Origin of the sequence: Streptomyces hyderabadensis (assembly GCF_020404845.1) — a bacterium.
GTDB classification, from domain to species: Bacteria; Actinomycetota; Actinomycetes; order Streptomycetales; family Streptomycetaceae; genus Streptomyces; species Streptomyces hyderabadensis.
In genome coordinates, this window is sequence record NZ_JAIOJZ010000055.1 from 1 (window position 1) to 51013 (window position 51013).

The 51013-nt window shown below is 71.4% G+C and carries 47 protein-coding genes; 25 read left to right on the plus strand and 22 right to left on the minus strand.

Annotated elements, in window-relative coordinates:
- Positions 1 to 540 precede the first annotated feature (540 nt).
- Positions 541 to 912: a hypothetical protein gene (locus tag K7854_RS30835; protein ID WP_226029842.1), complete on the plus strand. Its 372-nt coding sequence runs from the start codon at positions 541 to 543 to the stop codon at positions 910 to 912.
- Here K7854_RS30835 and K7854_RS37975 read toward each other — a convergent pair.
- The 5 genes from K7854_RS37975 to K7854_RS30855 all read right to left on the minus strand — a co-directional run bounded on the left by K7854_RS37975 (position 867) and on the right by K7854_RS30855 (position 3779).
- On the minus strand, positions 867 to 986 hold the full coding sequence (locus K7854_RS37975; RefSeq protein ID WP_505016454.1) for a DUF1048 domain-containing protein: 120 nt from the start codon (positions 984 to 986) through the stop codon (positions 867 to 869). The genes K7854_RS30835 and K7854_RS37975 overlap by 46 nt on opposite strands.
- A complete protein-coding gene (locus K7854_RS37980; protein ID WP_505016453.1) occupies positions 941 to 1276 on the minus strand; it encodes a DUF1048 domain-containing protein in 336 nt (111 codons plus the stop codon). Before K7854_RS37980 ends, K7854_RS37975 begins: the two co-directional genes overlap by 46 nt.
- 237 nt (positions 1277 to 1513) lie before the next feature.
- Positions 1514 to 2311: an AfsR/SARP family transcriptional regulator gene (locus K7854_RS30845; protein WP_226029843.1), complete on the minus strand. Its 798-nt coding sequence runs from the start codon at positions 2309 to 2311 to the stop codon at positions 1514 to 1516.
- 455 nt (positions 2312 to 2766) lie between these two features.
- Complete coding sequence (locus K7854_RS30850) at positions 2767 to 3369, minus strand: TetR/AcrR family transcriptional regulator (RefSeq protein ID WP_226029844.1); 603 nt, start codon at positions 3367 to 3369, stop codon at positions 2767 to 2769.
- Between the two features lie 176 nt (positions 3370 to 3545).
- Positions 3546 to 3779: a helix-turn-helix domain-containing protein gene (locus K7854_RS30855; protein ID WP_007821235.1), complete on the minus strand. Its 234-nt coding sequence runs from the start codon at positions 3777 to 3779 to the stop codon at positions 3546 to 3548.
- 346 nt (positions 3780 to 4125) lie between these two features.
- Between K7854_RS30855 and rfbH the strand changes: the two genes are divergently transcribed.
- Together rfbH and K7854_RS30865 are read left to right on the plus strand one after the other, a co-directional pair.
- Positions 4126 to 5430 (plus strand): lipopolysaccharide biosynthesis protein RfbH, encoded by a 1305-nt coding sequence (rfbH, locus tag K7854_RS30860; RefSeq protein WP_226029845.1) that lies wholly within the window; start codon positions 4126 to 4128, stop codon positions 5428 to 5430.
- Positions 5431 to 5432: 2 nt separating this feature from the next.
- On the plus strand, positions 5433 to 6818 hold the full coding sequence (locus tag K7854_RS30865; RefSeq protein ID WP_372481092.1) for an NDP-hexose 2,3-dehydratase family protein: 1386 nt from the start codon (positions 5433 to 5435) through the stop codon (positions 6816 to 6818).
- Between the two features lie 12 nt (positions 6819 to 6830).
- On the opposite strand, the gene rfbB is transcribed toward K7854_RS30865, so the two are convergent.
- The 10 genes from rfbB to K7854_RS30915 are packed head-to-tail and all read right to left on the minus strand — an operon-like array spanning position 6831 to position 17479.
- Positions 6831 to 7802 (minus strand): dTDP-glucose 4,6-dehydratase, encoded by a 972-nt coding sequence (rfbB, locus tag K7854_RS30870; RefSeq protein WP_226029847.1) that lies wholly within the window; start codon positions 7800 to 7802, stop codon positions 6831 to 6833.
- On the minus strand, positions 7802 to 8707 hold the full coding sequence (gene rfbA, locus K7854_RS30875; RefSeq protein ID WP_226029848.1) for a glucose-1-phosphate thymidylyltransferase RfbA: 906 nt from the start codon (positions 8705 to 8707) through the stop codon (positions 7802 to 7804). The genes rfbB and rfbA overlap by 1 nt, the downstream gene beginning before the upstream one ends.
- The gene (locus K7854_RS30880; RefSeq protein WP_226029849.1) at positions 8704 to 9615 is read right to left on the minus strand and encodes a putative sugar O-methyltransferase; all 912 of its coding nucleotides are present in this window, start codon (positions 9613 to 9615) and stop codon (positions 8704 to 8706) included. Before K7854_RS30880 ends, rfbA begins: the two co-directional genes overlap by 4 nt.
- The gene (locus tag K7854_RS30885; protein ID WP_226029850.1) at positions 9554 to 10519 is read right to left on the minus strand and encodes an alpha/beta fold hydrolase; all 966 of its coding nucleotides are present in this window, start codon (positions 10517 to 10519) and stop codon (positions 9554 to 9556) included. The genes K7854_RS30880 and K7854_RS30885 overlap by 62 nt, the downstream gene beginning before the upstream one ends.
- Positions 10519 to 11385: a TauD/TfdA dioxygenase family protein gene (locus tag K7854_RS30890; protein ID WP_226029851.1), complete on the minus strand. Its 867-nt coding sequence runs from the start codon at positions 11383 to 11385 to the stop codon at positions 10519 to 10521. Before K7854_RS30890 ends, K7854_RS30885 begins: the two co-directional genes overlap by 1 nt.
- Position 11386: 1 nt before the next feature.
- On the minus strand, positions 11387 to 12751 hold the full coding sequence (locus K7854_RS30895; RefSeq protein ID WP_226029852.1) for an FAD-dependent oxidoreductase: 1365 nt from the start codon (positions 12749 to 12751) through the stop codon (positions 11387 to 11389).
- Positions 12748 to 14451 carry a prenyltransferase/squalene oxidase repeat-containing protein gene (locus tag K7854_RS30900; RefSeq protein WP_226029853.1) on the minus strand — a complete coding sequence of 568 codons (1704 nt, stop codon included), beginning with the start codon at positions 14449 to 14451 and terminating at the stop codon, positions 12748 to 12750. Before K7854_RS30900 ends, K7854_RS30895 begins: the two co-directional genes overlap by 4 nt.
- A 27-nt stretch (positions 14452 to 14478) precedes the next feature.
- Positions 14479 to 15492, minus strand: coding sequence for a UbiA family prenyltransferase (locus tag K7854_RS30905; protein WP_226029854.1), 1014 nt, complete (start codon positions 15490 to 15492; stop codon positions 14479 to 14481).
- A gap of 1 nt (position 15493) precedes the next feature.
- On the minus strand, positions 15494 to 16378 hold the full coding sequence (locus K7854_RS30910) for a fumarylacetoacetate hydrolase family protein (protein ID WP_226029855.1): 885 nt from the start codon (positions 16376 to 16378) through the stop codon (positions 15494 to 15496).
- A gap of 36 nt (positions 16379 to 16414) precedes the next feature.
- Entirely contained in the window at positions 16415 to 17479 is a 1065-nt protein-coding gene (locus K7854_RS30915) for a cytochrome P450 (protein WP_226029856.1), read from the minus strand.
- A gap of 435 nt (positions 17480 to 17914) precedes the next feature.
- Here K7854_RS30915 and K7854_RS30920 point away from each other — a divergent pair, with 435 nt between their 5' ends.
- From K7854_RS30920 to K7854_RS30970, 11 genes are read left to right on the plus strand one after another with little or no spacing between them, the layout of a single operon-like run.
- Complete coding sequence (locus K7854_RS30920) at positions 17915 to 18676, plus strand: class I SAM-dependent methyltransferase (protein ID WP_226029857.1); 762 nt, start codon at positions 17915 to 17917, stop codon at positions 18674 to 18676.
- Positions 18677 to 18700: 24 nt separating this feature from the next.
- Positions 18701 to 19906 (plus strand): cytochrome P450, encoded by a 1206-nt coding sequence (locus tag K7854_RS30925; RefSeq protein ID WP_226029858.1) that lies wholly within the window; start codon positions 18701 to 18703, stop codon positions 19904 to 19906.
- Between the two features lie 52 nt (positions 19907 to 19958).
- A complete protein-coding gene (locus K7854_RS30930; RefSeq protein ID WP_226029883.1) occupies positions 19959 to 20243 on the plus strand; it encodes a phosphopantetheine-binding protein in 285 nt (94 codons plus the stop codon).
- A gap of 45 nt (positions 20244 to 20288) precedes the next feature.
- A complete protein-coding gene (locus tag K7854_RS30935; protein ID WP_226029859.1) occupies positions 20289 to 21356 on the plus strand; it encodes a ketoacyl-ACP synthase III family protein in 1068 nt (355 codons plus the stop codon).
- Positions 21346 to 22479 (plus strand): acyl-CoA dehydrogenase family protein, encoded by a 1134-nt coding sequence (locus tag K7854_RS30940; RefSeq protein WP_372481094.1) that lies wholly within the window; start codon positions 21346 to 21348, stop codon positions 22477 to 22479. The genes K7854_RS30935 and K7854_RS30940 overlap by 11 nt, the downstream gene beginning before the upstream one ends.
- Positions 22476 to 24257 carry a non-ribosomal peptide synthetase gene (locus K7854_RS30945; protein ID WP_226029861.1) on the plus strand — a complete coding sequence of 594 codons (1782 nt, stop codon included), beginning with the start codon at positions 22476 to 22478 and terminating at the stop codon, positions 24255 to 24257. The genes K7854_RS30940 and K7854_RS30945 overlap by 4 nt, the downstream gene beginning before the upstream one ends.
- Positions 24250 to 25977 (plus strand): B12-binding domain-containing radical SAM protein, encoded by a 1728-nt coding sequence (locus tag K7854_RS30950; protein WP_226029862.1) that lies wholly within the window; start codon positions 24250 to 24252, stop codon positions 25975 to 25977. Before K7854_RS30945 ends, K7854_RS30950 begins: the two co-directional genes overlap by 8 nt.
- A gap of 57 nt (positions 25978 to 26034) precedes the next feature.
- The gene (locus tag K7854_RS30955) at positions 26035 to 27114 is read left to right on the plus strand and encodes a polyprenyl synthetase family protein (RefSeq protein WP_226029863.1); all 1080 of its coding nucleotides are present in this window, start codon (positions 26035 to 26037) and stop codon (positions 27112 to 27114) included.
- A gap of 40 nt (positions 27115 to 27154) precedes the next feature.
- Complete coding sequence (ispG, locus tag K7854_RS30960) at positions 27155 to 28303, plus strand: flavodoxin-dependent (E)-4-hydroxy-3-methylbut-2-enyl-diphosphate synthase (RefSeq protein WP_076976732.1); 1149 nt, start codon at positions 27155 to 27157, stop codon at positions 28301 to 28303.
- Entirely contained in the window at positions 28300 to 30081 is a 1782-nt protein-coding gene (locus K7854_RS30965) for a 1-deoxy-D-xylulose-5-phosphate synthase (protein ID WP_226029864.1), read from the plus strand. The genes ispG and K7854_RS30965 overlap by 4 nt, the downstream gene beginning before the upstream one ends.
- Positions 30078 to 30872, plus strand: coding sequence for an SDR family NAD(P)-dependent oxidoreductase (locus K7854_RS30970; RefSeq protein ID WP_372481095.1), 795 nt, complete (start codon positions 30078 to 30080; stop codon positions 30870 to 30872). Before K7854_RS30965 ends, K7854_RS30970 begins: the two co-directional genes overlap by 4 nt.
- A gap of 69 nt (positions 30873 to 30941) precedes the next feature.
- On the opposite strand, the gene K7854_RS30975 is transcribed toward K7854_RS30970, so the two are convergent.
- Positions 30942 to 32396: a serine hydrolase domain-containing protein gene (locus K7854_RS30975; protein WP_226029865.1), complete on the minus strand. Its 1455-nt coding sequence runs from the start codon at positions 32394 to 32396 to the stop codon at positions 30942 to 30944.
- Positions 32397 to 32442: 46 nt separating this feature from the next.
- Positions 32443 to 33618, minus strand: a complete 1176-nt coding sequence (locus K7854_RS30980; protein ID WP_226029866.1) for a cytochrome P450 — start codon at positions 33616 to 33618, stop codon at positions 32443 to 32445.
- Positions 33619 to 33735: 117 nt separating this feature from the next.
- Here K7854_RS30980 and K7854_RS30985 point away from each other — a divergent pair, with 117 nt between their 5' ends.
- Positions 33736 to 34755, plus strand: a complete 1020-nt coding sequence (locus K7854_RS30985; protein WP_264087946.1) for a Gfo/Idh/MocA family protein — start codon at positions 33736 to 33738, stop codon at positions 34753 to 34755.
- Between the two features lie 76 nt (positions 34756 to 34831).
- Here K7854_RS30985 and K7854_RS30990 read toward each other — a convergent pair whose 3' ends face one another.
- Positions 34832 to 35833, minus strand: a complete 1002-nt coding sequence (locus tag K7854_RS30990) for an alpha/beta hydrolase (protein WP_226029868.1) — start codon at positions 35831 to 35833, stop codon at positions 34832 to 34834.
- A gap of 372 nt (positions 35834 to 36205) precedes the next feature.
- On the opposite strand from K7854_RS30990, the gene K7854_RS30995 reads away from it, so the two are divergent.
- Entirely contained in the window at positions 36206 to 37348 is a 1143-nt protein-coding gene (locus K7854_RS30995) for a nucleotide disphospho-sugar-binding domain-containing protein (protein WP_226029869.1), read from the plus strand.
- Positions 37349 to 37387: 39 nt separating this feature from the next.
- Here K7854_RS30995 and K7854_RS31000 read toward each other — a convergent pair whose 3' ends face one another.
- Together K7854_RS31000 and K7854_RS31005 are read right to left on the minus strand one after the other, a co-directional pair.
- Complete coding sequence (locus tag K7854_RS31000; RefSeq protein WP_226029870.1) at positions 37388 to 38323, minus strand: NAD-dependent epimerase/dehydratase family protein; 936 nt, start codon at positions 38321 to 38323, stop codon at positions 37388 to 37390.
- A 19-nt stretch (positions 38324 to 38342) separates the two neighbouring features.
- Positions 38343 to 38918: a dTDP-4-dehydrorhamnose 3,5-epimerase family protein gene (locus K7854_RS31005; RefSeq protein ID WP_226029871.1), complete on the minus strand. Its 576-nt coding sequence runs from the start codon at positions 38916 to 38918 to the stop codon at positions 38343 to 38345.
- Positions 38919 to 39353: 435 nt separating this feature from the next.
- Between K7854_RS31005 and K7854_RS31010 the strand changes: the two genes are divergently transcribed.
- The 3 genes from K7854_RS31010 to K7854_RS31020 all read left to right on the plus strand — a co-directional run bounded on the left by K7854_RS31010 (position 39354) and on the right by K7854_RS31020 (position 42238).
- Entirely contained in the window at positions 39354 to 40448 is a 1095-nt protein-coding gene (locus K7854_RS31010; RefSeq protein WP_226029872.1) for a cytochrome P450, read from the plus strand.
- An 80-nt stretch (positions 40449 to 40528) separates the two neighbouring features.
- Positions 40529 to 41341, plus strand: coding sequence for a class I SAM-dependent methyltransferase (locus tag K7854_RS31015; protein ID WP_226029873.1), 813 nt, complete (start codon positions 40529 to 40531; stop codon positions 41339 to 41341).
- Between the two features lie 291 nt (positions 41342 to 41632).
- Entirely contained in the window at positions 41633 to 42238 is a 606-nt protein-coding gene (locus tag K7854_RS31020) for a dihydrofolate reductase family protein (protein WP_226029874.1), read from the plus strand.
- Between the two features lie 57 nt (positions 42239 to 42295).
- Here K7854_RS31020 and K7854_RS31025 read toward each other — a convergent pair whose 3' ends face one another.
- A complete protein-coding gene (locus K7854_RS31025) occupies positions 42296 to 43003 on the minus strand; it encodes a GNAT family N-acetyltransferase (protein ID WP_226029875.1) in 708 nt (235 codons plus the stop codon).
- 62 nt (positions 43004 to 43065) lie between these two features.
- A complete protein-coding gene (locus K7854_RS31030) occupies positions 43066 to 43686 on the minus strand; it encodes a LysE family translocator (RefSeq protein WP_226029876.1) in 621 nt (206 codons plus the stop codon).
- A 63-nt stretch (positions 43687 to 43749) separates the two neighbouring features.
- On the opposite strand from K7854_RS31030, the gene K7854_RS31035 reads away from it, so the two are divergent.
- From K7854_RS31035 to K7854_RS31060, 6 genes are all read left to right on the plus strand, one after another.
- Complete coding sequence (locus tag K7854_RS31035) at positions 43750 to 44394, plus strand: RNA polymerase sigma factor (protein WP_226029877.1); 645 nt, start codon at positions 43750 to 43752, stop codon at positions 44392 to 44394.
- Positions 44395 to 44471: 77 nt separating this feature from the next.
- Entirely contained in the window at positions 44472 to 45272 is an 801-nt protein-coding gene (locus K7854_RS31040) for a hypothetical protein (protein ID WP_226029878.1), read from the plus strand.
- 263 nt (positions 45273 to 45535) lie between these two features.
- The gene (locus tag K7854_RS31045) at positions 45536 to 46933 is read left to right on the plus strand and encodes an MFS transporter (RefSeq protein ID WP_226029879.1); all 1398 of its coding nucleotides are present in this window, start codon (positions 45536 to 45538) and stop codon (positions 46931 to 46933) included.
- On the plus strand, positions 46930 to 48123 hold the full coding sequence (locus tag K7854_RS31050) for an FAD-dependent monooxygenase (RefSeq protein WP_226029880.1): 1194 nt from the start codon (positions 46930 to 46932) through the stop codon (positions 48121 to 48123). The genes K7854_RS31045 and K7854_RS31050 overlap by 4 nt, the downstream gene beginning before the upstream one ends.
- A gap of 206 nt (positions 48124 to 48329) precedes the next feature.
- Positions 48330 to 50630 (plus strand): glycosyl hydrolase family 18 protein, encoded by a 2301-nt coding sequence (locus tag K7854_RS31055; RefSeq protein WP_226029881.1) that lies wholly within the window; start codon positions 48330 to 48332, stop codon positions 50628 to 50630.
- Positions 50631 to 50810: 180 nt separating this feature from the next.
- Positions 50811 to 51013: helix-turn-helix domain-containing protein (locus K7854_RS31060; RefSeq protein ID WP_226029882.1), on the plus strand; the 203-nt coding region annotated here is incomplete at its 3' end.

The window sequence follows — 51013 nt, forward strand, 5'->3', positions numbered from 1 at the left end:
TCGCCGAGGTCGTTGGCGAAGTCCTGCCGCTCCTGGGGCGTCCACTCGGGTGCTCCGCTGTCCCAGGCCTCGTCCAGTGGGACGTGGTGGTCGGCGTCCGCGCCGCTGAGTCCGTCGATTGGCATTAACGCTCTGATTTGGCTCCACTTTCCGGCTTGAGTTGGCCCCACCCCTGGGGGCGTACGGGAGCGTTCGGGGGTTGTTCCGGTCTGGTCTGACCCCACCGGGCTGTCGATGCGGGCGCTGGCCCGCAAGTACGGCGTGCACCGCCGGCTCGTACGCGCGGCTCTGGCGTCGCCGGTTCCCAGGCCGCGGAAGAGGCCGGTGCGGCCCTCGCCCAGGTTGGATCCGTTCAAGAAGACGATCGACGAGTGGCTGCTGGGGGATCTGGAAGCGCCGCCGAAGCAGCGGCCACGGTCCAGCGCTTCTTGAACCGGCTGCGGCAGGAATGCGAGGCGGAGATCGTCAGCACGGTCTGGGGTCTCCTGTCGGCGACGGGAGATCGCCGAGGCTGCGGGAGCGGCGCCGACGGCGGGGTTCGTGATCCGTCACAACCAGCCGGGCATGGACGCCGAGGTCTACTTCGGCGAGGCGTGGGTGGACCTGGCGGGTGAGCGGACGAAGTGCTTCGTCTTCGCCCTGCGTCTGGTCTACTCGGGCAAGGCGGTGCACCACATCACCACGTCGTGCGGCCAGGAGGCGTTCCTGGACGGTCACGTTGACTGGTCACGCCAGGCCCCGTCGTTCGACTGTTGCCTGCCCAGCACAGCCTCCGGGACAGTGATCACACGCCGTCCCATGGCCCATGCGCCGGCCGTCGTGCGGAAGGTGGAGCCCGGCAGAGTCACGAAGCGGTCCGGCGGCTGTCACTTCCTGGCCGCGCCGGGTTCCCCGCTAATGGATTCCTGGTAGGCATCCGCGTAGGTGGGAGAGTCCTTGATCAGGTCGTCGCAGAACGCGGCGACGTCGGTGCCGATGAGTTCCAGAACTCCCTTGCCCTCGGCGACGCCCTCCTCGAAGAAGTCGACGATTCCGGGAGGAGCGAGCCGTCGGACAGGCTGACCGGTCCGATCTTGAACAGGTACTTCTGCATCTCCTTGTGCACGATCTGGTAGTCCGGTGGGAGTGCCTTGACCCGGGCGACTTCGGTGACGCCTCTCGGGCACAGTGTTGCCTGCTGCGTCGCCCAGGAGGGCGCACCTTCCGGTACGCACACCTGACATCGGCCACCCGGCATCGGCGTCGACCATCTCGGCACGACGCCCTTGACGTACATCCATGACGCTCATTTGACGCTCCGGGTGCCCGCTGCCCTCAGGCGAGTACTGGAAAGGCTCTCTGAACTGCGGCTTTACCGTCAGTGTCCACGCTGACACCTTTCCGATGACGCATCATGTGGAGTGCATGGCGATTCTGGAGCCCGTGGGCAAGGGTGCCTGACCTGCTGTTCGGATTCCTGCGGTGCAACGGCTTGAGCGCCGTCCCGCCGCTCGTCTCCGTGGTCTGCCGGTGGTCAGCGGTCGGACATCGCCGGAGGCGATGTCATCAGGTGCATGTCACCCGAGAGGATGGCCCGCTGCAGATCCTGCAGCGGGCGCCCGGGCTCGAGGCCCAGTTCGTCGTTGAGTGTCTTGCGCACCGACTGGTACACCTTCAGCGCGTCCGCCTGCCGCTCCGAGCGGTAGAGCGCCAGCATGAGCTGGCGGTAGAACGCCTCGCACATGGGGTTCTCGGCGGTGAGGGAGTACAGCATGCTCACCGCCTCGCGGTGCCGGCCGAGTTGGAGCTGGCACTCGACGAGCATCTCCTGGCACTCCCGGCGGATCTCGGTGAGCCAGGTCGAGAAACCGTCGATGATCGGGCCCTTGGCGCCGGTTCCGTCGACGCTGTGGCCCAGGATCGGGCCGCGCCACAGCGCGAGCGCCTGGCTGAAACAGGAGGCGGCCTCGTCCGTGCGCTGCTCGCGGAGCAACGACCGGCCCACGTCGACGAGTTCGGGGAAGATCTGGGCGTCTATCTGGTCGTCGCCCTTGTGCAGCACATAGCCCGGCGCCCGGGTCTCGACGGGGTTGCCGCTCGCGCCGGGCAGCTTCAGGAACTTGCGGAGCCGGGAGATGTACACGTGCAGGCCCGCGGCGGCGCGCCGGGGCAGATTCTCGCCCCAGATCTCCCGCATCAGCTGTTCCGGGGAGACCAGATGGTCCGCCCGGATGAGCAGCACCGTGAGGACGACCTCCACTTTCTGCGCATGAAGCGTGAAGTACGTGTTCTCGTCCCGGACGCGGAGCGGGCCCAGCATCTCGTACCTCACCGGGCGCCCTCCCCTGTCGGCGTGGGTATCAGGGGACGGTGACCGCCGAGCGATAAGCCGGAGCGGGGGCGGTCCGACACAAGGGGTGGGGGGAAGGCAGGCACGGACTATCCCTTCGCCAGGAAACGCTGACAACGTTCTCGCCACAATGCGGAGCCGGGCCAGATCATGCACAGCTCAAAGATTGAACGGCAATATAGATACGTCGACACCGGGGCGGAATGAGACATTCCGTACTCCGTGTCGCGCGATTCTCGGATGCCAATGGAGCGGCACCTGGCGGGAGATTATTACCTCCCCTTGGTTGAATATGGCGAGACGTCGCTGACCTGGGAGATCATTACGGCTTCGATGGCGACCCGGAAACGCTCTGTTGTCCGAGGGGCGTCGGAGCCGGAATCATCGGCGCCACGATTGTGTCTTGTTGTTTTCTGCCGCGCGCCGTGCGGAACGCCCTAAACCGGTCGTCGCTGGACGGCGTCGGTGATCACCGCGGTCACCAGCTTGTCGACGGCCTCCGTGGTCGGCGGGCCGGGGGCGTGGTCCGCGAACAGGAGATGGCCGCCGCCGGTCAGGGAGAGCGTGAGCGAGTCGATGTCGGCGTCCGCCGCGAGACGCCCCCGGTCGCGCTCGTCGGTGAGAAAGGCGGAGATCGCGTTCGAGGCCTGGGCGAGGATCGCGATGCCGCCACCGGGCATGACCTGCCGCAACCGGGCGCGCAGCTCGTCCCGGAACGTGATCAGCGGGATGATCGCCACCGGCACCGGCCCGAACAGGGTGAACAGCGCGCTGGACAGGTTCTCCGCCACGGTGCCGGTCCCGGCCGACTCGCGCAGCGCGCTCGCCTCCTTCTCCAGCCGCCCGGCCCGGTCGAGCACGAGGTCGGTGAGGAAGGCGTCGAAGTCGCTGAAATGCCGGTACAGGACGCCCTTGGCGCAGCCCGCCTCGTCGGTGACGGCCCGGCCCGTCAGGCCGTTCGGACCGCTGCGCAGGAGTACGCGCTCGGCGGCGTCGAACAACTGCTGTCTCGCGTCGCGAAGGTGCACCCCAGTCGGCACTCGCCCGTCCTCTCCTGCGCCGACCCGCCCGCGCCCGGTCGTCGCTCACTGAGCGCACGCCCATAAAGGTGGGCGCCTGCTCATCTTACTGTGAGGCGGCAACAACGTCTTCAGTCAGGACATACAGAAGCCGGCGATCCGCTGAAGGGGCCGCGCCCGCCGCGACGCGTCGGCATTCACCCGGCGACGATCCCGGCGGCGACTGCCAGACCGACCAGATGCGATTTGGTGCTGGCCCCGACACGGCGCCGCGCCTCGGTGAGGTGTTCGTCGACGGTGGTCTTGGAGATGCCGAGCCGCCGGGCGGTCTCCTTCGCCGTCAGACCCAGTGCCGCGAGCCGCACCACCTCGGTCTGTCTCGGCGTGAGCGCGTGGGCGACATCTGAGATGTCCGGTTCGAGGATGGCCATTCCGGTCCTCTCTCGTGCTCAGGCTCTGGGACGGGCTCGACGTGCTCCGGAAGTGCTCTGTGCTTCCGGGATGTTACTGTGCGTCACGTCCCGGGGGCTGCGCGTTTTGCGACCATCCTGAAGGGCGCCCCTAAAACCGTTCTTGCGCGAGTCTTGCGCCGGCCGGCCGCCGCATCGCCCCCCCCCGGGGCCCGGGTCTTCAGCTCGGAGGGCAGCCGCGTGCAAGACCGGGGCTAGGCCGGCTTTAGCCGCACGGGCCACACTGTGCCGGGCCGCCCGCCCCGCATCGCGTGCCGGCCGACTACCGCCTGCCCCCGCAACGCCACGGCGACGGCGAGGAGAACCCATGAGTGACCGGCTCGCGCACATCCTCGACGAGGTACGCCAGTACCACCGAGAGACCAGTGACGACAAGGAATTCGTCGTCGGCGTCACGGAGATCTGGCCGTCCGGGGCCGTGCTCGACGACGCGGACCGGGCAGCCGTGGTCGAAGCGGCCCTGACCCTGCGGATCGCGGCGGGCCGGTCGGCCCGCACGTTCGAATCGGCCTTCGCCCGGCGCATGCGCCGCCGGAAGGCGCACCTCACCAACTCCGGTTCCTCGGCGAACCTGCTGGCCCTCACCGCCCTCACCTCACCCCAGCTCGGACAGCGCAGGCTCGTGCCGGGCGACGAGGTGATCACGGTCGCGGCGGGCTTCCCCACGACCGTCAACCCCATCCTGCAGAACGGCCTGGTGCCGGTCTTCGTCGACATCGACCTGCGCACGTACAACACGACCGCGGAGCGCGTCGAGAAGGCCATCGGGCCCCGCACCCGGGCCATCATGATCGCGCACGCCCTCGGCAACCCCTTCGAGGTGGCGGAGGTGGCCCAACTCGCCGAGGAACACGACCTGCTGCTGATCGAGGACACCTGCGACGCGGTCGGCAGCACCTACAAGGGACAGCCCGTCGGAACCTTCGGCGACCTGGCAACCGTCAGCTTCTATCCGGCCCATCACCTGACGATGGGCGAGGGCGGCTGCGTGCTCACCTCGAACCTGGCCCTGGCCCGGATCGTGGAGTCGCTGCGGGACTGGGGCCGGGACTGCTGGTGCGAACCGGGGGAGAGCGACACCTGCCGCAAACGGTTCGGCTACCAGATGGGGACGCTGCCGGCCGGCTACGACCACAAGTACATCTTCTCCCACGTGGGCTACAACCTGAAGGCGACCGATCTCCAAGCCGCACTCGGTCTGTCCCAGTTGGACAAGCTCGACGACTTCTGCGCCGCGCGGCGGCGCAACTGGGCACGGCTGCGCTCCGGCCTCGCCGAGGTGCCCTGGCTGCTGCTGCCGGAACCGGCGCCCGGCAGCGACCCGAGCTGGTTCGGCTTCGCCATCACCGTCGACCCCGAAGCGCCCTTCAAGCGCGCACAGCTCGTGGACTTCCTGGAGAGCCGCAAGATCGGCACCCGCCGGCTCTTCGCGGGCAACCTGACCCGCCACCCCGCCTACCTCGGCCGCGAGTTCCGCGTCTGCGGCGAGCTGACCAACAGCGACATCGTCACCGAGCACACCTTCTGGATCGGCGTCTACCCCGGTCTCACCGAGGAGATGATCGACTACGTCATCGCCTCCGTCACCGAGTTCGCGGGGGCCCACAGGTGACCGTGCCCGGCTCCGTCCCGGCCGCGCCGCGGCTCAAGGCCCGGCGGGCCGCCGGGCTGCCCGACCGGATCGCCCGGTCCGCGGCCGCGCCGGGCGGCGAGAGCGCGGACGAGATCCGCCAATGGCTCGGGCGGCGCCGCGCGCAGGCCTCGTTCGCGGTGGACCGCATCCCGTTCGAAGCGCTGGAGGACTGGTCGTTCGACCCGGAGACCGGAAACCTCGCCCACCGCAGCGGCCGGTTCTTCACCGTGGAAGGGCTGCACGCCGCGATCGGTGAGCATCCCGGGCGGACGGAGTGGCACCAGCCCGTCATCGTCCAGCCGGAGGTCGGGATCCTCGGCATCCTCGCCCGGGAGTTCGACGGAGTGCTGCACTTCTTGATGCAGGCCAAGATGGAGCCGGGCAACCCCGGACTGCTCCAGCTCTCGCCCACCGTGCAGGCCACGTACAGCAACTACACCAAGGTCCACAAGGGCGCGGCCGTCCGCTACCTGGAGTACTTCACCGACCCCTCCCGGGGGCGCGTCCTCACGGACGTGCTGCAGTCCGAGCACGGCGCCTGGTTCCACCGCAAACGCAACCGCAATCTGATCGTCGAGACGAGCGGCGCGGTACCCGGGCACGAGGACTTCCGCTGGCTCACCCTGCGCCAGATCCACCAGCTGCTGCGGCACGACAACACCGTGAACATGGACGCCCGTTCGGTTCTCGCCGCCCTGCCGGTGCGCGGCGCGCCGCACGCGCTGCACTCGGACACGGAGCTGCTGTCCTGGCTGGCCCTGCGCCGGGCCGCGATCCCGATCCGCAGCGAACGCATCCCGCTCGCCGGCGTGACGGGCTGGACGCGCGGCGCCTCCTCGATCGACCACGACGACGACCGCTACTTCCGCACCGTGGCCGTGTCGGTACGGGCGAGCAACCGCGAGGTCGGCCACTGGACCCAGCCGTTGATCGAGCCGCGCGGTGAAGGCGTGGTCGCCTTCGTCACCCGTACCTTCGCGGGCGTGCCGCACGTGCTGGCCCGGGCCCGCGCCGAGGGCGGCTCCACCGAGGTGGAGCTGGGCCCCACGGTCCAGTGCCAGCCCAGGAGCCATGCCCATCTGCCCGTCGCCCAGCGACCGCCCTTCCTCGACCTGGTCACGGCGGCGCCCCCGTCACGGGTCCGCTACAGCGCCCTGCACTCCGAGGAGGGCGGCCGTTTCCTGAACTCGGTGAGCCGCTACCTCGTCGTGGCGGCCGACGAGGGCGACGCGCCGCTCGCCGCGCCGCCCGGGTTCTGCTGGGTCTCCCGGGACCAGCTCGCCGCGCTCACCCGGTACAGCCACTACGTCAACGTCCAGGCGCGGACCCTGCTGCTGTGCCTGAACGCGCTGGACGAAGACGCCTGAGCCGGTACCCGCTCACCGCCCGGGGCCGCCCGCGAGCGGTTCCCACCAGGAGCGGTGGTTCCGGTACCAGGCGACCGTCTCGGCGAGCCCGGACTCGAAGTCGCGTCGAGGGCGGTAGCCCAGTTCGCTGCGGGCCTTGGCGTCGAGGACCGAGTACCGCCGGTCGTGCCCCTTGCGATCCGCCACGTGGCGCACCTGGTCCCAGGTGCCGCCACAGGCCTTGAGCAGCAGCTCCGTCAGTTCGCGGTTGGTCAGCTCGGTGCCGCCGCCGAGATTGTAGACCTCGCCCGGGCGCCCGCCGGTGCGTACGAGGTCCACCCCGCGGCAGTGGTCCTCGACGTGCAGCCACTCCCGCACGTGCTCGCCGTCGCCGTACAGCGGTACGTCGCCGCCGGTCAGCAGCCGGCAGACGAAGAGGGGGATGATCTTCTCCGGGAACTGCCGCGGCCCGTAGTTGTTGCTGCACCGGGTCACCCGGACGTCCAGGCCGTGGGTGCGGTGGTAGGAGAGGGCGATCAGGTCGGAGCCCGCCTTGGAGGCCGCGTAGGGGGAGTTGGGGCCGAGGGCGTCCTCCTCGGTGAAGCGGCCGGCCGCGATGGACCCGTAGACCTCGTCGGTGGACACGTGCACGAAGCGGCCGACCCCCCGGCGCAGCGCCGCGTCGAGGAGCGTCTGGGTGCCGGTCACGTTGGTGCGTACGAACGCGCCCGCGCCGGCGATGGACCGGTCGACGTGGGACTCGGCCGCGAAGTGCACCACCTGGTCGGTGCGGGACATGAGGCGGTCCACGAGCGCGGCGTCGCAGATGTCCCCCCGGACGAAGCTCAGCCGCGGGTGCGTGAGGTCCAGGTTGTCGATCCGGCCCGCGTAGGTCAGTTTGTCGAGCACGGTGACATGGGAGACCTCGCCGGGGCCGGGCGCGAGCAGCATCCGGACGTACGCGGAACCGATGAAACCGGCCGCGCCGGTGACCAGCAGACGCATCACTCCTCCATCAGCTCGGCGGGTGTCGGGTTGAGCTGGTGGGCGAGCGCGCTGCGCATGACGTACTGGCCGTAGGGCGAGCCGTCCATCTCGGCGCCGAGGCGGTAGCAGGCGTCCGCGTCGATGAAGCCCATGTACATGGCGATCTCTTCGACGCAGCCCAGACTGATGCCCTGGTGATGCTGGATGTCCCGGACGAACCGGCCCGCGTCGAGCAGCGATTCGTGGGTTCCGGCGTCCAGCCAGGTGACGCCCCGGCCGAGCCACACCAGGTCGGCGCGGCCCTCGGCCAGGTAGGCGCGCAGGACGTCCGTGATCTCCAGCTCGCCGCGCCCGGAGGGGCGCAGCCCGCGGGCGATGTCCGTCACCGTGTCGTCGAAGAAGTACAGGCCCGGGATGGCGAGGTTGGAGCGCGGCCGCTCCGGTTTCTCCTCGATGGACACGAGCCGGCCCTTCGCGTCGATCTCGGCGACGCCGAAGTGCTGGGGCTCGGCGACCTGATGCCCGAACAGGACACAGCCGCGCAGCCTGCGCACCGTCCTGCGCAGCATGGAGGGCAGCTTGGCGCCGTGGAAGAGGTTGTCGCCGAGGATCAGGGCGCACTCCTCGCCCGCGATGTGCGCGGCGCCGACCAGGAAGGCGTCGGCGATGCCCCGCGGTTCCTCCTGGGCGGCGTAGTCGATGCGCATGCCCAGTCTGCTGCCGTCGCCGAACAGCCTGCGGAACAGCGCGAGTTCCGCGGGCCGGGCGATGATGAGCACGTCGTCGATGCCGGTGAGCATCAGCACGGACAACGGGTAGTACACCATGGGTTTGTCGTAGACCGGAGCGAGCTGCTTGGAACCCACGAGGGTGAGGGGCTGCAGCCGGGTCCCGTTGCCGCCCGCCAGGATGATGCCCTTCACCGGCGCGATTTCTTGTAGAGGGCCTGCCAGAGATAGCTCCACGGGAGGGCGCGGCCGTCACCGGCGCAGGTCCAGGCGGAGCCCGGCCGGTACCCGTCGACGAAGGCGGGGACCGCGGCCTGCACCGCCTCGCTGTCGTGGATGTCCAGCAGCTGGCGCAGGGGCCCGTTCTCCAGCGCCATCTGTACGGCCTCCTCGCCCTGCAGATAGCCGTCCAGGCTCTTGTCGATGTACTTGCCGACCGGGTTCTTCACGTAGAAGGCCGCGCAGGTCGCGTCGATCAGGTCGAGATAGGACCGGACCGTCTCCGGAGCCATCTCGGTCATCGAGTGGATGTTGATGCACAGGTCGAAGCGCTCCGAGCGCAGGGAGGCGGCCGTCAGGCTCTCGACCTCGATGAAGTCGATCAGCTTGAAGCGGCTCTCGTCCAGGACCTCGCGCAGATAGGCCCTGCTCAGCTCCAGCGTGTTCTTCAGGTCCACGATGCAGTAGCCGGACAGATCGTGATTGGACATGATCATGTGGCAGGTGCGTCCGTAGCCGGCGCCGATCTCCAGGACCCTGGCGCCGTCCAGGTCGACCCCGCTCTCGATGAACCCGACCTCGAACGTGGCCTGCAGGTAGTCCAGGCAGAGCGTCTCGCCCTGGCAGCGCACCGTGGTCGGGCCGCCGACCTCACGGTTGGGCGTCCTGCTGATCCGCGCCAGCTCCTGCGGGGTCAGCGCCATGCCCAGGTTGTAGGCGAGTGTCTTGAGGTAGCGGACCCCGTTCGTGGCCGGGTCCCAGAGGGAGAGCTTGAAGTTTCTCGAGTCGGACTTCAGCCGTGTCAGGTCGGCGCCGGCATCCTCAGTGATCCAGCGGTTCTGTATGCGCTCCCACTGGCGGCTGGCCTGGAAGTTGTGTTCCATTTCGCTCCATCCTGGGCTGACGATGCGGTGCGAACGCCTCGCGGAGCAGATCGGCGAAGGGCTCCGGGTGTTCCTGGAAACCGGTGTGTCCCGCGGGGAAGGCGGCCAGCGGGGTGTCGAGCAGCTCGGCGAGGGCCGCCGCGGTCCGGTGGTAGAGCTGCCCCCGGGACGTCGTGCCACCCGCCACGACCACGGGGACGGACGCGGTCCGCAGCGCGTCGAGGTCGGGCCGGTAGCGCGTGGTGGGCTGGAGGATGCGGCCGAAGAAGCGGTCGAGGATCGCCCGGACGTCCTTCGGTGGCGTGTACAGCGCACGGGTCGACGCCTGCCCGGCCGGAGGCGGCGAGGCGAAGCCGACCCCGGACAGGGCCGAGTACTTGCGCAGGGCCACGTCCCGGCGCCCTGCGGCGTAGTCCTCGCAGAGATCGTCGATGGCGGCCCGCACCTGCCGCGCGTCGGGCAGCAGTTCGGTCACCGGGGGCTCGTGCGCCACCAGGCTGCGCACCGCCTCCGGATGCCGGGCGAGCAGGGCCAGACCGGTGGTGGCTCCGCCGCTGTTGCCGAACACATGTGCCGGTCCGGCGTCCAGCTCCGCTATCAGCCGGCGCACGTCGTCCGCGACCAGCTCGGGCGGGGCTGGCTGGTCAGGGTCGCTGAGGGTGCTGCGCAGGATGCCGCGCGGATCGTAGGACACGACGGTGAAGTCCGCGGCGAGCAGGGTCGCCAGGGCCGTGAACCCCCTGCTGCCCATGGGCGAACCGATCATCAGGAGCAGCGGGCCGCGGCCGCGTACGTCGTAGCACAGCCGCGCCCCCGGCACGTCCAGGGTGCGGGTCGTGGTGGTGACGCGGGCCGGGCTCTCCTCGTCCGCGTCCTGCCGGGTTCCGTCCGTCGCCGCGTCCATCAGTACGCTTCCTTGGCGTTGACCCAGTCCGGTACGTAACGCTGCCCCGGCACCGGGCGGTAGTGGTCCCAGCGGGGCTCGTCGCCCGAGGGGGTGTCGCCGAGCACCACGACGCGCAGGCCCCGGCGGTGCTCGGAGTAGTCGTCGACCGCGTAGTGCTGCGTGACCCTGTTGTCCCAGATCGCCACCGAGCCGGGCCGCCACTGGTAGCGGCAGGTGAACTCGGGGGAGGTGGAGAAGCGGTACAGGTACTGCAGGAGCGCGTCGCTCTCGTTCCGGCTCAGCTGCGCGATGTGCGAGGTGTGGGCCCGGTTGACGAACAGGGCCCGGCGGCCCGTCTCCGGGTGGACCCGCACGACGGGGTGCTCGGCCTGGCTGTCCAGGCCCGGAATGTGGATGGAGTGGACGGCGGTGAGCCCGTCGAGCAGATCGCGCAGCGGCGCGGACAGCCCCTCGTACGCCAGATACTGGTTCGACCACATCGTGTCGCCGCCCTGGGCGGGACCGTCGACGATCTGCAGGACGGAGCCGATGGGCGGGTTCGGGGCGTAGGTCATGTCGGTGTGCCAGATCGGGATCTTGCCGTTCTGCTCCGAGTCGATGATCTGGATCTGCGGATGCCCGTCCAGGTGCGGCAGGTAGGCGTGCTCCTCCAGCTCGCCGAACCTGCGGCCGAAGGCGATGCGCGACTCGGCCGACCAGCCCTGCTGGTCCGGAATGAAGATCACCAGGTGTTTCAGCAGCAGCCGCCGCAGCTCGGCGAAGTCCGCGTCGGTGATGTCCTCGAGCCGCACGCCGTGGATCTCGGCGCCCAGCGCACTGGTGAGCGGCCTGACCTCGAAGGCGGTGGTGATGATGTCTGACACGTCAATCCCTCTGTCCGTTGTCTCGGCCTGCCGGGGTTCCACTGCCGGCCCGGTGCCCGGCAGATCGCGGGGGCGTGAACGACCGCGCTCGCAGATCGGGTACGACCCCCAGCTGCACGAGCCGGTCGAACCTGGTGAGCGGGCGCATGCCGAGGCCCGACATGTTGTACGTGATCAGATGGCTCAGGCGGCGGCTCCTGGCGGTGCCGCGCATGAGGCGCCGGCCCACGATCCGGCCGCCGCGGGAGGTGCTGGTCATCATGCGCGCCGCGTTGTGACTCATGGCGTGCACGGCTTCGATCCTGCTCATCCGGTCGTCCTCGTAGCCGCGCAGCGCCCGGTCGACGGCGGCGCCGTCGGCGACGTCGACGTTCGCGAGCCGGGCCGCCAGCCCCTGCGCCTCGTCGATCGAGGTATTCATCCCCTGAGCCGCCAGGGGATGGACGACGTGCGCCGCCTCCCCGAGCAGGACGATGCCGGGCCGGACGAGCGCCGGGGCCCGGTAGTGCCAGACCGGCATCAACTGGCGGTGTTCCAGGTGCTCTTCGAGCAGGCCCGCGATCGGGCGCAGCGCGGGCACCTGATCGACGAGCCCCGCACACCAGCGCCGCAGCCCGGCCGGTCCGGCCCCGCGCAGCTCGTCCGCCCCGACCTGGACGTAGACCCGGATCCGCGCGTCCGGCAGCGGATAGAGCATGACCAGGCCGCGGTCCGTGACGTGGGCCGACACCTCGTCGTCCACCGGCAGCGTGCCGGGCAGCTCAAAGGAGAGCAGCCGGTGGTCGTACGCGACGGGCTCCGCGTCGATCCCCGCGAGTCCCCGCAGGCGCGAAGACATGCCGTCGGCCGCCACGACCAGGCGGGCCCGGATGTCGACGGCCGCGCCGTCCACCACGGCGCGCACCCCCGAGACACGGCCCCCGCCGTCCCTGGCCAGCTCCTTGACCAGGACACCGCGGCGCAGGCGTACCGTCGGGCCGAGCGTGGCGGCCATGCACTCCAGGATCGTCGAGTAGCCGTGGGCGAGCATCCAGGGCCGTTCGCCGCCGAGCGTCGCGAAGTCCATGGCCATCAGCTCCTCCCCGTCGGCCGTGCGGGCGACCAGGCGGCTCAGCCGGACCGCCCTCCTGGCTTCGAGGTGCCCGAGCGAGCCCCAGGTGTGCAGGGAGTCCAGGGACCCGGGCTGGAGCACCTCGCCCTTCCAGAGCGGGGGCTGGGTCCGCCGCTTGTCCACCAGGGTCACCCGCAGACCCAGCTGGCCGAGGGCGCAGGCCGCCGCCGTCCCGGCGACCCCGGCACCGCAGATCAGCACGTCGGTGTCGAAGGCGGTGTCCGGCGGGCGGCCGGTGCCGAGTCCGCTCGTCACGACGCCTCCCGCTGTGGCACCGGGCCGGCGGCGAGGGCGCTGCGGTAGGCACCCAACGCCCGCAGGGCGAGCCCGTTCCCGATCAGGCCGTCCGTGTAGTAGGCCAGCCGCCGGATGTGCAGGCAGACCGGGTTCGCCTCCCAGAGGCCGTCGTCGCCCTGCGCCGAGACGATCCACTCCGCCGCCCGCCGCAGCCGGTCGTCCCGGGCGGGCAGACCGGCGGCGAGCAGGCCGCGCAGGGCCCAGGCGGTCTCCTCGACGGTGCCCCGCGACGGATCGTCGCCGGGTGTGCCGGTATCGCCCGGACCCCAGGAACCGTCGGCCAACTGCCCCGCCAGGAGGGCCTCGCGGGCGCGCCGCGCCGCGGGACGGTCGCCCACTCCGCCGCGGGCGAAGGCCACGAGCGCCGTGGCCGTCGCCGCGGTGAGGCCCCTGTACCACAGGCCCTCGTAGGTGCCGTCGGGCCGCTGGGCGGCGAGCAGCCAGTCCAGGGCCCTGGTGATCCTGGGGTCGCCGCGGGACAGACCGCCGTCGAGCAGGGACTCGACGCACTGGGCCGTCGTGTAGGGGCAGGGGCCGTCGTTGGCGAGTGTGGTGTCCGGGACGAAGGTCCCCCACGAGCCCCGGCCGTCCTGCCGCGAGAGAAGCCAGTCGAGACCGGTCCGCAGGACTTCCGCGGGCTCCTCGCCGCCGGCCGGGGCGAGCGCGGCCAGCACATTGGCGCTGTCCAGGAAGTTCGGCCACCCGTGGGGGCCTTCCCAGCCCCAGCCGCCCGGCGGCGCGTCGTAGAGGGGGAACGCCTGGTCCTGCCGGCACCCGCGCAGCCACTGCCGGGCCCGGGCCAGCCGCGGATCGTCCCGGAAGCCGGCGTCCGCCAGGCCGCGGGCGACGTAGGACCCGCCGATCAGGTCGAGCCCCTGCATGATGTGCCAGGAGCCGTCGGGCCGTACGTTCGACCGCAGGTAGCCGACGGTGGCGTCGATCATGTGCGCGGAGGCCCCGGTACGGCACAGGCCGATACAGACCACGGCGGCGAGCCAGTTGTCCCCGCCGTATCCTCCGCGGTCGTTCTCCCGGCGCTCCATGTCCCGCAGCAGGCGCAGCGCGGCCGGCCGGGCCAGCCGGTGCAGCAGCCCTCCGACGCCCTTCGGCTCGACGTCGTGCGCCTGGATGAACGCCATGGCCACGAAGGGCGCGGCCCGGAAGGACAGCCGGGGCCGCCAGATCCGCCGGGGCAGCAGCAGCAGCTCCAGCGGGATGCGTCGCGATCCGCGCAGGCTGCGCAGCCCGGCCAGGGCGAGGAAGGTCGTGGCCATGTGGACCATCCCGGGGTCGGCGAGCGACTCCACCCCGCCCAGCGACCTGATCAGGTCCAGCGCACGCCGCGCAGGCTTCCCGGCCGTCCGCGGAGCCGTCAGCGTGAGAGCCGACGCCGTCACCACCGTGGGCACCAACTGCGAGGCCGCGCCGGGCACTCCGCCCCAGCCGCCGTCCGCGTTCTGGGCGGCCACCAGCCACTGTGCCCCCCGCTCGACCAGATCGCGGGAGCGCTCCGGGTCGGCGAGGTGCAGGGCGACCACGGCGCCCGCGGTCCCCAGGACCGCGGTGGGGCGGCGGTTCGGCCAGGACCCCTCGGGGCGCTGGATCGCGAACAGCGCCTGCGCGGCGCGCGCGACCGACTTCTCCACCCGGCTGTCCACGTCTGAGCACAAAACGAACCGTCCTCCTCAGGAAAAGCGGGCCGGGGCCGCGGCCGCGTCGTCGGGGCGGGCGGGAGCGCCGTTCGGGAACTCGTGCCGGGCCCGCATGGCCTGCTGGGTGCCGAGCGTGACGGCGAGCATCGGGGCGAGAATCCCGATCGCGACGAGACCGCCGAGGCCCGGCACCAGGAACACGGCCGCCAGCACCATCCGTTCGACGACCAGGACCTCGTGCGACCGCAGCGCGAGACGGGCCGCGGGCTCGGGTCCGGACGCGTACAGCACGCCGAAGGCACCGCCGCCGAGCCCCGCCGCGACCAGGAGCGTCACGAGGCCGCCCTCCCGGTCGCCCGCCATGGTGAGCAGGCCGGCCGCGGCCACGGCCACGGCCAGCGCGTAGAGCCCCGCCGCCGTGCGGACGGCCGTCCGGGGCCCGCGGCGGACCGGGAAGGTGGCGTATCCGCCCGCGCGGTCACCGGCGACGTCGCGCAGCGTGCCGACGAGGTTGGACGCGGCGTCGTGCGCCCAGAACACCGGGACGAACAGGAGGATCCGCACCGGCGGCAGGTCCGAGGCCGTCATCGCCCCGAAGACGAGCGCCCCGCCGGTCAGCGATCCGCGCACCAGATTGCCCAGCAGCCCCCGGGCCTTGAAGAAGCCGTTGTAGGCCAGCGCCCCGCCGACGCCGGCCGCGGTCACGACGAGGGTGCGGTAGTTGACGGCGGCCGCCGTGCCGACGGCGGCCGCGGCCAGGACGGTGCCGCAGCAGACCGCCGTACGGGGGCGGATCAGGCCCGAGGGAATGGGCCGTTGCGGTTTGCTGACCGCGTCCAGCTCGCGGTCGAGGTAGTCGCCGAGATAGTGCGCCGCGACCCAGATCAAGGTGGGTACGGCCCAGGCCGCCACCATCCGCGCGCCGTCGTGCCGGTCGCTGGTGATGGCGTGTCCGGCCAGGCCGACCAGGCCCACGTACCAGAGCGTGTACGGCCGCCAGGTGCGCACATGGGCCATCAGGGTGGCGCCGGGCCCGTGCCCGCCCACCTCAGGCGCTCCTCGGGGCAGGACGGGCCGTGACGCGGCCGGCCGGCACACCGTCGTCCACCGTCGGTCCGGGCGCCCACGGCCGGTCGGACGCCGCTCCGACGGTGTGGCACAGGGTGCCGATCCCCGGCACGGACACCTCGACCCGGTCGCCCACCGACAGGGGGCCCGAGCCGGCCGGGGTCCCGGTGAGGATCACGTCGCCGGGAAGCAGCGACATGTGCCGGCTGACCACCGCGACGATCTCGTGCACCGGGGTGAGCAGGCCGCGGGTTCCGCCGTCCTGGCGGACCTCGCCGTTGACCCGGCAGGTGATCGGTACGTCCGCCGGGTCGAGTCCGGTGGCCAGCCAGGGCCCCAGCGGCGTGAAGGTGTCGAAGTGCTTCGCCCAGACCGGCGGGTGCCCGGTCGGCTCCTCCGGGGCCCGGCGCACGTACGCGGTGAGGTCGTCGGCGCAGGTGTATCCGGCCACGACCTCCGCGGCGCGCTGTGCGGGGACACCCTTGCAGGCCGTCCCGATCACCACCGCCAGCTCGGCCTCGTGCCGCAGCTCCCAGGGCTCTCCCGGGTGGCCGACCACGGCTCCGGGCCCGGCCAGCGTCGACGGCGGCTTCAGTACGACGGCACAGGACGCGGGGTCCGCGGGGCGCGCGGGACCGGCCGGCGACCCCTGCGGCGCGTAGTTGAGCGCGACACAGACGATCTTGCTCGGCTCGGCGGGCGGCAGCAGCGTGACCTCGCTGAGCGGACGTGCCGGACCGATGCCCCCGACCCAGCGCCGGGCCCGGCCGTCGTACCGTACGGGCGTGAGGAGATCACCGTTCTCCTCGTGCACGACGCGCCCGTACCCGCGCCGGCCGTGGTCGGCGTATCTGCAGATCAACACCTGTGGCTCCCTGTTCACCAGCGCAGACGGTGGGTCTTACCAGGCGACCGGCAGCTCCTCGAGGCCCAGCGTCACGTGCCCGCCCCGCCAGCCGAGGCTCTCCAGCGGCACGGCCGGCCGCAGGTCCGGCAGACGCCGCAGCAGCGTCGAGAAGGCGGTCTTGAGTTCGAGCCGTGCCAGGGCCGCCCCCAGGCAGTGGTGCGCGCCGTAGCCGAACGCGAGGTGCGGGTTCGGCCCGCGCGTGACGTCACAGCGTTCGCCGTCGGGGAAGACCGTCTCGTCGCGGTTGGCCGCGTTGACCGACACCTGGACCAGGTCTCCCGCGCGGATCTCCTGCCCGCCCAGCCGCACCGTACGGGTGGCCACCTGGACGCGGTTGACGTCGATGACGGGCTGGCAGCGCAGGATCTCCTCGACGGCGGGGACGACGAGGTCCGGGTCGGCGCGCACCTTGTCCAGCTGGTCCGGGTTGCGGAACAGCCGCACCATCCCGGCGCCGATCGCGGTCTGGGTCGTCTCCAGGCCGCCCGCGAGGACGACGACGGTCAGCGACAGCAGCTCCTCCATGGACAGCGCGTCCTCGCTGTCGTGGGCGTGGACCAGCCTGGTCAGGATGGGCGCCTCCGGTGCGAGTCCGCCGCGCAGCGCCGCGCGTTCGACCGGCACCCGGCGGGCGATGTAGGCACTCAGTTCCTGCCAGGCCCGCGGGTCGGGGCCGCCCTCGCCGAGCCTGGTGATGCGCTCGCACCAGCCGCTCAGCACCTGACGGTCCTCGACGGGGAAACCGAGCAGCTCGCAGATGGCGAGGGCGGGCAGCGGAACGGCCAGATGCGCCACCAGGTCCGCCGGCGGCCCCGCCTCCTCCATGGCGTCGATCAGTTCGTCGGTCCAGGCCTGGATGCGGGGGGTCATGGCCTCGATCCGCCGTACGGTGAAGGCCTTGGACACCAGGGCGCGCAGTTCGTGGTGGGGGCGGCCGTCCATGTTCACCGACCGTGCGCCGCCCGGTGCCCGGCCGGCCTGCCGGGCGCGCTCACCCATGACGTCCCGGGTGAAGCTCCGGTCGCTCAGCACGGTCCGGACGTCTTCGTTGCGGGTCACCAGCCAGGCCTCTTGCCCATCTGCCAGCAGCACCCGCGGAAGCGTTTCCCGGCGGCGCAGTTCTGCCAGCCGCGGATGCAGTTCGCCCGCGGAGTCCGCGGAACTGAGAAAATCAAGAACACGGTCCATCGTCGGAAATCCGATCTGGGTGATCCGCGTGAAAGGGAGCCCTCATGGCTTCGCGAGGGCGGCTCGGGCGGCCCTCGTCAACGTGGCATCACCCTGGCAGCTGCCCCCGGTACCGACAATCCCTGATTAGTGGGGGAGTTCGCCGGCGGTGTAGCACGCGCGTTCGCGGCGTGGCCATCCCCGACTTTTCCCCATTGCCGACGCCGGGGCCGTCCGACATCGTGACGACTCGATTATGGAAAGGCGGTGCAGCCTGTGTCCGAGCGAGTCTCTTTCTCCGAGGATCAGCTTCCCCGACAGCGCCGGGTGGCAGAGGGTTTCGGCGCGGACCCCGCACGTTATGACCGGACCCGGCCCAGCTATCCGGACGCCCTGCTCCACCGCGTCGTCGGAGCCCGCACCGGGCTCGACGTGCTCGACGTCGGCTGCGGTACGGGTATCGCGGCGCGGCAGTTCCAGGCGGCCGGCTGCACGGTGCTCGGAGTGGAACCGGACCCGCGGATGGCCGGGTTCGCCCGGGGGCGCGGGCTGGAGGTCGAGGAGTCGACGTTCGAGGACTGGAAACCGGCGGGCCGGTCCTTCGACGCGGTCGTCGCCGGGCAGACCTGGCACTGGCTGGACCCGGCGGTCGGCGCGGTGCGCGCAGGTCAGGCACTGCGGCCCGGCGGGCAGTTGACCGTCTTCTGGAACGCGGAGGTCCCGCCGCCGGAGGTGCTGCGGTCCTTCGGTGAGATCTACCGGCGGGTGGTGCCCGACTCGCTCGTCGCACGCCAGTGGACGGCCGACGCCCTCGACGGATACACGATGCTGAGCGGCAGGGCGGCCGACGGGATGCGGCAGGCCGGTGTCTTCGACGCGGCGCAGGAGTGGCGCTTCCACTGGGAGAAGTCCTACACCCGGGACGAGTGGCTGGACCAGATGCCCACCCACGGCGACCTCGCCCAGCACTCCGCGGATCAAGTGGCGCAGGTGCAGCAGGGCATCAGCGCCGTCATCGACGCCATGGGCGGCGGCTTCACCATGGGCTACACCACGGTCGCGGTGAACGCGGCGCTGACTTCCGCGTGAGCGCGCACGAAGGGACGTACCGAGATGACGGCGACCGAACAAGGGACCCGGCTGGCCGACCAGTCCGCCGATGCCGCGACGATGCTCGCCTGGTTCCGGCGGATGCGGGAGAGCGAACCCGTCAGCCATGACGAGGAGGCCGGTGTGTGGCACGTCTTCCGCCACGCCGACGTGGAGCGCGTCCTGGCCGACCCCGGCACCTTCTCCTCCGACTTCAGCTCGTTCATGCCGGCGCAGGAGGACGTCGACCGCTTCATCAAGGGCAACCTCCTGCGCAAGGACCCGCCCCAGCACCGCAAGCTGCGCACCCTGGTGAGCAAGGCCTTCACCCCGGCAGTGGTCGCGCGACTCGCCCCGCGCATCGAGGTGATCGCCGACCAGCTGCTGGACGCGAAGGCGGGCGCCGACCAGCTGGAACTGGTCGCGGACCTGGCGTCCCCGCTGCCCGTCACCGTGATCGCCGAACTCCTGGGCATCCCCGCCGAGGACCGCCCGATGTTCGGGCGCTGGGCCGACTCCCTGGTCGCCCCGGAGAGCCAGACGTCCTTCATCCCGAACGAGGACCGCACGAAGGCCATGGCGGTCGTCATGCGGGAGATGAACGCCTACTGCCTGGAGCACATCCGTCGGCGGCGGGCCGCGCCGGGCCAGGACCTGGTCAGCAAGCTGGTGGCGGCGGAGGTGGACGGCCAGCGCCTGGACGACGACGAGATCGTCGGCTTCGTGGGGCTGCTGCTGCTCGCCGGACACATCACGACCACCGCGCTGCTGACCAACGTCGTCCTGTGCCTGGAGGAGTTCCCGGACGTCGCCGCGGCACTGCGCGCCGACCCGAGCGCCCTGCCCGGAGCCATCGAGGAGGTGCTGCGCTTCCGTACCCCCTTGGCTCCGAGCATGCGCAGGACGACGCGAGAGGTCCAGGTCGGCGAACACACCGTACCGGCGGGCAGGATCGTGCTCGCCTGGCTGGCCTCGGCCAACCGGGACGAGCGACAGTTCACCGCGCCGGACACCTTCGACATCCGTCGCGCACCCAATCCGCACCTGAGTCTGGGCCACGGGATCCACTTCTGCCTGGGCGCACCGCTCGCCCGTCTCGAAGTGCGGATCGCCGTGGAGAAGATGCTCGGCCGCTGGAGCGGGATGGCGGTCGCGGACGGCGTCGAGTACCACGACGCGCGCGGCATCGTCGGAGCGAAAAAGCTTCCGCTGCACCTGCGTTGGGCCTGACGGCCCCCAGAAGTGAGGGTACTGCCCGGCGAACAGGGGTGGTTCTGTGGACATGGTCACGGAGAATTCGGAGCCGGTCGATTCCGTACGCGTTCTCGCCCGACTCGACTCGCTCCTCAGGGAAGTCTGGGACGGCCTGCCCGCCGGCGTACCGGTGGATCGCGACGCGTCGTTCCTCAGCCTCGGCGTCGATTCACTGACGCTGGTTCTGCTGCTCGACAAAGTAGGCGCGGAATTCGACATCGACTGGGAGACCGAGGTGTCACCGGGCGCCGCCAGTTCGCTGCGCTCGATCTCGGATCTGGTCGTGCGCAGGCGCTCCGGCGACGCCGCATGAATGGCGACGCCGCTTGAACGGGACGCCGCTTGAAAAGGGGGACTTGTGCGTATCCGGGACATCTACCTCGCCGGAATCGGCGTGTTCCTGCCCACGACGCAGAGCATCGGATCGGCGGTGGAACAGGGGCTCGTCCCGGCCGGCACGGCGGCGGAGTACGGATTGTCGGGGGTCGCGGTCGCGGGACGGGCCGCGGCGCCGGAGATGGCCCTGGCCGCCGCGCAGGAGGCGCTCAAGAGCAGCGGGGCGAGCGCCGAGGACATCGGACTGCTCCTCTACACGGGCGTCTGGCACCAGGGCCCCGACGGCTGGGGCCCCCAGGCGTACCTGCAACGGCACCTGCTCGGCGACGACCTGCTCGCGATCGAGGTCAGGAACGGCTGCAACGGAACCTTCGCCGCGCTGGAACTCGCGGCCGGGTACCTCAAGGCCTTCCCCCACGTCCCGGCGGCGCTGGTCACCGCGAGCGACAACTTCGGCACGCCGCTGATCGACAGGTGGAACCCCGGAGACGGGGTGGCCTACCTGGGGGACGGCGCCAGCGCCGTCGTGGTGAGCACCACGCCGGGCTTCGCGGAGCTGCGTTCCCTGTGCTCGGCGACGTTCTCGGCGATGGAGGAGGCCCACCGGGGCGGTGAGCCGCTCTTCCCGCCCGGCGCCACCACCGCCACCGCGCTGGACTACGGGGCCAGAGGCGCCGCCTTCCAGCGCGCGGCCGAGGAGGACGGCTCGTGGGTGCGGCTGCTCCTCGGCCACCAGAGGCACAACGTCGTCTGCACCGAGCAGGCGCTGGAGGAGGCCGGCGTGACGGCGGACGACATCACGCACGTCCTCATCCACGGCATGCCGCGCCGGGCGGCCGCCTCCTACCTCAAGATCCTCGGTTTCCCGCTCGAACGGTCGACGTGGGACTTCAGCAGGACCGTCGGGCACCTCGGCGCGAGCGACCACATGGCGGCGCTGCACCACCTGCTGGCGACGGAGCGGCTCCAGGCCGGGGACCACGTGCTGCTGTGCGGCTTCTCCCCGGGAGTGACGTACAAGGCGGCGGTCGTCCGCGTCCTCGGCACCGACCCGACCCGGAAACGTGAGGCCCAGGCCAGTGGAGTTTGACCTCACCGAGGAACAGCGGCAACGGATCCGGTGCATGCGCGACGCCGCCGGCCGCCTGCCCCGCCCCGAGCCGGGCCAGGCCGCCGGAAGGGACGTGTGGCAGGCCGCGGGGGAGTGCGGGATCACCGGCCTGTGCCTGCCCGAGGAGCACGGGGGCGGCGGGCTCGGCGCGCTCGACACGGCTCTCGGCCTGGAGGCGTTCTGCGCGGGCGGCGCCGACACCGGGCTCGCCTTCGCGATCGCGGCGCACCTGCTGGCCTGCGGCACCGCCCTCGCCGAGCACGCCGACGAGCCGGTCCGGGCCGACCTGCTGCGCGGCCTCGGCTCCGGCCGGACGATCGCCGCCAACGCGATGACCGAGGACGGGGCCGGTTCGGACGTGAGCAGGCTCGCGACGACCGCGGTGCGCGACGGCGACGCGTACGTGCTCGACGGGGTGAAGTCCTTCGTCAGCAACGGCCCCCTGGCCGACATCCTCGTCACCTACGCGGTCACCGCACCCGCCGCCGGGTTCCTCGGACTCTCCGCGTTCGCCGTCCCCACGGATCTGCCGGGAGTGCGGATCGGCCCGCCCCTGGCCAAGGCGGGGCTGGACGGCTGCGCCGCGGCCCGGGTGGAGTTCTCCGGGTGCCGCGTCCCCGGCGGGTACCTGATGGGTGCGGAAGGCCAGGGCAGCGCCATCTTCCAGACGTCCATGACCTGGGAGCGGGCGTGCCTGCCCGCGATCTACCTGGGCACGATGGAGGCCCAGCTGCGGCGCTGCGTCACGCACGCCCGGCAACGGCGGCAGTTCGGCCGGCGCATCGCGGACTTCCAGGCGGTCTCCCACCGTCTGGCCACCATGAAACAGCGCCTGGAGAGCAGCCGCCTGTTGCTGTACCGGGCGTGCTGGCAGGTCGACCAGGGCAGCCAGGACGCCGGTCAGGCGGCGGCCCTCGCCAAGGTCGCCGTAGCGGAGAGCGCGGTCGCCAACGGCGTCGACGCCGCGCAGGTGTTCGGGGCGAGGGGATATCTGACCGCGGAGGGTGTCGACGGCCGGCTGAGCGACCTCGTCCCCCTGCACATCTTCTCGGGGACGACGGACATCCAGCGGGAGATCATCGTCAGGGGGATGGGCCTGTGAGCAAGCCGGCCAACCTGCACGCGCTGCTCGCCGACGCCGCGGCGCGCACCCCCCGGGCCCCGGCCCTGGCGGGCCCCTGCGGCACGGTGACCTACGCGGAACTCGACGCCCGCGCCGACGCCGTGGCCCGCGTCCTGGCCGGCCAGGGCATCGGCCGCGGCGACCGCGTGCTCGTATGGGGTCCGAAGTCGGCGGACGTGATCGCCGCCATGCAGGCCGTCCTGCGGCTCGGCGCCGTCTACGTCCCGGTCGACCCGCAAAGCCCCGCGGAGCGGGTCGAGACCCTCGCCCACGAGTGCGCGGCACGCGCGCTGTGCGCCCCGGCCGGTCTGCTCCCACGCGTTCCCGGCACCCTGCGCACCCTGGCCTGCGTCGACATCGAGACGCCGAACGGCGCCGCCGGGACGGACGGGGACGCGCGCCAGGCGCCGTATGTCTTCGTCGACGAGGACGCACCCGCCTACATCCTCTTCACCTCGGGTTCGACGGGCACGCCGAAAGGCGTCACCATCAGCCACCGCAACGCCCTTGCCTTCGTGGCATGGGCCGTCGAGGAACTGTCGGCCGGGCCCGGCGACAGGTTCGCCAACCATGCCTCGTTCTCCTTCGACCTGTCGGTCCTCGACCTCTACGCCGCCTTCGCGGTGGGCGCGGCGGTCTGCCCCGTCCCCACCGAATTCGCGTACGCCCCCGAACGCCTGGTCGAGTTCCTGTACCGGGAGCAGATCACCGTCTGGTACTCCGTGCCTTCCGTGCTCACCCTCATGCGGCGCGACGGCGGCCTGCTCGACCGGCCGGCCCCCGAGGCGCTGCGTGCGGTGCTCTTCGCGGGCGAACCCTTCCCCGTCCACCAGGTCCGGGAGTTCGCCGCGTGGACCGACGCCCGCCTGCTCAACCTCTACGGCCCGACCGAGACCAACGTGTGCACGTACCACGAGGTCCGGCCCGAGGACCTGGAGCGCGACGTGCCGGTCCCGATCGGCACGGCCTGCAGCGGCGACCGCGTCTGGGCGGCCGGTCCCGACGGCCGGGCGGCCGGACCCGGTGAGGAGGGCGAGCTGATGGTCGACGGCCCGACCGTCTTCCTCGGGTACTGGGGGCGGCCGGCCCAGCACGGCCCGTACGGCACGGGCGACCGGGTCAGGGTCCGGTCCGACGGCTCCTTCGACTACCTCGGGCGCGCCGACGGACAGGTCAAGGTCCGGGGCCACCGCATCGAGCTGAGCGAGGTGTCGGTGGCACTGCACACGCATCCGGAGGTCGCCGAGGCCGCGGTGGCCGCCGTGGGGGACGGGCTCGAACGGCGGCTGGCCGCGTTCGTGGCCAGGACCCCGGCGAGCACCCTGGGGAACATCGGGCTCAGACGCCATCTGGCACGGCGGCTGCCCCCGCAGATGATCCCCGACGACGTGCGTTTCGTCGACGCGCTGCCCCGCAACGACCGGGGGAAGCTCGACCTCACGGCCCTGGTCTCCGCACACAACATACGAGGGGTGTCAGTGACAGCCAGGCAGGAACGAGAAGAGATCGCAACGAAGCTGCTCGCGTTCATCCGGGAGAGCTTCCTGTCCGGAGACCCCCAAGGAGAGCTCGCCGGTGACACACCACTGCTCGAACTGGGCATTCTCAACTCGCTGAACACCACGATTCTGATCGCCCACATACTCGGCGAGTTCGACGTCAAGCTGCCCTGGAGCGATGTCACTCCGGAAAGCTTCAAGAACGTCGACAACCTCAGCGCGATGGTGTACGAGAGGCGGTCGTCCGCCCATGCATGAGCTGAAGTCCGACATGTTCCTCCTGCACGCGCCGAGCGTCTTCGACTTCCGCGAGCGTGACGATCTCCTCTTCGCCTATCTGAGCGACAGTGACAGCGTCAACGTGACCTCTGTCTACGAGATGTATCCGATCGGCTGGTTCTCGATCAAACAGCATCTGGCCGAGCACGACGTGCAGTGCGACATCGTCAACGTCGCCTCGCTGATGCTGATGCACCCCGAACTCGACGTCGAAGCGCTGATCGGCCGGCTCGAAGCACCCGTCTTCGGTTTCGACCTGCACTGGATGACCCAGTGCTACGGCGCGATCGAGCTGGCCAAGCTCGTCAAGCGGGTCCATCCGGACGCGCTGACCGTCTTCGGCGGCATCTCGGCGACCTACTACGCCGAGGAACTCGTCCGGTACGACGCGGTGGACGTCGTCGTACGGGGCTACGACACCCTCGAACCCGTCCGCCTCCTCACCGAGAAGGTGCTGAGGGGAGACCGGGACTTCCGCTCGGTCCCGAACCTTCTCCACACCTGCGGCGGCGAGGTCGAGTCCACGGGGTTCGACCACAAACCGCAGACCAACTACAACAACGTCGCCAACAGTTGGTCGTACTACAAGAAAACACCGGTGACGCCGCTCTCCAGCAAACTCATCATGACGCTGCCGAACACCGGATGCGCCCACGACTGCGGCTGGTGCGGAGGCTCCCGCTTCGCCTACCGCAACATCATGGACGTCCGCAAAACCCTCGTGCAGAAGGACAACGACCTGATCGTCGAGGAGCTCAGGACGATGGGGGAGGCGGCCAGACACACCTCCATCTACGCCCTGCAGTGCTACTCCGAGAACAAGACCCGCATGCACACCTACCTCGACGCCGTGCACGACTTCGGTTACCGGAGCGTCTATTTCGAGCAGTTCAACCTGACGCCGGACGACACCCTGAAGAAAATGGGCGAATCCACCGACGCCTACGTGCTGCTCTCGCCCGAGTCCCACGATCCCAGGATCAGCAAGGCGGCGGGGCGCGGCACGTTCACCATGGAAGAGATGGAGCGGTGGATCCCCCGCGCGCTGGACGCCGGGATCAAGGGCGTCATGGTGTGGTTCTTCATCGGCATGCCGTACCAGGACCGCCAGTCGGTGATGGACACCGTCGCCTACTCCGAGCGCCTGATCCGCAAGTTCGACGGATGGCCCGCACTGCCGCTCATCTGCCCGATGGTGCCCTTCCTCGACCCCGGATGCCGCTTCTTCGAGGAACCCGACAAGCACGGCTACCGGATCTTCCACCGCACGCTCGAGGAACACCGGCAGGCCATGATCGAACCGATCTGGTACCGCCGCCTCAACTACGAGACGCAGTGGCTCAGCCGACGCGATCTCCAGGACGTCTCCTACGAGGCGATCGCACGGTTGGTCAGCATCAAGGGCGAGTACGGCGTGCTGCGCAGCGAGTTCTGCGAGGCCGTACTGGAGACCATCGACCAGACCCGGCGACTGCTCGGGGAGATGGAACGCGCCCTCACGCTGGACGGCGAGCTGCCCGCCTCCCTCCGGGACGAGATGCGCGCGTACAACCGCAAGATCCTCGCCTACTCCAGCGATCAGATCCTGCCCATGCCGCGCCCCTTCGGCGGGCGCTGGTTCGACGATGTGACGGTGCCCGCCGAACTGATCAGTGAGGTGTCGGGCCCGAACGCCCGGGCGGTGAGCCACCCCGCGTGAGACCCACCTGGGCCCGACGGATTCCCGTTCCTGCGCATGAGACTTCCGAGGTGAGCTGTGCATGCCGAGACGGCAACAACCCACGACCTGCCCAACCCCGTCCCCACGGACACCGCGTCGAGGGCGGTCCCGCCGGAGATCGAGCGCGTGAACCGGATGGTGACCCCGATCCTGCATCAGGCGGTCACCCGGTTCGACGACCGGCTCCGGCCCATGGTCGCCCACCACTTCGGGTGGCCGTCGAGCGATCTGCCGACGGCGACCACCAGCGGCAAGATGGTCCGCGCCACCCTCACCGTGCTGACCGGCGAGTGCTTCACCAGCGACGCCGAGGCGATCTCCCGCGTCGCGGCCGCGGGCGCCGCCGTGGAGATGATCCACAACTTCTCCCTCATCCACGACGACGTCATGGACGGTGACAAGGAACGCCGCGGGCGCCCGGCCGTCTGGCACGAGTACGGGGTACCGGCCGCCATCCTCACGGGCGATCTGCTGCTCGCGCAGGCCCCGTTGCTGCTGGACGGGCCCTGGGCCGCCGACCCGCGCGCGGCGCGGCTGCTGGCCGAGGCCGTGACCCGGCTCGCCGCCGGACAGATGGCCGACCTCTCGCTGGAGGGCCGGGCCGAGGCCAGCCCGGACGAGGCGCTCGCGGTCGCCGAGGACAAGACCGGCGCGCTCCTGGCCTGCGCCTGTGAGCTGGGTGCCCTGCTGGCCGGCGCCTCCGAGGAGGCGACACGACGGTTCAGCCGGTTCGGTCTCCGGCTCGGTCTCGCCTTCCAGATCGCCGACGACATCCTGGGCATCTGGGGCGACCCCCGGCGCACCGGCAAGCCCGTCGGCTCGGACTTGCGCAGCAGAAAGGGCAGCTACCCCGTGACGGCCGCCCTCGCCTCCGGCACCCCGGAGGCCGCCGAACTGGCCCGCTTCTACGCCGGCGAGGGACCGGTCGGGGAGGACGAGGCACGCCGCGCCACCGACCTGGTCACCCGGGCCGGCGGCTGGACGAGGGCGGTGCGGGAGATCGAGCGCTTCGAGATGCTGGCCCGCGAGGAGCTCAGCTCCGTGCCGGGACTGCCGGTGGACCGCGTGGCCGCCCTGCTCTCGCTCACCAACTACCTCTCCAACCGGAACCATTGATGGGCCGGCACCCCGCACCAGCCGGAATCGGAGGCCCCGCATGAGTACCGTCGCGCGCGTCCCGCTCGGACGGCCCACGCCCCGACGCCGCAAGACACGGCAGATGATGGTCGGCTCGGTCGGCGTCGGCAGCGACCACCCCGTCTCCGTGCAGTCGATGACGACGACCGTGACCGCGCACGTGGACGAGACGCTCCAGCAGATCGCCGAACTGACGGCCGCGGGCTGCGACATCGTCCGGGTGGCGGTCCCCTCGCGCGACGACTGCGAGGCCCTGCCCGCCATCACCGCCAAGTCGTCGCTCCCCGTCGTCGCGGACATCCACTTCCAGCCCCGCTACGTCTTCGCGGCGATCGAGGCGGGCTGCGCGGCGGTGCGGGTCAACCCGGGCAACATCAAGCGCTTCGACGACCAGATCAAGGACATCACCCGCGCCGCGAGCGACCACGGCGTACCGCTGCGCATCGGCGTCAACGCCGGGTCGCTCGACCCCCGCGTCCTGGCCCGGCACGGTTCGGCGACCGCGGAGGCCCTGGTCGAATCGGCGATGCGGGAGGCCGAACTCTTCACCGAGCACGATTTCCATGATTTCAAGATCTCCGTGAAGCACCACGACCCGATGGTGACGATCGAGGCGTACGAACTGCTGGCCCAGCAGTGCGAGCAGCCGCTCCACCTGGGCGTCACCGAGGCCGGTCCGATCCAGCAGGGCACGGTGAAGTCGGCGACCGCCTTCGGCTGTCTGCTCCGTCAGGGCATCGGGGACACCATCCGGGTGTCGCTCTCGGCGCCGCCGGTCGAGGAGGTGAAGGTCGGGGTCGAGATCCTGCGGTCGCTGGGGCTGCGCCCCCGGCAGCTGGAGATCGTCTCCTGTCCCTCCTGCGGACGGGCCCAGGTGGACGTGTACCGGCTGGCGGAGGAGGTCTCCGCCGGGCTCGAGGGGCTGCCCGTGCCGCTGCGGGTCGCCGTCATGGGATGCGTGGTCAACGGCCCCGGGGAAGCGCGTGAGGCGGACCTCGGAGTCGCCTCCGGGAACGGCAAGGGCCAGATCTTCGTCCGCGGCGAGGTCGTGCGGACGGTACCGGAGAGCCGCATCGTCGAGACGCTGATCGAGGAGGCGCTGCGGATCGCGGAGGAACAGGGCCAGGAACCGGGGTACGAGGGCGGGGAGGGCGAGACACGGTCATGAGCTTGCTCCAGGACATCACCTCACCCGCCGACCTCAGAAGGCTCGACCGGTCCCGCGACGGGGAACTCTGCGCGGAGATACGCGAGTTCCTGGTCCACGCCGTGTCCAGGACGGGCGGCCACCTCGGTCCGAACCTCGGCATGGTCGAACTGACCGTCGCGCTGCACCGCGTCTTCGAGTCCCCACGGGACGTGCTCCTCTTCGACGTCGGCCATCAGGCGTACGTGCACAAACTGCTGACCGGCCGGGCCGAGCGGTTCGGCGGCCTGCGCTCGGCCGGCGGGCTGTCGGGCTACCCCTCGCGGGCGGAGTCCGACCACGACGTCATCGAGAACTCCCACGCCTCCACCGCCCTCTCGTACGCGGACGGCATGGCCAAGGCGTTCGCGCTGCGCGGGGACCATGACCGCAAAGTGGTCGCCGTCGTCGGCGACGGCGCGCTCACCGGCGGCCTGGCCTGGGAGGCGCTCAACAACATCGGGGCCGCCCCCGAGCGGCCCCTGGTGATGGTCCTGAACGACAACGGGCGGTCCTACCGGCCCACGACCGGGGCGCTCGCACGGCATCTGGACGCGCTCGGCAGGAAGCCCACGGACCGCTCGGACTTCTTCGAGAGTCTGGGGATCGCCTACCTGGGAGCCGTCGACGGCCACGACTGCGCCGCGGTGGAGGAAGCCCTGCGGACCGCGGTGCGGATGCGGCGCCCGGTGGTCGTCCACTGCCTGACCGACAAGGGGCGCGGCTACCCGCCGGCCGCCCGTGACGAGGTGGACTGCTGGCACGCGGTGGGGCGCTTCGACGCGGCCACCGGCACCATCGCGGCGCCGGACGCACCTTCATGGACCGACGTCTTCGCCGACGAGATGCTCACCCTGGCGGCCGAACGCCCGGAGGTGGTCGGGATCACCGCCGCCATGACCGTCCCGGTCGGCCTGCACAAGTTCGCCGCCAAGTTCCCCGAGCGGGTGCACGACGTCGGCATCAGCGAACCGCACGCGGTCGCCTCCGCCGCCGGGCTCGCCACCGCCGGGCTGCGGCCGGTGGTGGCGATCTACTCGACCTTCCTGGCCCGGGCGTTCGACCAGGTGCTGATGGATGTGGCCCTGCACGGTCTGCCGGTCGTGTTCGTGCTGGACCGGGCCGGTGTGACCGGGCCCGACGGACCGAGCCACCACGGCATCTGGGACCTGTCCTGGCTGTCGCTCGTACCCGGGCTGCGGGTGGCCGCTCCCCGCGACACGGCGCAACTGGGCCTTCTGCTGCGCGACGCGCTCGACCGGGACGCCGGCCCGACGGTGCTGCGGTTCCCGAAAGGGCGGGCCGGGGCCGGCGTCGAGGCCGTCGAGCGGATCGACGGCCTGGACGTCCTGCGCGCGCCGCGCCGTCCGGACGTGCTGCTGGCCGCCGTCGGCCCGCTGGCGAGCGCCTGCATGGAGGCGGCCGCGCTGCTGGCCGGCCAGGGCGTGGAAGCGACCGTCGTCGACCCGCGCTGGGCGGCACCCGTCCCCGACGCGCTGGTGGCGCTGGCGGGCACGTATCCGCTGACCGTGACCGTCGAGGACAACATCGGCCGCGGGGGGTTCGGCGAGCGCCTCGGCCGGTCCGTCGCCGAGACCGGAGCCGGCACGCGCGTGGCCTGCCTCGCCCTGCCGACGGACTTCCTCGGCCCCGGCGGCCGGGACGCGTTGCTGCACGCGCACGGTCTGTCGGCACCGGGGATCGCGGAGCGGGTTCTCGCCTGGACCACCGCGGCCACCGGAACGGAGGGGTGCGCATGACCGACGCCATGCGCACCCGGCCCGGCAGCGCCGGACAGCCGCCCGGCTCGCGGGACATGGCCGGCGTCAAGGCGCTGGTGACCGGAGGGACCAGCGGGATCGGCCTGGCGACCGCGATGGCGTTCGCCGGGCACGGTGCGGAAGTCGCCGTCACCGGGCGCGACGAACAGCGCGGGCGGCAGGTCGCCGAGGCCATCGCCGAGACCGGCGGCGTGGCGGACTTCATCGCCGCCGACCTGCACGGAGCGTCCGCCGCGCGGCGCCTCGCACAGGCTGCGGTGGCCCGGTTCGGACGGATCGACGTACTGGTCAACAACGCGGGCGTCTTTCCGTCCGGCCCGACCGAGCAGACGACCAAGGAGGACTTCGACGCGGTGTTCGGCCTCAACGTCAGGGCACCGTACTTCCTCGTCGCGGAGCTGGCGCCCGCGATGGCCCGGCGCGGGCACGGCGCGATCGTCAACGTCACCACCGCGGCGGCCGCCTACGGCGCCGCCGGCCTCGGTCTCTACGGCGCCAGCAAGGCGGCCCTGGTGCTGCTGACCAAGGCGTGGGCCGCCGAGTACGGTCCGCACGGGGTCCGGGTCAACGCGGTCGGCCCCGGTCCGACGCGCACGGAGGGTACCGCCCCCCGGGGCGACGCCCTCGACCGGGCGGCGCTGGCCGGGCCCGCGCGCCGGCCGGGCACCGCGGAGGAGATCGCCGAGGCCATCGTCTTCCTCGCATCGGACCGCTCCAGTTTCGTGCACGGGGCGATCCTGCCGGTCGACGGAGGCCGGGTCGCCGTCTGACGAGCACGGCGCCAGTGGCCGGGCCAGGGCCGGTGCCCCGGCCGGGGCCGTTGGCCGGCCGGAGACGGATCACGCCCGCCTGTCGGACCAGAAGCGCACCGGCGACGGCTCCTCGAACCCCTTGCTCCCCCACCCCCTGCGCGCGAGCTTGCGGAACAGGCCACCGACCGGGCAGTCCGTGTCCAGGTACGCGTCGATGCGCCGTTCGCGCACCGCGGCCTGCATGTCCAGGTAGCCCTCGACGAAGCGCGCCTCGTCGAACTCCGCGGCGGAGGAGCCTCCGACCCCCCGCGACCCCCTGGCCATCCGGGAGATCTGCCCCTTGTCGAGTTCCGCCCCCAGCAGCCCGGCGAACCTGTCGGCGGCCACCAGCCCCATCGCGTAGGCGTTCCACTCGGCACGGCTGGGCAGGGCCCGCGTGTCGGTCTTTCCGGCACGGATCCAGCCCGCGATCTCCTGGGCGAGAATGCCGAAGGAGTACTGGTCGGGAGGGTTGAAGACATCACGCTGGTCGGCGAGGTTGGTGCTCACGGTGACGCAGAACGGCCTCGCCGCGTTCGGGTAGGCGAGCGAGACGGACCACCATCCGAACGCGTAGTGGCCCACCGAGCGGACGCAGTGGTCCGCCGCCGCCGGATCTCCGGACAGATGGACACCGAACCCCACCTGGCTCCCGTCCCGCGCCGTCGTGCGCGGCCGCAGGATCTCCTTCGCGACACCGCCGCCGAACAGACCCTCGCGGCCGGTCAGCGCCAGCATCAGCCGCGTGTAGTCGGCGCAGGACATGACCGCTCCGACCGCGTGATAGGTACCGCACTCGTGCCACGGCAGCGGGACGGCGCGGTCGCCGAACACCATGTGCCCCGTCGTGCAGCGGCTGCGTACCTCGTCCCAGTCGGGGCTGTCGAGCCAGGCGGTGGAGTGCATGCCGAGCGGGTCGAGGATCTCGGCCTTCACGTACTCGCCCAGCGGCATCCCGGTCACCGCCTCGGCCGTCAACGCGGCCACCTGGTACATGAACGACGACGACTGCCAGCCGCTCGCGTCCGCCGGGCTCACGAAGCGGGGCGCGTCCGTGCCGTACTCGTGGACGACACCGCGCTCCACCACGCGCTCGATGTAGCGCATCGCCGGCTCGGGCCGCTCGACCCAGTCGTATCCGTCCGTGGCGGCGCCGCTCAGCATGGACAGCGCCTTGGCCGGCGTGATCGTGCCGCCGAGCGGATTGACGACCGGAAAGGGCAGCTGCGCGTCGATGGGCGCGTCCAGGTCGAGCGCGCCGGAGTCGGCCAGGCGCGCGACCGCGGTGGCCACCAGGAGTTTGCCGAGGCTGCCGACGCGCATGGTGTGCGACTCGGTCACCGGAGCGCCGCTCTCCACGTCGGCGAGGCCGTACGCCATGGTCAGCGGGGTCTCGTCCGCGAAGCCGACGCTGATGAGGGCGCCGGGGGTGCTGGTGACCTCCAGCACCTGGGGCGCGACCCGGTCGACGGCCGCTCGCAGCGCTTCCGGCGTCAGGCTCATACGGGTTCCTCTCGATCTTCGTCCATCGGCCCGCCGGGAGGCGGACCTACCAAGTGACGGGGAGGGACGTGGGAATGGCGGCGAACGAACCCGGCCGGACCGTCAGGTCCTCGACCGGAACCGTCAGGCGCATCCGCGGGAAACGCGCGGTCAACTGGGCGAGGGCGGACTGCAGTTCGAGCCGGGCCAGGGGAGCCCCGATGCAGTACCGCAGCCCGAAGCCGAAGCAGAGGTGCGGGTTGTCCTCGCGGGTGATGTCGAACCGGTCGGGGTCGGGAAAGACGTTCTCGTCATGGGTCGCGGCGTAGATGTCGAGCATCACCAGCTCGCCGCGCCGCACCTCGGCCCCGGCGATCTCCAGGTCCTCACGCGTGTACCGGATGACCGGGGGCAGCAGCCGGCTGACGACCCGCACGCTCTCCTCCGCCGCGGTGGGCGCGAGTCCGGGGTCCTCGCCCAGCGCCCGCCACTGCTCCGGGGAGTCCAGCAGGAGCGCCGTGCCGACGCAGAGCGCCGTCGCGGTGGTCTCGTAGCCGGCGAACAGCACACCCATCGCGAGCTGGGCGACCTGGTCGTCGGTCAGGGTGCCGTCCTCGCACAGCCAGGAGACGACGTCCTGCGTCGGGTGCGCGCGCTTACGGGCGGCCAGTTCGTGGCCGTAGCGGTGCAGGGCGGCGAGACCCGCCCGTGAGCGCTCCCGGTCGCGGGCGTCGCTCACCGCCGTCGTCCACTCGTCCAGGAGCCCTCTCTCCTCCGCCGGGACACCGAGGAGTTCGCCGATCACCTCCCGGGGCAGGAGCAGCGCGAGGGCCTCGGCCAGATCCGCCGGCGGGCCCTGCTTCTCCAGACGGTCCAGGAGTTCGCCGGTCAGCGCCTCGACCCGGGGGCGCATCGCCTTCACATGCCCCGCCGAGAAGAACGGCTGGAGCCGCGAGCGCATCGTCGCGATCCACTTCTGCTCGGTCTCGTAGTCGCCGCGCGGACCGTCGAGCAGCTCCGACGCGCCGCTGCGCGCGGCGTTCTCGGGGTCGTGATGGCTGCGGCCGAGACGCGGATCGGCGAGCAGCTGTTTGATCTCCTGATACCCGGTCACGAGCCAGGCGGGGTCCCCCACGGCCGTGCTGACCCGGTGCACCGGGGCCTGTTTCTGCAGCGCCCGCAGGTTGCGCTGCGGTCGAGCCGGATGCGGTGGGTCGAGCGGAAGTTGAATCTGGGCGGCCATACCTGATTACCTCTTCCTGTAAGCACCGGAGGTCACCTTTCCGAAGGCTGTCGGGGCCGAACAATCCCCGATTTTGCGGGGGTTCCGCGGTCCGCGGCCCCGGCGTTAACATCCACCATGTCTGTGGAACAGCGACCGGGACCGGTGGGATTCGGCGTGCTCGGTTGCGCCGACATCGCGTGGCGGCGGACACTGCCGGCGATGCGGGCCGAGCCCTCCGTCGACATACGCGCTGTGGCGAGCCGCGACCCGGCGAAGGCCGAGCGATTCACCGGCCGATTCGGCGGAGCAGCCGTAAAAGGCTATGCGGAACTGCTGAAGCGGGACGACGTGGACGCCGTCTATATTCCGCTGCCCGCCGCATTGCACACCGAGTGGGTGGAGCGGGCGCTGCTCGCGGGCAAACACGTCCTCGCCGAAAAGCCGCTCACCACCCGGGCGCCGGAGACCGCCCGCCTTTTCGACCTCGCGAGCGAACGCGGGTGCCTGCTGCTGGAGAACATGATGTTCCTGCATCATCCGCAGCATCGCCGCGTCGACGAACTCGTCTCCGGCGGAGCAATCGGTGAACTCCGCTCCTTCGAGAGCACGTTCACGATTCCGCCGAGGCCGCCTGAGGACCCCCGCTACCTGCCCGACGTCGGGGGCGGCTCCCTGGTGGACATTGGGGTCTATCCGCTCCGTGCCGCACTGCGCTTCGTCGGGGGGCGCCTGCGTCTGGTGGGCGGGGCGCTCCGCGTCGAGCGGGCGCGGGGCGCCGTGGTGGGCGGCAGCGTGCTGCTGTCCGACCCGGCCGGGGTCACGGCGCAGCTCCACTTCGGCATGGAGCACTCCTACTGCAGCGCCTACGAGCTGCGGGGCTCGTCCGGGCGCCTCCGGCTCGACCGGGCCTTCACGCCGCCGCCGGACCATCGGCCCACCGTGTGGGTCGAGCGGCAGAACGGGGCCGAGGAGATCTCCCTTCCCGCGGGAGACCAGTTCGCGAACATCGTCGCCGCCTTCGCCGCCGCCGTACTGTCCGGCGACGGCGGTGGCGGCGTCGCCCGGGACCTGGCCGCCCAGAACGCGGACTCGCTCCGCCAGGCCGAGCTCGTCGATGCCATCCGCGACGGGTCCGAGTACGCGTACACGTCCTGAGCCGCGCCTGCCGGGCCGCGTCGTACGTGTCCGGCCGACGCGTCGAACGCGTCGGCCGGACAGCGGGACAGGCCGCCTACGGAGCCGCGATGCCCTTGGCCCACTGCAGCATCAGGGCGCTCGTGACCGGCGCGGTCGTCGCCAGCGCCAGATCGTGACCCGTCTGCGGGATCATCGCCACCTTGAGCTTCGCCTCCGGCAGGTAGAACTGCGACTCGTGGGCGAGCACGCTGTCCGGGTCGTCACAGTCGTACGCGGTCACCCCCTGGCACTCCAGCCAGTCCTGCGCGCCCGCGACGACGAGCACCGGCACCTTGATCCCGTAGGGCGGAGCCGCCGGCTGGGTCACCGCGACCGGCTGGACGTCCTTGGTCTCCTCGTCCTTCGCCACCACCGCCGGGTCGGTCGTGGCCGGGTAGTAGAACATGGAGCCGCGCGTGCCCGGCTTGGTGGTCAAGTACCCGTTGTCGTAGCCGCTGTCCGCGAACTTCGGGTCCTGCACCGCCGGATACGTGTTGGCGCTCACGATCGCGGCGTGATCCGGATTGTGGCTGTTCAGCGCGCTGGTGAGGATCGCCCCGTCCACGTCGCCGTAGCGCGGTATCTCGCGCCACGCGTAGAACGAGCCGAGCGCGTGTCCCACCCAGAGCACCTTCTCGAACGCCTGCCCGCCGACCGTTCCGTCGCGCAGGGCGGTGATGGCGTCGTGCAGCGCGACGGTCCCGGCGTCCCCGGTGACCACGCTGCTGAGCGGGTGGGAGCTGTTGCCCGAGCCGATCGGGTCCACGTTGAAGGTGGCGTACCCGGCTGCCACGGCATGGCGCACGTAGGAGTAATAGCCGTTGCCGACCGGGAAATCCCAATAGGCGTGATTGTAGAACCCGCCGTGCACGAGGAACTGCACGGTGGTGGGGTGGCGGTCGGCGGGCCGGCACAGCTCGCCCCACATGGTTTCGGTCGCCTCGCCCGAATCGGAGAGACGGACCGGCAGCTCGTACGACGTGCAACTCACGCCTCGCGTCGCCTCGTCCGCCGCCGTGGCGGGCGTGGTCGTGGCGACGAGGCCGGTGACCGTCATGAGCGCCGCTATGAGTAAGTATTTCCAGGATGCATGTCTGACTGACACAGAATCACTGCTCCGCAACCGAAGTGAACGAATGGCACGGGGAGTTCCGGCGGCACCGGTCCCGGCCGGAGACCGGGCCGGAGACGGGAGTGGCGGCCGGAGTGGGCACCAGCCCACTATGGGGCCTGTGTTCACCTTGTCAATAGCGCGCAGCTTCCCTTACCAGATATGTCCGTGCGGCGGTACCCCGATCAGCAAGGCTTGTCGCGACGGCCGCGGAGCGGCAACGCTGGGGGCCCACCGCCACATCTGCTGACGAGAATGGTCGGGTATCGGATGCGCATACTGTTCATTCCGGCTTCCGCGCCGTCGCACTATTTCCCGATGGTGCCGCTGATGTGGGCCTGTCGTACCGCCGGTCACGACGTCTGCGTCGCCGCGCAGCCCTGGGGCGAATCGGTCGTCGTGAGTTCCGGGATCTCGATGGTCACCATCGCCAGGTCCTTCGACATGACCGAGGAACTGGCGCGGCACCGGCGGAGGGGACCGGTCGCCACCGCGCCGGGCGCCCCGCCCGCGCTGTATCAGACGCTGGTCGACGCCCAGGTCCGCTTCGCCGTGGAGGCCGCGGACGACGTCGTTTCCCTGGCCCGCGACTGGCGTCCCGACCTGGTCGTCGCCGACCCGCTCGTGCTCGCCGCGCCCCTGGCGGCAGCGGCGGCTGACGCACCGCTGGTCCACCACCTCTGGGGCCCGGACCTGCTGCGCGGCTCCGGGTACGGCTACCCGGGGTGCGGGATGGCGCCGGACGGCTGGCCCGGACCCCTGCGCGAGCTGTACGCCCGCCATGGCTGCGAGCCGCGCACCGAGAACGCCGTCACGGCGGTCGATCCATGGCTGGAGAGCATGCAGATCTGCGAGATCCCGTCGCGGATCCCGCTGCGGTTCGTCCCCTACAACGGGACCAACGTGCTGCCGCCCCCGGTCCTCGCGCCCGCGAAGAAGCGGCGGGTGCTTCTCACCTGGGGCTCGATGCTGGTGATCAGGGACGGTATCGAGGCGTTCCCGGTCGCCGACGTCGTCAAGACGCTCCACGAGCACGACGTCGAGATCGTTCTGGCGGTCAAGGGAGCCGACCGCGGCCTGGTCCCCGACCTGCCCCCGGGGGCGACCGTGGTGGAGAACGTCCCCCTCAACGCGATCGTGTCGTCCTGCGACGCGGTCGTGCACCACGGCGGAGCGGGCACGATCATGACGGCCGCCTACTACGGGGTCCCGCAGCTCGGCGTCGCGGCCACGCGTGACGTGCAGACCTGCTGCGCCCGGCTCGCCGCGACGGGCGCCGGCATCGCGGTCAACAGGGAGGACGCGACCGTGGACGCGCTCGCGAGCGCGGTCGCCTCCCTGCTGACCAGTGATCGCATCGGACCCGCCGCCACCGCGCTGCGCGGCGAGATCCTCGCCCAGCCGAGCCCCGCCGAGGTGACCGACCGTCTCGCCGTCCTCGCCGCCGGCTCCTCCCGGTAGCCGAAGACCGCTCGGCGGGGCGTGCGCCCCTCCGAGCGGTCAGGAAGAGAGCGCGTCCGCCACGCCGGCGAGGCCGTCGTGCAGGCGGACGCGTGGCTGCCAGCCCGTGGCCGCGGAGAAGGACGACGGATCGGTGTGCACGTTCCCGAAGTCGGTGGTGTCCGCCCAGTCGGGCGGCGCCACGGTGACCACGGGCACGGGCGGGCGCCCGGTCCGCGCGGCGACGAGTTCGGCGAGCGTGCCGAACACCTCCCCGAGCCGCACCGACCGTCCGCTGCCCACCGGCCAGCTCGCGCCGCTGAGCGCCTCGGGCGCGCGCATCGCGGCGACGAAGGCGCGCGCCGCGTCCGTGACGTGCACCAGGTCCCGCTCGACGGTGCCGTCGTGCCACATGGTGACGGGCTCGTCGGCGAAGGCCTTGCGGGCCATCGCGGCGACCACGCCGCGGCCCGTCGCCCCGGTCAGCGGGGTACGCCCGTAGACGGTGGCGGGACGGAGCGAGATCCCGCGTACCGTGCCGTTGCGGGTCGCCTCCCGGAGCAGCTTCTCGGCCGCGATCTTCTCCCGTACGTAGTCGTTGAGCGGTGCTCCCTCGGGGGCCGCCGCCTGGACGGTGCTGGCGAACACGACGACGGGCGGCTCGCCGCGCACGGAACGGGCCAGCGTGTCGAGCAGGCCCGTACCCAGCCGCTCGGACTCGCTGCCCGGCGCACGCCACGAGCGCCCGTCGGGCAGGTGGGCCGCCAGATGGATGACGGCGTCCGCGCCGTCGACGGCGTCCCGCACCGCACGAGGATCGGTGAGGTCCGCGAGGTGTGTCTCGGCCGAGGAGGCCGGCAGCGGCAGTTTCCGTTCGCGGGAGACGAGGCGAAGGCGCACCGGTGCGTGGATGAGTTCGGCGGTGACCGCGGCGCCGAGAAAACCGGATGCGCCGAGTACGGCTACGAGCGGTCGGTTCCTGTTCGCGGGCAGCACGGTCGCTCCTCTCCGCCCGTCAGGCGGGGCCGGTACAGCGGGGGAGGATCCCGGACGCCGCCGCCTGTCGCAGACCCGGCGCGGCCCTGTCCTTGTCGGAGATGACCGGTTCCTCGGAAAGGTCCCAGGGCAGGGCGAGTTCGGGGTCCAGCGGGTTGACGTCGATCTGGGAGCCCGGCACGAACTGCTCCGCGCACAGGTAGGTGATCCGGGTGTCGTCGGTGAGCGCCTGGTAGGCGTGGCCGAGACCGGGGACGAGGAAGACCAGTTCGCCGGAGTCCTCGGTGAGGGGGGCGGCCTCGAACCTGCCGAAGGCCGGCGAGCCCACCCGCAGATCGACCACGACGTCGAGCACCGCGCCGCGCGCGCAGCTGATCAGCTTGGCCTCGCCGGAATCGCCTCCGGTGCCGTGGACGCCGCGGATCGTCGTGCGCCTGCTGACCGAGACGTTGCCCTGGCGGACCTGGAAGGGGAAGCCGGTCGCGCGCTGGAGCTCCTCGATCCGGAAGGCCTCGAAGAAACACCCGCGGCGGTCATGGTACTTGTCCGGGATGATGCGGAATGCGCCCGCGATGGCCATTTCCTTGATCTCCAACGGTCGACCACCTCCGGTCCTCAGACGCCTGCACGCGTCATTGTGTGGAGAAAGTAAAATGCTGGTCATACGTTCTCCAATATTCTGTTGGAAGAGTGGCCCGACGTCATCCCCTTATTTATTCGGGTTGTCTTTTCGAGTGACTTTCCGACCGGATTTTCTGGCTCATTCTTGACCAGCGGAAACGTGTACAGTGAAAGCTTCGGCCGCCGTCGATCCGCAACCACCCGCCACGGTCGTCCGCCTTTACCTGGGTTGGTCTGTTGATCAGGCGGGCATACGCTTGTTAGCGTCACGATCATGGCTGAAATCCTGGGAACGACTTCCCCCGACCTGATTCGGCACGGGAATTCCGACGGCGGCACCACCCCGGGTTATACGGTGCCGGAGCAGGTCAATGAGATGTGGCGGGAAAAGCCAGTACGCAGATTCACGATGCGGGACGGCCGCGAAGCCTGGCTGGTGACCGGAATGGCCGAGGTGCGCACCGTCCTCGCCGATCCGCGGTTCAGCCGCGTCGAGGCGCGGCGGCTCGGCGCCGTGATGAGCCCGGCCGTGATCTTCACCAAGCCCGGCATCCTCGACCTGGACCCGCCGGAGCACACCCGGCTGCGCCGTCTGGTCGCCGGGGAGTTCAGCGCCCGCCGGATGCGCGGTCTCCGTCCCCGCATCCAGCGGATCGCCGACGAACTGATCGGGACGATGAAGGCGGCCGGGCCGCCCGCGGACCTGGCGGAGCAGCTCTCCTACCCCCTGCCGATCGCCGTGATCTGCGAGATCCTCGGCGTCCCCTACGCGGACCGGGAGCGCTTCCGCCTCTGGGCCGACCGCGTCAGCGCCCCTGGGACGCAGCCGCAGGAGGCGGTGGCGGCGCTGCGCTCCCTCTTCGACTACATGGGCGGGCTGGTCGACGACAAGCGCGCCCACCCGGACGGCAGCCTGCTGCACGGCCTGGTCACCGCCCGCGACGAGCAGGGCCGCCTCGACGACGAAGAGCTGGTCACCCTCGGCTGCGGTCTTCTGCTGGCCGGCTACGAGACGACCGCGACCATGCTCGGCAAGGGGCTGCTGGCACTGCTGGACAACCCGGACCAGCTGGCCGTCGTGCGCCGCGACCCACGGGCCGTGCCCGGCGCGGTCAGCGAGGTGCTGCGCCACGTCACCCCCGGCGTCGACCCGCACTCCGGGCTGATCCGCGCCACGACGGCCGACGTGGAACTGGGCGGCACCACCATCCCCGCCCACAGCGTGGTCGTCGCGTGCAACACGGCCGCCAACTTCGACCCGGCGGCGTTTCGGGACCCGGACCGCTTCGACGTCACCCGTGAGGACGCCGCGGCGCATCTGGCATTCGGGCACGGGATGCACCGCTGTGTGGGTGCGCAGCTCGCCCAGATCGAACTGGAGGTCGCGTTCGCCGCCCTCTTCCCGGCGATCCCCGAACTGCGGCTCGCCGTCCCAGCCGACGAGATCACCTACACCCAGACCGCGCTCATCAGGGGTCTGCGCTCTCTTCCGGTCCTTTGGTGAGTGCGGGGCGAGTGCCGGTCCATGCGGGGGGGTGCAACCCTGGGTTGACATAGTGGGCGCATGCCCACTATGGTCATTCCATGGCGAATTCGAAGCTCGGCGGAGAACTCCATCAGCAGCGTGGCACAGCCGAAAACTACGGCCTGGACGCAGCGCGCTACGATCGCACCCGGCCCCGTTATCCAGATGGTCTGGTGGACCGTATCGCGCGGTCGTGCCCGGGTAATGAGCTACTGAATGTAGGCGCGGGCACGGGCATCGAGGCACGTCAATTCCAGGCGGCCGGATGCACGGTTCTCGGAGTGGAGCCGGATGCCCGGATGGCGGATTTCGCGCGGGCCCACGGAACGGAAATCGAAATCGCGCGCTTCGAGGAATGGGACGCGGCGGACCGGCGCTTCGACGGCATCATCTCGGGCCAGGCATGGCACTGGGTCGACCCCGAGGCGGGTGCGGCCAAGGCGGCGTCGGTGCTGCGCCCGTCGGGACGCTTCGCCGCGTTCTGGAACGTCGCGGAGCCCCCGGCGGAGGTCCGCGAGGCCTTCCGGAAGATCTACGTCGAGGTGGTGCCGGACGCGCTGGCCACGCGGGCCTACAGCATGCCGGCGCCGCCGGTCAGCAGCTCGCCGCTGCTCACCAAGACCATCGAGGGCATCCGCAAGGCCGGGGGGTTGTTCGGTGAGCCCGAGCAGTGGCAGTTCGAGTGGGAGTACGTCTACAGCAAGGACGAGTGGCTCGACCAGCTGCCCACCCAGGGGGACCACGGCCAGTTCGAGCCCGAGAAGCTGGAGCGGGTGCTGACGGAGGTCGGCGCCGCGATCGACGCCATGGGCGGCAGCTTCGACATGAAGTACACCGCCGTCGCGGTCACCGCGACGCGTCCCGCGTCCTAGCCGGGAGTGCGCCGGAAGGGCACCTGAGCATCCTCCGCCCGGCAGCGCCGCCGCCCCCGACCGACAGTCCGGTCCGGGGGCGGCAGCCTTTCGTGGTCGCGCCCCGCCCAGGTCGGACAGCACCGCCGCCGCCGTGTCGGCGAGCAGGTCCAGCGTGCGCAGCAGGCCGGCCCGGGCCGGCTGCGTCGGCCGGCCGGCACGCAGCGTCCCGGTCGGCTTGCCGCCCGGGCGACCGATGAGTTTCGGTCTCTCGGCCGGTCTCCCCTCGTGACGCCTAGGAAAGGAACCGTCATGTCGGAGCTTCTGGTCGACTTCATCACCTCCCTCGACGGCTACGCGTCGGGAGAGGGATGGCCCGGGTTCTGGGGTCTGGAGGGCCCGGAGTACCTCGCATGGCTCGGGGAGCAGCCCGAGGTCACCTATCTGATGGGAGCGAACACCTACCGCCTGATGTCGGGCTTCGCCGCGGGCGAGGTCCCCAGTGGCCAGGACGAGTTCCGGCCCGAGGAAGAGGAGTCCGTCGACGAGCTGACCCGAGCGTCCAAGGTGGTGTTCTCCTCCTCGCTCGAGGATCCGCTGAAGTGGGCCAACTCCACGCTCGTCCGCGACGACGCCGTCGAGGCGGTCCGCGCCATGAAGTCGGACGGCTCGGGGCTGCTCAGCACGATCGGCAGCATCAGCCTGTGCCGGTCCCTGCTGCGTGCCGGACTCGTCGACCGCTTCCGGGTCGTGATGTTCCCGGTGATCACCGGCGCCACGGGCGCGGAACGCATCTACGACGGCTATCCGGATGTCGCCCTCGACATGATCGAGCACCGCACCTTCGACGGCCGCATCCAACTGGTCGAGTACAAGCCCCGCGTGCTCGAACACCCGCCGCTCGGCGCCCCCGCGTGACACCGCCCCGTCCACCGGCCCCGGCGGTGGTCGCGGTCCGCCTCCTTCGCCCGGCCGTCACGGGGTCCTGAAGCCCCGGAAGGTGACCGGCCTTCGGGTCTTGAAGCCGAGCCGTTCGTACAAGGCGATCGCACTGGCGTTCGCCTCGGCCACATGCAGGAACGGACGATCACCGCGCGCCACCATGCGGGCGGCGAGTGCGCCGACGAGGCGGGCGGCGTGGCCCTGCCCGCGCGCCTCGGCAGCGGTGCAGACGGCGCTGATCTCGGTCCAGCCCGCAGGGCGCAGTCGTTCCCCGGCCATCGCCACCAGGGTGCCGTCGATCCGGACGCCCAGGTAGGTGCCGAGTTCAGGGGTGCGGGGCCAGAACGGCCCCGGCTTGGTCCGGGCGGCGAGATCCAGCATCTCGGGCACGCTGTCCGCGTCCAGTTCGACCACGTCGGTGCCGGACGGGGCGCCCGGCCGGCCGGGGCGGCCGTCGCCGGGCCAGATCATCTGGCGGCCCTCGAGGCTGAAGACCGGCTCCCAGGTCGCCGGCGGAACGGCAGGGCAGTCGAACAGGTCGGCGAAGGCGCCCGGACCGAGCAGCCGGGCCAGGTCGGCCCAGTCCTCCGCGTCCGGGGCGGCGGACACGGAGGAGAAGGTCGCCACGTCGGTGGGATAGGTGGCGGCCCGGCCGAGCCGCCGGGCCAGGTGCGCGTGCCGGCCGCCGAGCGACTGGCCCACCGGGTCGTCGAGGACCGGGTCGTCGTCGTTCGCGATCATGCTCTTCCTCTCCTGGTGGGGCGCGGCGCCGTGGTCCGGTGCGCGAGCCGCACCGCACGAGGTCAAGGCCGGGCCGAGGCGACCTTCAGTCCGAATCCGATCAGTACGGTCCCCGTGGCACGGTCCATGGCCCGGCGTACGGCCGGCTTCTCGAAGAAGGAGCGGGCTTTGGCCAGCAGCAGGACGTACGCACCGAGCCAGACCGCGGTGAGCACCGCGTGTACGAGGACCAGCAGGGCCATGCCGCGGTGCGGAGAGAGCCCGGCCGGGGCCAGCGTCGGCAGCAGACCCGTGTAGAACACGGCGATCTTCGGATTGAAGACGTTGCTCACCAGACCCGTCCGCCAGGGGTTGCCGCGAGGCGGGGCGAGGGCCGCTGCCGGCGCCCGCGACCGGTCGCGGCGGCTCTGGCGCAGCGCCTGGACACCGAGGAAGACGAGATAGGCGGCGCCGGCCAGCCTGACCACCGTGTAGGCGGTGGCGGACGCGGCCAGGACGGTGGCGAGGCCGGCCACCGCGAGCACGCCCCAGACCAGCAGCCCCGCGGTGATCCCGCCCACGGTCCGCAGCCCGTCCTGCCAGCCGGACGCGACGGCCCGCCTGGTCACGACGGCCATGTCCGGACCGGGGACCATGGTCAGGACGGCCAGCACACCGACGGCGGTCAGGAACTGTACGAGCATGGCCCCAGTCTCACATCCGGGACCGGTGGGAACCTTCGGCCGGGTGCCGGACACGGACGGAGTATGGAACTGAACGACGCTGATCCCGCCGTGCCGGTCGGCGGGACGTCCGACCGGGAGCTGTGGGCGAGGGCCGTCGACGGCGATCGTGAGGCGTTCGGCCGGATCTTCGACCGGCACGGAAAGGCCGTCTACAACCATCTGTTCCGGCGCACGGCCGACTGGTCCGAGGCCGAAGACCTCACGTCGGCCGTGTTCCTGCACGCCTGGCGCCGGCGGAAGGAGACGGTGCTCGACCGGGACTCCGCGCTGCCGTGGCTGCTGGGCATAGCCAACGGCCAGGTGTCGAACACCAGGCGGCGGCTGCGACGGGCCGAGGCGTTGCTGCACCGGCTCGTCCAGCACGAGGAGCCGGCGGGCGACCACGCGGACCGGGTCGCCGGCCGGGTCGACGACGAGCGCCGCATGTCGGAGATCCACCGGGCGCTGGCCCGGCTGCCGCGGCACGAACGCGAGGTCGTCGAGCTGTGCGTCTGGTCCGGCCTGGACCAGCAGGCGGCCGCGGCCGTGCTGAAGGTGGCGGTCGGCACCGTGAAGTCCCGACTGCACCGGGCGCGGCGGCGGCTGGGCGCCGACCTCGGCACAGCCGCGGATCCGCCGCCGTTCAGTTCCGCGCATCCCGTCAACGCGAAGGAGGTCGCACGATGAATGACCCGCAGGGCATTCCCGCGGCTCCTTCCGATCGTGATCTGCCGGACCACCGGCGGACCCGAGAGGAACTACTGATGAAGATCGGTCCACAGGACAACGGGGCCTCGCTGCGCCGCAGATGGGGCGTGCCGCTCGGGGTCGCCACCGGAGTGACGGCGGTGAGCCTCGCGGCCGTGGTCGTCCTCGGCGGGACGGGGGACGCCGGGCCGAAGACCACCGGCCCCGCACGCGGCGGCGCGAGCCCGGCCGGCTCCGCCCCGGCCTCCGCTCCGAGCGCGGCGTCCTCGCCCGGCGGGGCCTCGGCCGAGGCCGGCTTCACCATCACCGACGCGACGACGACCCCGATCGACGCCCGGACCGTCACCCGGATCCTCTCCTCCTGCCTGGGGCCGGACGCGTCGCGGTACCACTCCGTCGTCGCGGTCCGTACGCCGCTCGCCTCGGCGGACTGGGACGGCGTGGTCGTGGCCGTCGACTCCGCCGGACAGTACGTGCAGTGCCAGTCGAAGGGCGACAAGGGCACCAGCCAGGACTCCCCGCCCACGTTCATCAACGACCGCCTGTGGGGCACCGGTCGGGTCGTCGAGTACTTCGACTCCATGATGGTGCCCGCGGGGGAGGGGAAGTACCTCATGCTGGGCGCCGGGCACTACTCGTCCGACGTCGCCAGGATCACCGTCAGTTACGGCGACGACCCGAAGGAGTACCCGGCTCGCATGGCGGGCGGCGCGTTCGTCTACGGTGCCGCCCTTTCCCCGGACACCCCTCCCGGCCCGCGCTACCTGGGCCCGAGCCCCTACGTCCATGCCTACGACGCGTCCGGCAAGGAGATCTACGACCAGGCCGAGGACCCGAAGTTCACCGGCGACGAATAGTCCGGCCGCCCCTTCCCGCCGTGCGGCTCACGCGGTCGCTCCCGGTGCCCGGCACCGGGAGCGACCGCCGCACCGGCCGGTGATCCGCATCCCGGGGGAGCCCAGCCCCCGCCCGCGCCGCACCCGCGTCCCACACCCCCTACCGCGGTAGCACTTCCGTCTTGGCTCCCGGGTATGACGCCCGGCGCCCGGCCGTCCGCCCACTGTGTCCTTCGCCGTTGCTCGTCGTTGCTCGTCGCCCGGCCATGACGGAAAGGACGCTCATGACCACAACCCTGGCTGCCCCGGTCTCCATCGGGAAGGCCGCCGTCGGTGCCCTCGGCATCCTGGCGCTGTCCACCGGTGCCCTGGAGTCGGTGGTGGCACCGACGATCCCGCTCCTGGAGCGCGAACTGGACATGAGCCAGTCCGAGGGAGCGCTGCTCAGCATCGTCCTCCTCGTCACCGGTGCGCTCGTCACCCCGCTGGCCGGCAAGTTCGGCGACCGCTACGGCGGGAAGAAGATCCTGATCCGGCTGATGGCCGTGGTCTCGGTAGGCGGCACGGTGTCCGCCCTCGCCCCGAACCTGCCCGTACTGCTGGTCGGCCAGGTGTTGCAGGGCGCGATGATCGGTGCGCTGCCCCTGTCGTTCATCGTGGTCCGCAAACACCTCCCACCCGGGGAGTCCAAGGTCGCCATCGGTGTGGTCAGCGGACTCTTCGTCGGCGGGTCGATGGTCGGCATGCTGTCGGCCGGTCCGGTGGCGGAACAGCTCTCCCGGCACTGGATGTTCGCGCTGCCGACGATCGCGGTCGCCGGGGCCACCCTGCTCGTGCACCGGCTGATGCCGGCCGATCCGCCGGGCCGGACGGACGGTGCCGGGATCGACTGGCCCGGCCTGCTGCTCCTGAGCGGGACGCTGGTCACCCTGATGCTCGTCCTCGCGCTGGCGCCCGAGGCCGGATCACTGCCGCTTCCGCTGCTCGCTCTCGTCGTCCTCCTGGCCGTCCTCGTCACCGCATGGGTGAAGGCGGAACGGCGTGCGGCCGCGCCGATGATCGACCTGCGCATGCTGGCCCGGCCCGCCATCTGGAAGGCGTGCGTGCTGACGTTCGTGATCTGCCTCGGCGCCACGATGGCGGTCTATCTCGTTCCGCAGCTGCTCGACGAACGCGGGGACGGCTACGGGTTCGGCGCCGGCGCCACCGAGATCGGCTTCTACCTGCTGCCCGGCGCCGTCGCCGCGGCGCTGGCCGGTCCGCTCGGCGGGATCGGGGACCGGCGCTTCGGCTCGCGCGCCGTGGTCACCACCGGCGTCGTCATGATGGCCGCCGGTCTGCTCGCCGTGGCGGCGGTGCACAACGAGGTCTGGCACCTGGTCGTCGGCAAGGTGCTGATCGCGCTGGCGAACGGCCTGTGCGTCACGGCCATGATGACCAGCACCGCCACCGCCGTCGACCCGGCCGACACCGGCATCGCCACCAGCCTGATCCTGGTCAGCCGCGTACTCGGCTCCGCCGTCGGCGGGCAGCTCGGCGGCGCGCTGCTCACCGCAGGAACCCCCGCCGGTTCGGAGGTCGCGGCCGAATGGGCCTACGTCACCGGCTTCGTCGTCGCCGGCATCGTCGTCCTGCCGGCCCTGTTCGTCGCCCGCACCATGAGCAAAGGAGTCACGTCATGACCCGCACCGCACCGAGGCGCACCGTCCTGATCTCCGGCGCCGGCATCGCCGGTTGCGCCCTGGCCTTCTGGCTCAACCGCCACGGCTACGGGGTCACCGTGGTGGAGCGGGCCGGCACCCTCCGCAGCGGCGGATACCCCATCGACGTCCGCGGCACCGCACTCGACGTCGTGGAGCGGATGGGGATCCTGCCGCAGCTGCGCGACGCGCACGTCGACCTGCGCCGGATCACCTTCCTCGACGGGGACGGCGAGGAGGTGACCTCGCTCCACCCGCACACCGTCACCGGCGGGGTGACCGGACGGGACCTGGAGATCCGGCGCGGCGACCTGACCGACGCGCTGTACAGGGCGGTCAGGGACGACGTGGAGTTCCTCTTCAACGACTCCGTCGACACCCTCGACCAGACCGGGCACGGAGTCGACGTCACCTTCCACGGCGGCGGCAGCCGCCGGTTCGACCTGGTCTTCGGCGCGGACGGCACGCACTCGCGCACCCGCGAGATGCTGGTCGGACCCGAGGAGCGGTTCCACCGCCATCTCGGCTACTGCTTCGCCGTGTTCACCATGCCCAACACCCTCGGCCTGTCCCACGAGACGGTGATGTGGAACGCCCCGGGCAGGGCCGCGGCCGTCTACGCGGTGGGCGCCGACGAGGAGGTGCACGCCTTCCTGAACTTCGCCCAGCCGGACCCGCCCCGCGACGCCTTCGCCGACCCGGACGCCCGACGAGCCCTGCTCACCGACGTCTTCGCCGACGCCGGCTGGGAGGTCCCGGGCATCCTGGGCGCCCTCCGCGACGCGGACGACGTGTTCTTCGACGCGGTCGGCCAGATCCGGATGCCGCGCTGGACCAGCGGCCGGGTCGCACTGCTGGGCGACGCCGCGTACGCGCCCTCGTTCCTCACCGGCCAGGGCACCAGCCTCGCCCTGGTCGGCGCGTACATGCTCGCCGCATCCCTCGCCGACCGGGACCACGCCGAGGGCTTCGCCGCCTACGAGCACGCCACCCGTGACTTCGTGACCCTGAACCAGGACCTGGTCGGCGAGGGCGGCGCCACACTCTTCCCGACCACCGCCCAGGCCCTGGAGCAGCGCAACGCCCGGCTGCGCGGGCTCGGCAGCATGCCCGCCCCGCGACCCCGGCCGGCCCATTCGGCCCTGGCCCTGCCGTCCTTCGGCGGCCGCTGACTCCGCTCGGTCTCACCAGCTGCGTTGCCCGAGCGGATGGGCCCCGGTCACCCCACCAGGGTGGCCGGGGCCGCCCCGACGAACCCGGCTCACGCCGCCCGACCGGTTGACGCATTGGTCCAGACCATCTACGTTGTGGGCGCTCAACCCCCTCACGCGCACGGTTCACCTCACCCCTGTACCACCCCACCACCACAGGGAGAGCCATGTACCCCAGGCGCAGACCACTGCCGACCGGCACGAGAGCGCGCATCGTCGCCCTGCTGACCGCGCTGCTGCTGCCGCTCGCGGCGCTCACCGCACTCGCGACACCCGCCCAGGCGGCCGGGACGCTGACGGCGACCTTCACCTCGCAGAGCAACGGGTCCGGATGGACGGGCAAGTACGTCGTCCACAACAACGGCACGGCCGCCTCCGACGGCTGGACCCTGGAGTTCGACCTGCCGCCCGGTGTCTCGGTGAGCGGCCACCTCTACGGCGAGGCCACGGTCTCCGGCAGCCACGTGACCGTCAAGAACGCCTACTACAACGGGCGGGTCCCGGCCGGCGGCAGCACCGAGCCCTACAGTTACCAGTTCTCGGCGACCGGCCCGGTCGGCACCCCGAGCGGCTGCACCGTCAACGGCGACAAGTGCGACGGCACCCCCGACGTGCCGCCCGCCGCCCCCGGCGCACCGGAGGCGACCGCGGTCACCGCGCACACGGTCGCGCTGAAGTGGGCCGCGGCGAAGCCCGGCGACCACCCCGTCACCTCCTACGAGGTGCTGCGCGGCACCGAGACCGTTGCCACCACCAGCGGCACCTCCGCCACCGTCACCGACCTGACCCCGGCCACGAGTTACACCTTCACCGTCCGGGCCACGGACCGGCGCGGCAACGTCGGACCGGCCGGCGCCCCGCTCACCGTGAAGACGGTGGACCCGTCGACCGACCCGACGCCGCCGACCGCGCCGGGCAACCCGCGCTCCACCGGCAAGACCGCCTACAGCGTCGGCCTGGCCTGGGACAGGGCCACCGACAACGTGGCCGTGGCCGCCTACGACGTCTACCGCGGCGACACCCTGGCGAAGACCGTCGGCGCGGACACCACCACCACGACGGTGGACGGCCTCTCCCCGGCCACCGCCTACACCTTCACCGTCAAGGCCCGGGACACCGCCGACAACTCCTCGGCGGCCTCCGCGGCCGTGCGGGTGACCACCGACGACATGGCCGGCGAGGGCAAGCAGCTCAAGGTCGGCTACTTCGTGCAGTGGGGCATCTACGGACGCCAGTACTTCGTGAAGAACCTCGACACCTCCGGCGCCGCGAAGCAGCTGGACGTCATCAACTACGCCTTCGAGAACCTCGACCCGACCGACCTCACCTGCCAGGCGGGTGTCACCAAGGGCACCTCCGGCAACCCGCAGGACCCGGACGAGGGCACCGGCGCGGGTGACGCGGACGCCGACTACGCGCGGCCCATGTCCGCGGCCCAGTCGGTCGACGGGGTTGCCGACGACGGCTGGGGCAAGCTGCGCGGCAACCTCAACCAGCTGAAGAAGCTCAAGGCCAAGTACCCGCACCTGAAGGTCGTCGTCTCGCTCGGCGGCTGGACGTACTCCAAGTTCTTCTCGGACGCCGCCGCCACGCCGGAGTCCCGGAAGAAGTTCGTCGAGTCCTGCATCGACGTGTGGATCAAGGGCAACCTGCCCGTCTACAACGGCGCGGGTGGCCCGGGCACCGGCGCCGGCATCTTCGACGGCATCGACATCGACTGGGAGTGGCCCGGCTCGGAGGGCCACCCGGGCAACCACTACGGCGCCCAGGACAAGGACAACCTGACCGCGCTGCTCGCCGAGTTCCGCAGGCAGCTCGACGCGCTCGGCGGCGAGCACCGGCTCCTCACCGCGTTCACCCCGGCCGACCCGGCGAAGATCGAGGCGGGCTGGGACCTGACCAAGATCTTCGACTCCCTCGACTTCGCCAACGTCCAGGGCTACGACTTCCACGGCTCGGGCAGCGACAACTCCTGGGAGCCGAACCGCACCGGGCACGCCTCCAACCTCTACACCGACGCGGAGGACCCCTACCCCTTCCACTTCAGCATCGAGAACGCGATCCAGACCTATCTCGACGCGGGGGTCAACCCGCGCAAGCTGACGGTCGGCTTCCCCTTCTACGGGCGCGGCTGGCAGGGCGTCACCGAGGGCGGCGCGGCCGGCGAGTGGCAGGACGCGAACGGCGCGGCCCCCGGGCAGTTCCCCGCCGAGGCCGGGGTCCGCGGCTACAGCAACCTGATCTCCAGCTACCCGTCCATGACCGTCCACCACGACGAGGAGTCGGTGTCCACGTTCGGCTACACCGGTGCGGGCGGCCAGTGGTGGTCCTTCGACGACACCTGGTCGATCGGGAAGAAGACCGACTGGATCAAGTCCAAGGGCCTGCTGGGCGGGTTCGTCTGGGAGATGTCCGGAGACACCTCGGACGGCCGCCTGATGACCGCGCTGGACAACGGACTGAAGTGACACGCGGACCAAAACCGCCCACGCACTGAGGTGCGGCACGGGCCGAAGCGAGGCGCGGCGCACCCGGCTCGTCGCCACCCCGCGCAGGGGCGGTGGCGAGCCGGGTGCGGCCGGGCCCCGCCCCCTCCGTGCCAGAATGGACCGCCCGCACCCGCACGTCGTACCGCCCCCGAGGTTCCCGTGACCAAGCCCGTCGCCCGTGAGCCGCAGCGCCGCAACGCGCGGTCGAACCGGGCGCGCATCCTGGCCACCGCCCGCCGGGAGCTGGGGCGGAACCCGGACACCACCCTGGAGGAGCTGGCCCGCGCCGCCGGTGTCGTACGGCGCACCCTCTTCGGCCACTTCCCGGGGCGTGCGGCGCTCCTCGAAGCCCTCGCCGAGGA

Excerpts from the sequence above, each read along its gene's own strand:
- K7854_RS31010 (WP_226029872.1), top strand. The coding sequence starts at position 39,354 with ATGCGGGACGGCCGCGAAGCCTGGCTGGTGACCGGAATGGCCGAGGTG.
- K7854_RS30930 (WP_226029883.1), top strand. The coding sequence starts at position 19,959 with ATGGTCACGGAGAATTCGGAGCCGGTCGATTCCGTACGCGTTCTCGCC.
- rfbB (WP_226029847.1), bottom strand. The coding sequence starts at position 7,802 with ATGCGTCTGCTGGTCACCGGCGCGGCCGGTTTCATCGGTTCCGCGTAC.
- K7854_RS31025 (WP_226029875.1), bottom strand. The coding sequence starts at position 43,003 with ATGATCGCGAACGACGACGACCCGGTCCTCGACGACCCGGTGGGCCAG.
- K7854_RS37980 (WP_505016453.1), bottom strand. The coding sequence starts at position 1,276 with ATGTACGTCAAGGGCGTCGTGCCGAGATGGTCGACGCCGATGCCGGGT.
- K7854_RS30980 (WP_226029866.1), bottom strand. The coding sequence starts at position 33,618 with ATGGCCGCCCAGATTCAACTTCCGCTCGACCCACCGCATCCGGCTCGA.
- K7854_RS31020 (WP_226029874.1), top strand. The coding sequence starts at position 41,633 with ATGTCGGAGCTTCTGGTCGACTTCATCACCTCCCTCGACGGCTACGCG.
- K7854_RS30950 (WP_226029862.1), top strand. The coding sequence starts at position 24,250 with ATGCATGAGCTGAAGTCCGACATGTTCCTCCTGCACGCGCCGAGCGTC.
- K7854_RS31050 (WP_226029880.1), top strand. The coding sequence starts at position 46,930 with ATGACCCGCACCGCACCGAGGCGCACCGTCCTGATCTCCGGCGCCGGC.
- K7854_RS30975 (WP_226029865.1), bottom strand. The coding sequence starts at position 32,396 with ATGAGCCTGACGCCGGAAGCGCTGCGAGCGGCCGTCGACCGGGTCGCG.
- K7854_RS31045 (WP_226029879.1), top strand. The coding sequence starts at position 45,536 with ATGACCACAACCCTGGCTGCCCCGGTCTCCATCGGGAAGGCCGCCGTC.
- K7854_RS31015 (WP_226029873.1), top strand. The coding sequence starts at position 40,529 with ATGGCGAATTCGAAGCTCGGCGGAGAACTCCATCAGCAGCGTGGCACA.
- K7854_RS31030 (WP_226029876.1), bottom strand. The coding sequence starts at position 43,686 with ATGCTCGTACAGTTCCTGACCGCCGTCGGTGTGCTGGCCGTCCTGACC.
- ispG (WP_076976732.1), top strand. The coding sequence starts at position 27,155 with ATGAGTACCGTCGCGCGCGTCCCGCTCGGACGGCCCACGCCCCGACGC.
- K7854_RS30995 (WP_226029869.1), top strand. The coding sequence starts at position 36,206 with ATGGTGCCGCTGATGTGGGCCTGTCGTACCGCCGGTCACGACGTCTGC.
- K7854_RS30965 (WP_226029864.1), top strand. The coding sequence starts at position 28,300 with ATGAGCTTGCTCCAGGACATCACCTCACCCGCCGACCTCAGAAGGCTC.
- K7854_RS31035 (WP_226029877.1), top strand. The coding sequence starts at position 43,750 with ATGGAACTGAACGACGCTGATCCCGCCGTGCCGGTCGGCGGGACGTCC.
- K7854_RS30990 (WP_226029868.1), bottom strand. The coding sequence starts at position 35,833 with ATGACGGTCACCGGCCTCGTCGCCACGACCACGCCCGCCACGGCGGCG.
- K7854_RS30885 (WP_226029850.1), bottom strand. The coding sequence starts at position 10,519 with ATGGACGCGGCGACGGACGGAACCCGGCAGGACGCGGACGAGGAGAGC.
- K7854_RS30855 (WP_007821235.1), bottom strand. The coding sequence starts at position 3,779 with ATGGCCATCCTCGAACCGGACATCTCAGATGTCGCCCACGCGCTCACG.
- K7854_RS31055 (WP_226029881.1), top strand. The coding sequence starts at position 48,330 with ATGTACCCCAGGCGCAGACCACTGCCGACCGGCACGAGAGCGCGCATC.
- K7854_RS30880 (WP_226029849.1), bottom strand. The coding sequence starts at position 9,615 with ATGGAACACAACTTCCAGGCCAGCCGCCAGTGGGAGCGCATACAGAAC.
- K7854_RS30925 (WP_226029858.1), top strand. The coding sequence starts at position 18,701 with ATGACGGCGACCGAACAAGGGACCCGGCTGGCCGACCAGTCCGCCGAT.
- rfbH (WP_226029845.1), top strand. The coding sequence starts at position 4,126 with ATGAGTGACCGGCTCGCGCACATCCTCGACGAGGTACGCCAGTACCAC.
- K7854_RS31040 (WP_226029878.1), top strand. The coding sequence starts at position 44,472 with ATGAAGATCGGTCCACAGGACAACGGGGCCTCGCTGCGCCGCAGATGG.
- K7854_RS30970 (WP_372481095.1), top strand. The coding sequence starts at position 30,078 with ATGACCGACGCCATGCGCACCCGGCCCGGCAGCGCCGGACAGCCGCCC.
- K7854_RS30985 (WP_264087946.1), top strand. The coding sequence starts at position 33,736 with ATGTCTGTGGAACAGCGACCGGGACCGGTGGGATTCGGCGTGCTCGGT.